This window comes from Streptomyces sp. NPDC020489 (assembly GCF_044386545.1).
Taxonomy (GTDB): domain Bacteria; phylum Actinomycetota; class Actinomycetes; order Streptomycetales; family Streptomycetaceae; genus Streptomyces.
Genome location: NZ_JBIRUZ010000013.1, coordinates 1 through 56,539, shown reverse-complemented (window position 1 = coordinate 56,539; position 56,539 = coordinate 1). Strand labels below are relative to the sequence as shown.

The window sequence follows — 56,539 nt, the reverse complement described above, 5'->3', positions numbered from 1 at the left end:
CGTTCACGCCGCAACTGGCTCATCACCGCCGCCTCCGCGATCGGGACCGGCATCTGGACCATGCACTTCGTGGCCATGCTCGGCTTCAGCGTCAGCGGCACCGACATCCGCTACGACGTGCCGCTCACCATCGTGAGCCTGCTCGTCGCCATGCTCGTCGTCTGCGCCGGCGTCTTCGCCGTCGGCTACAGCAAGGACCGGGCCCGAGCGCTGTTCCTCGGCGGACTCACCACCGGACTCGGCGTGGCGAGCATGCACTACCTGGGCATGGCCGCCGTACGTCTGCACGGCCACGTCGCCTACGACCCGGTCCTCGTCGGACTGTCCGTTCTGATCGCCGTCGTCGCGGCGACGGCCGCGCTGTGGGCCGCGCTCAACATCAAGTCGCCCGTCGCCGTCACCGTCGCCTCACTCATCATGGGCGCCGCGGTCAGCAGCATGCACTACACCGGGATGTTCTCGGTGAGCGTGCGCGTGAGCCCCTCCGGCGCGGCCCTGCCCGGCGCCACGGCGATGCAGTTCATCTTCCCCCTCGCCGTCGGCCTCGGGTCCTATCTGTTCCTGACCTCCGCCTTCGTCGCGCTGTCGCCGTCGACGGGGGAGCGCGAGGCGTCCGCCTCGGCCCAGCGGCCGGTCCCCAGCACCGCCCGCTGACGGCCCGCCGGGCCCGCCCACCGACCACTTCCGAGGCAGGAGGCCATGCGTACATCCCGTAGGACCCCCACGAACGACGCCCAGGCGTCCCCTGCGCCCACCGCTCGCGGCCGCCGCGCGCACGCCGGACCGCCGGCCGACGAAGGCCTCGACGACCCGATGGCCGCCGTATCCGACGAGGCACCCGCGCGCGCGGGCCGCTGGCTGATACGCCCGCGCACCGTGCGCGCCAAGATCATCTGCCTGCTGATGGTGCCGGTCGTCTCCCTGCTGGCCCTGTGGGCGTACGCCACCGTCAGCACCGCCCAGGACGTCTCCCGGCTACGGCAGTTGCAACGGGTGGACGCCGAGATCCGGTCCCCGGTCGCGGCCGCGGTCGCGGCACTCCAGGCGGAACGCGCGGCCGCCGTGCGCTACGCCACCGACCCGGCCGGCAGCCGTGGCGGCGACCTCAGGACCCTCGCGGAGCGGACGGACACGGCGCTGGCGAAGCTGCGGCTCGGCGACGACAACACCGTCGCCGACGGCGAGGAACTGCCCGCGGGAGTGGCCCAGCGCCTGGAGACCTTCGTGACCGGCGCCGAACGGCTGCGCCCCCTGCGGGCCGCCGTGCTCGACCGCCGGGCCGGCTGGAACGAGACGTACGGGCGCTACACGAGCACCATCGCGACGGCCTTCGGCGTGGGCGGCGCCCTCACCGGCATCCAGGACGCCGAACTCGGCTCCGACGCGCGCGTGCTGCTGGAGTTCTCCCGGGCGGGCGAGGCGCTGTCCCAGGAGGACGTGCTGCTCGCCGGCGCTCGCCTCGCCGGCCGGTTGGACGGCGAGCGGTTGCGGCTGTTCACCGGCGCGGTCGCCACCCGCCGCACGCTCACCGCATCGGCCGTCGCCGACCTGCGCGGCCCCGAACGCGCCGCCTGGCAGGACCTCGCCGGTGGTGGCGACTACGCCGCGGTCGGCGACGTCGAGGACGAGGTCCTCACCAGGCGCGGGGGCGCGTCGGCGATCGCCGCGGCCCCCGAGGCCACCTGGGGCAAGGCGCACGCACGCGTGCAGGACCGCATGCGGACCATCGAGGAGGACGCCGGACGCGGGGTCGCCGACCAGGCCGACCCCTTCACCCGCGGGCTGCTCACCCCGGCAGGCGCCGCCGTCCTGCTCGGCCTCGCCGCCGTCGCCGCCTCGCTCGTCATCTCCGTACGCATCGGACGTGGGCTGGTCGTCGAGCTGGAGGCCCTGCGCAACACCGCCCTGGAGATCGCCCGGCGCAAACTCCCCGAGGCCATGCGCAAGCTCCGGGCCGGCGAGGAGATCGACGTCCAGGCCGAGGCCCCACCCGGACCGCCCGCCGAGGACGAGACGGGACAGGTCGCCGAGGCCCTCACCACCGTGCACCGCGCCGCGCTACGGGCCGCCGTGGAACGCGCCGAGCTCGCCAGCGGCATCTCAGGGGTGTTCGTCAACCTCGCCCGCCGCAGCCAGGTCCTCGTGCACCGCCAACTGAGCCTGCTGGACAGCATGGAACGCCGCTCCGACGACCCGGGCGAGCTGAGCGACCTCTTCCGCCTCGACCACCTCACCACCCGCATGCGACGCCACGCGGAGAGCCTGATCATCCTCTCCGGGGCCGCACCCGGGCGTGCCTGGCGCATGCCGGTCTCCCTGACCAACGTGGTCCGCGCGGCCGTCTCCGAGGTCGAGGACTACGCGCGCGTGGAGGTACGCCAGCTTCCCGAGGCGGCCGTCGTCGGCGGGGCCGTCGCCGACCTCACCCACCTGCTGGCCGAGGTCGTCGAGAACGCCGCGCAGTTCTCACCTCCGCACACACGCGTGCGCGTCACCGGCGAACCCGTCGGCAACGGCTACGCGATCGAGGTCGAGGACCGGGGACTGGGCATGGGCAAGGAGACCCTGGCGGAGGCCAACCGCCGCATCGAACAGTCCGAGGCCCTCGACCTGTTCGACAGCGACCGGCTCGGACTCTTCGTGGTCAGCAGGCTCGCCGCCCGGCACGGCATCAAGGTCCACTTGCGCACCTCGCCCTACGGGGGCACCACCGCCGTCGTCCTGCTGCCCACCGCCCTGCTGCAGAGCGGGTCGGAGGAACGTTCCCCTCGCAGGACGGCGGACCACGAACGCGAGTACGCGCGCGTGCCCGGTGCCGCCCGGCCGCAGGAGTCCGTGCACGCGTCGGCCGACCGTCCCGCGCTGGTGGCCCCCGCCCCCGCCCCGGCCCCCGCCGCGCCGGTCATGGCGGCGGAGCGCAGGGCCGAGGCGGCGCCCGCCACCTCACCCCCCGGAGTCACCACCTTGCGACTGCACCGTCCCCCGGACGACTCCGAGGAATCGGACGACCTCCCGCGCCGCGTACGGCAGGCCAACCTCGCCCCCCAGCTGCGCGAACCCCGCGCCGAGGAGCCCCAACGGCATCCCGACCCGCAGGACGACGACCGGCGCACCCCCGAACTCGTACGCGACCGGATGGCGGCCTACCGCGAGGGCTGGACGCGCGGCGGCGGCCGCCGGCCCGGACACGGCGCCACCCCGGATTCCCGCGCGGCCAGCGACAGCAGTAAAGGAGACCCAGCATGATCCAGGACCCCGGCATGAGGGACGGCGTGGGGGTCCCCCCGCGCGATGGCCACGAGTGGGGGAGGTCCGGCGAACTCGACTGGCTGCTGGACGACCTGGTGCTGCGCGTCAGCGAGGTGCGGCACGCCGTGGTGCTGTCCAACGACGGCCTCGCCGTGGGGTCGTCGAGCGACCTGCGCCGCGAGGACGCGGAGCACCTGGCCGCGGTGGCCTCCGGCTTCCACAGCCTGGCCAAGGGCGCCGGCCGGCACTTCGGGGCGGGCGGCGTGCGCCAGACGATGGTCGAGATGGACGACGGCTTCCTGTTCGTGGCCGCCGCGGGCGACGGCTCCTGCCTCGCCCTTCTCACCGCCGTCACCGCCGACATCGGCCTGGTGGCCTACGAGATGGCGCGGCTGGTCAAACGCGTCGGCGAGCACCTGTACACGGCGCCGCGGGTCGCCGCGCGGCCTCCCGCCGGATGAGACGGGAAGGCGGTCCACGCAGATGACGGACGACATGACGGGCGCCCCGCGCGAGCAGGGCAGCCAGTGGTACGACGGGGAGGCCGGACCCCTCGTCCGCCCGTACGCGATGACGGGCGGACGCACCCAGCCCGGGCCCACCGGGGTGCGATTCGACCTCATCGCCCTGGTCACGCTGGACGCGACGGCGCCCGGCGTCGGCGACGACACGGCGCTCGGGCCGGAGCACCGGGTGCTGATCGAGCTGTGCCGCGTCGAGACGCAGTCGGTCGCCGAACTCGCGGCGGGCGCCGATCTGCCCGTCGGCGTCGTCAGAGTGCTCCTGGGCGACCTCCTGGAGCTCGGCTGCGTCACCGTCAGCCGCCCGGTACCACCCGCGCAGCTTCCTGACGAACGGATCCTGCGCGAGGTGATCGAAGGACTACGGGCGTTGTAGATGAAATGTCGTAAGGGAACGCACGTGACCCGGTCGTACAGAACAGAAAGCGGTCCAACCCCGCGAAGGGGCGCCGCAGTTGTCATCATGCTGACTTCGCACCCGTGCACCGCCGATCGTGGCCGGTACTCCCGAGAGAAGTGATCGATGGTCTCCGAGCACTCCGATGCCCAGGGCGGCGAGCCGACCGCGCTGGCGTTGAAGATACTGGTCGCCGGCGGGTTCGGCGTGGGCAAGACGACCCTGGTGGGCGCGGTCAGTGAGATCAGGCCGCTGCGCACCGAGGAACTCCTCAGCGAGGCCGGTCAGTTGGTGGACGACACCGACGGCGTGGACCAGAAGGTCACGACCACGGTCGCCATGGACTTCGGCCGCATCACCATCCGCTCCGGGCTCTCCCTCTACCTCTTCGGCACCCCTGGGCAGGACCGGTTCTGGTTCCTGTGGGACGAGCTGTCCCAGGGTGCCCTCGGAGCGGTGGTGCTCGCCGATACCCGTCGGCTGGAGGACTGCTTCCCCGCGGTCGACTACTTCGAGCATCGCCACATCCCGTTCGTCGTCGCCGTCAACTGCTTCACGGGCGCCCGTACGTACGGTGCCGCCGACGTCTCCCGCGCACTCGACCTCGACCGTGGCACCCCCGTGGTGCTCTGCGACGCACGCGACCGTGACTCCGGCAAGGAGGTGCTGATCCGGCTCGTCGAGTACGCCGGGCGGATGCACACCGCCCGGCTGCTGGACTCGGTGGGGTGAACCCGGTTTTCGAGCAAAGGTTCGGCCATCTTCCGCGCCTTGGCCCGTCCTCCTTGCCCGGGCCCCGGTCGTCGGGAATCGTGGCCGGGAGATCCTCCGGCCAGGGGGAGACGTCACACGGGGAGACGGAAACATGGCGCAGAACCAGGGACTGGGCTGGCTGCTGGACGATCTGACAACGCGCGTCGACCATGTGCGGCACGCGCTGGTGCTGTCCAACGACGGGCTGGTGGCGGGGGCGAGCACCGGACTGCGCCGTGAGGACGCGGAGCATCTGGCAGCCGTCTCCTCCGGACTGCACAGCCTGGCCAAGGGGTCGGGACGCCACTTCGGAGCCGGCCACGTACGTCAGACGATGATCGAGTTCGACGACGCGGTCCTCTTCGTCACCGCGGCCGGCACCGGCGCCTGTCTGTGCGTCCTCAGCGGCGCGGAGGCCGACATCGGGCAGATCGCCTACGAGATGACGCTGCTCGTCAATCGCGTGGGCGAGCACCTCACCGTGGACGCCCGTCACCCCGAGCGAGACTAGCGCCGCAGTGCCAACCACTCGGCCTCTGGCCGCCTGAACTGCAGTTTCCAGGGCTGTCGCGGAGTTATCCACAGGCCTGCCGCGAGATCCGCCGGAGCGGTTACGGTTTTTTCACGGCGAACGCACACAGCGTGAGCGACCGACTCCACGGGGGAGTACGCCCATGTCAGGCACGACCATCACCAAGCCCCAGCCCCTCACCTACGCGCCGGGCCGCGCCATCCGGGAACTGGGGCTCAAACGCAGCGAGTTCGACCTGGCCGTCCATCTCGGCCTGATCCGGACCGTGCCCGACGAAGGAGCCGGGGGCCGCCGTGTCGCCCGCTCCGAGATCGACCGCCTCCAGGCACAGGACGGCTTCCCCGACTCCCTCCGGCGGCGCGTGCGGGTCCTCGGCACCAGCGAGGCCGCGGCCGTCATGGAGGTGCCGATCGGCAGGTTCACGCGCCTGGCACGACTGGGCGTGGTGGCGCCGGTGCGCTTCTATCTGAACCGGTACCGGGCCGTGGTGTGGCTGTATCTGGCCGATGAAATCGAGCGGTTCGCGGCCGACGAGGCGAACGCCACGCTGCTGAGGGCACGTTGCCTGCCCGAGGGGATGCGGGGCCTGCTGGACACGGGACTGGATCTGCGGGCCCGCAACTGGCGCGCCCGGCACCGGGAGTTCCTGCTGCGGTCGGCCGACGGCCCCTGGGAGAGCGCCGGAGCCCTGGCTGCCTTCCTCGACCCGGTTCAGATCGCGGAGGTCGTCCCGGACCCCTACGAGCGCTCCCAGGTGATGCGCTTCCGGCCCGGACCGCCCTCTCAGGGCGCGCAGGGTTCACCCGCCGCCCACCTCACCGAGAAGCTCATGACGGCGGACGACCTGGACGAGATCGACCGGCTGCGGACCGACCTGGCACGGGCCCTCGCGGACGCCCGCCCGCCACGGCAGGCGCCGCGACCGGCGGCGGAACGGACGCCACCGGCACCGCAGGTCCGGCCGTCCGAGCGGCAGAGCCCGGCGCGCGGACTGCTCAGTCGACTGCGCCGCACCAAGCGCCCGACCTGCCGTCCCGGACGCGTGCGGCAGAGCGTTCGGAGCAGCCCTTGACGGTGCGTGACTCCGAACGCACGCGGACGCCCGCGGAACGCCGTGCCCGGTCCCACCTGGCGCGCGACGCGGAGCACCCGAAGGAGTCCTGCGCGGGGCGTGCCTCAGAGGGGACGGAACAGCCCTTCCTGGACGACGGACACGAGCAGCCGGCCCTCCAGGTCGTAGATCCGCCCGCGGGCCAGGCCCCGGCCGCCCGTCGCGATCGGTGACTCCTGGTCGTACAGGAACCACTCGTCCGCGCGGAACGGCCGGTGGAACCACATGGCGTGGTCCAGCGACGCGATGTCGAAGCTCCGCGGACCCCACAGAGGCTCGACCGGGATGCGCACGGCGTCCAGGAGGGTCATGTCGCTGGCGTAGGTGAGGGCGCAGGTGTGCACGACCGGGTCGTCGCCGAGCGGTCCGACCGCGCGCATCCACACCGCGCTGCGCGGCTCGGCGCCCTTGACCTCCTCGGGCGCCCAGCGCAGCCGGTCCACATAGCGGATGTCGAAGGGCTGGCGGCGTGCCATCCGCTCCAGCTGCTCGGGCAGCGCGCCCAGATGCTCCCGGATCTCGTCCGTCACCGACGGCAGCGACTCCGGGTCCGGGACCTCACGGGCCGGCGGCAGCTGGTGCTCGAAGGTCCCTTCCTCAGGCTTGTGAAAGGAGGCGGTGAGATTGAAGATCGTGCGGCCCTGCTGCACCGCGGTGACCCGGCGGGTCGTGAACGACCTGCCGTCCCGCACCCGTTCGACCTGGTACACGATCGGCACCCCGGGCCGGCCCGGACGCAGGAAGTACGCGTGCAGCGAGTGCACCGGGCGGTCGCCCTCGGTGGTGCGGTTGGCGGCGACCAGCGCCTGCCCCGCCACCTGGCCGCCGAAGACCCGCTGGAGGGACTCGTGCGGGCTGCGGCCGCGGAAGATGTTGAGCTCGATGCGTTCCAGGTCGAGCAGGTCGACCAGTCTCTCGGCCGGGTTCGTCATGGGTGGGTCTCTCCTGTGCTCACAGCTGGCCGACGTCGGTGACGCGGATGACCGCGCGGCCCTCCGCGTCGGAGGCCGTCAGATCGACCTCCGCGCTGATGCCCCAGTCGTGATCGTCGTTCGGGTCGTCGAAGATCTGGCGGACGCGCCACAGGCGGTTCTCCGGCTCCTCCTCGATCAGGAGCAGCTTCGGGCCGCGGGCGTCGGGGCCGGTGCCGAGGTCGTCGTACTCGTCCCAGTACTTGTCCATCGCCTCGCCCCAGGCGTCGGCGTCCCAGCCGGCCTCGCCGTCCAGCTCTCCCAGTTCCTCGACCTGGTCCAGGGCGGCGAGCTCGACCCGGCGGAACATGGCGTTGCGGACCAGCACCCGGAAGGCGCGCGCGTTGGTGGTGACCGGCTTGACCTCGTCAGCCTTCTCCTGGGCCTCCTCCGCGGTCATCACCTCCGGGTTGGCGAGCTGCTCCCACTCGTCCAGGAGGCTGGAGTCGACCTGGCGCACCATCTCCCCGAGCCACTCGATGAGGTCCTGGAGATCCTCGGACTTGAGGTCGTCCGGGATGTTGTGGTCGAGCGTCTTGTAGGCGCTGGCGAGGTAGCGCAGGACGATGCCCTCGGTGCGGGCGAGCTCGTAGTAGGACACCAACTCCGTGAAGGACATCGCCCGTTCGTACATGTCACGGATCACGGACTTGGGGGAGAGCGGGTGGTCGCCGACCCAGGGGTGGCTCTTGCGGTACGTGTCGTACGCGTGGAAGAGCAGCTCCTCCAGGGGCTTGGGGTAGCTGATGTCCTGGAGGCGCTCCATCCGCTCCTCGTACTCGACACCGTCGGCCTTCATCGCAGCCACGGCGTCGCCCTTCGCCTTGTTCAGCTGGGCGACGAGGATCTGGCGCGGATCGTCCAGCGTCGACTCGACGACGGAGACCATGTCCAGGGCGTAGGACGGCGATTCGGGATCGAGGAGTTCGAAGGCGGCCAGCGCGAAGGTGGACAGCGGCTGGTTCAGCGCGAAGTCCTGCTGGAGGTCCACCGTGAGCCGGACGATCCGGCCCTCGGCGTCCGGCTCGTCGAGCTTCTCGACGATGCCGCCGTCCAGCAGCGAGCGGTAGATGGCGATCGCCCGCCGGATGTGCCGCAGCTGCTGCTTGCGCGGCTCGTGGTTGTCCTCCAGGAGATGGCGCATCGCCTCGAAGGCGTTGCCGGGGCGGGCGATCACCGACAGCAGCATCGTGTGCGTGACCCGGAAGCGCGAGGTCAACGGCTCGGGCTCGGAGGAGATGAGCTTCTCGAAGGTGCTCTCCGACCAGGCGACGAACCCCTCCGGCGCCTTCTTGCGAACCACCTTGCGCCGTTTCTTCGGGTCGTCGCCGGCCTTGGCGAGCGCCTTCTCGTTCTCGATGACGTGCTCGGGCGCCTGTGCCACGACGAAGCCCGCCGTGTCGAAGCCCGCCCGTCCGGCACGACCGGCGATCTGGTGGAACTCACGGTTGCGCAGCGTGCGCACCCGGTTGCCGTCGTACTTGGTGAGCGCGGTGAACAGCACGGTGCGGATGGGGACGTTGACCCCCACGCCGAGCGTGTCCGTGCCGCAGATGACCTTCAGCAGGCCGGCCTGCGCGAGCTTCTCCACCAGGCGGCGGTACTTGGGCAGCATGCCGGCGTGGTGGACGCCGATGCCGTGCCGTACGTAACGGGACAGGTTCTGGCCGAACTTGGTGGTGAAGCGGAAGTTGCCGATCAGATCGGCGATCTGCTCCTTCTCCCTCTTCGAGCACATGTTGATGCTCATCAGCGCCTGCGCCCGCTCCACGGCCTGCGCCTGGGTGAAGTGCACGATGTAGACCGGGGCCTGCCGGGTCTCCAGCAGCTCGGTCAGCGTCTCCGTGAGCGGGGTGAACTTGTACTCGTAGGACAGCGGCACCGGGCGCGTCGCGGAGCGGACCACCGCGGTCGGGCGGCCGGTGCGCCGGGTGAGGTCCTTCTCGAACATCGAGACGTCACCGAGTGTCGCCGACATCAGGATGAACTGCGCCTGCGGCAGTTCCAGGATCGGGATCTGCCAGGCCCAGCCGCGGTCGCCCTCCGCGTAGAAGTGGAACTCGTCCATCACGACCTGGCCGACGTCCGCCTGCTTGCCGTCGCGCAGCGCGATCGACGCCAGCACCTCGGCGGTGCAGCAGATCACGGGCGCGTCGGCGTTGACGGAGGCGTCGCCGGTGAGCATGCCGACGTTCTCGGTGCCGAAGATCTTGCACAGCTCGAAGAACTTCTCCGACACCAGCGCCTTGATGGGGGCCGTGTAGAAGGTGACCTCGTCACGGGCGAGCGCGGCGAAGTGCGCGGCCGCCGCGATCATGCTCTTGCCGGAGCCGGTGGGGGTCGACACGATCACGTTCGCGCCGGAGACCACCTCGATCAGCGCCTCCTCCTGATGGGGGTAGAGCGTGAGCCCGCGCTCCACGGCCCAGGACTCGAAGGCTTCGTAGAGGGCGTCGGGGTCTGCGGTCGGCGGCAGCTGATCGATGAGGGTCACCCACCCATCTTGCCTGCCCTTCTGCCGCACAGGGGAATCGGATGCGGCCACGAAGATCATGACCAGTACGCTGTGTCGCCGACGGCACGTCAGCACGGCCGGTCAACTGGACAGCGGCACACGAGGAATGGGGCGGGCTACGGCCATGATGGGACCAGCACACTCACTCTCCGGAGCCGCCGCCTGGCTCGGTGTCGGAGCCGCCGCCACCGCGACCGGTCACACCATGCCCTGGCCGGTTCTGCTCGCCGGCGCCCTGATGTGCGCCGGCGCGGCCCTCGCCCCCGACCTCGACCACAAGGCGGCCACGATCTCGCGCGCCTTCGGGCCGATCTCGCGCGGGCTGTGCGAGATCGTCGACAAGCTCTCCTACGCGGTCTACAAGGCCACGAAGAAGCAGGGCGACCCGCGTCGCTCCGGCGGTCACCGCACCCTCACCCACACCTGGCTGTGGGCGGTACTGATCGGTGTTGGCGCCTCGGCCCTGGCGGTCGACGGTGGCCGGTGGGCGGTGCTCGCCCTTCTCTTCGTGCACATAGTGCTGGCCATCGAGGGGCTGCTGTGGCGGGCCACCCGTGGCTCCAGCGCCGACGTGCTGGTGTGGCTGCTGGCCGCGACCAGCGCGTGGATCATCGCCGGGGTACTGGACAAGCCGGGCCACGGTTCGCTCTGGCTGTTCACGGCGCCGGGCCAGGAGTACATGTGGCTGGGCCTGCCGATCCTGCTCGGCGCTCTGGTCCACGACATCGGGGACGCGCTGACGGTCTCGGGCTGCCCGATCCTGTGGCCCATCCCGGTCGGCCGCAAGCGCTGGTACCCGATCGGGCCGCCCAAGATCATGCGGTTCCGGGCGGGCAGCTGGGTCGAGCTCAAGGTGCTGATGCCGGCGTTCATGCTGCTGGGCGGGGTGGGCGGCGCGGCGGCGCTCAACTTCATCTGACGGCGAGGACGAGGGCGAGGGCCAGGGCGACGTCGGGGCCGGTGCTGGTGCCGGTTCCGGGCGACGGGGGCGACCGTGGAGGCCTCGGCCGACGTACATGCCGCGCCCGGCTGAGCCCACGCTCATCCGACGTCGGACCGGTGCGCCTCAGTCCCCGCTCACCTCTCGCCGCCTTGCCCCTCCCCGTTCTGCCCTTCCCCGCTCTGCCCCTTCCCGCCTTGCCCGGCGCCGCCGTACCGGCGCTCGAACTGTGCGATCCGGCCCTCCGAGTCCACCGTCCGGGCCTTGCCGGTGTAGAAGGGGTGGCTCTCCGAGGAGATCTCCACGTCCACCACGGGGTAGGTCTCGCCGTCGTCCCAGTCGATCGTCTGCTCGCTCGTCGCGGTGGACCGGGTCAGGAAGGCGTAGCCGGCGGCGCGGTCGCGGAAGACGACCGAGTGGTAGTCGGGGTGCTTGTCCTGCTGCATACGTGCTCCTCCTGCGGCGTGGGGGATGAGCGGGCGGTCGGGTCGGCAGGGGCCGTCGGATCGGCGCGGCCGACAGGGACGGCGAGGCCGGTCGGGTCAGCCGGACAGGGCGTCCTCGTCGACGATGTGCATCGCGGCCTCCTCGGCGGAGGCCGCCGCGCCGTCGATGCCCACGTCCGTGGCGACCAGCGCGCTCTCCTCGTCCTCGTGGGCGCCCTCGTCGGGGGCGACGAGCCGGCCCGACCGTCTGGCGCCCACCTCGTTGTCCAGGAGTTCGCCGTCGGTGCCGTCGCAGTCGCCGAGGCCGTCACCGTCGGGTACGGGGGCGTCCGGCAGTTCCTCGGCGAGGCGCTGGTCCAAAGTCTCGCGTTCGGCCGCCGTCACACCGGTGTGCTCGACCGCCCAGGGACGCTCCGGAGGGGACCAGCCCCGGTCGAGGGGATCACCGACACCGTCGTTGTCCAGGGTGTCCTCCGCGTCCAGCAGTCCCGCGTCGTCCTGTATCTCCGACGCGTCGGGCTGGTAGACGTCGTCTCCCCATCCGTCGCCGCTGTTCACGGATACCTCCAGGTGGTGGGGCCGGGCCCGTTCCCACCGCGGTCGGCCGCGGTGCGGGCACAGGCTGCGTCCGGCGCGAAACGCGTGGTTCCCGGACGCTCCCCGAACCGGTGCCGCTCTCCAGACTTCCACCCCCCTTCGGCACCGCGCAACGGCAGGGAGCGCGGACGGGGCCGGAGGGCCCGGAGAGGTGGGCCGGAGCCGCGATGTGGCCGGTCGGCGGAGGGCACCGAGGCGGTCGGGGCCGTAGGGGCCGTGAGGGCCGCGGACCGTCCCACCGGCTCGGCGCACGGGCAGCGGGGTGCCGAAGAGCCGGGAGCCGCCGGTACCGAAGTACCGGCGGCTCCCGGCCCCGCACAGGTGGCCTCACCCGTGCCAGGACCTCCACAGCGCCGCGTACGCCCCGTCCGCCGCCACCAGCTCGTCGTGGCTGCCCAGCTCGCTGATGCGGCCATCCTCCACGACGGCGATGACGTCCGCGTCATGGGCGGTGTGCAGACGGTGGGCGATGGCGACGACGGTGCGGCCGTCGAGGACGCGGGCGAGGGACCGTTCCAGGTGCCGGGCCGCGCGCGGGTCGAGCAGGGACGTCGCCTCGTCGAGGACCAGCGTGTGCGGGTCGGCCAGCACCAGGCGGGCCAGCGCGATCTGCTGGGCCTGCGCCGGGGTGAGGGCCAGCCCGCCCGAGCCGACCTCGGTGTCCAGGCCCTCGTCGAGCGCGCGGGCCCAGCCGTCCGCGTCGACCGCGCCCAGCGCCGCCCACAGCTCGGCGTCGCCGGCGTCGGTCCGGGCGAGGAGCAGGTTGTCGCGGAGCGAGCCCACGAAGACGTGGTGCTCCTGGTTGACCAGGGCCACGTGGGAGCGGACCTGTTCGGCCGGCATCCGGGAGAGCTCGGCGCCGCCCAGGGTGATCCGGCCGTCCCGGGGTGCGTAGATCCCGGCGAGCAGCCGGCCCAGGGTGGACTTGCCCGCCCCGGACGGGCCGACCAGCGCGAGGCGGGTGCCGGGGGCGACGTCCAGGGACACCTTGCGCAGCACGTCCACGCCCTCCAGGTAGCCGAAGTGCACCCGGTCCGCGTGCACCTGGCGCCCGTCGGGGACCACCGAGGCGTCCCCGGTGTCCGGCTCGACGTCCCGGACGCCGACCAGGCGGGCCAGCGACACCTGGGCGACCTGCAACTCGTCGTACCAGCGCAGGATCAGCCCGACCGGGTCGACGAGCATCTGAGCGATCAGCGCACCGGTGGTGAGCTGACCGACGTCGATCCAGCCCTGGAGGACGAACACACCGCCGACCATCAGTACCGAGGAGAGGATCATCACGTGGGTGACGTTGATGAACGGGAAGAGCACCGACCGCAGCCAGAGCGTGTAGTTCTCCCAGGCGGTCCACTCCTTGATCCGGCGCTCCGACAGCTCGACGCGGCGCTCGCCCAGACGCTGGGCCTCGACGGTGCGCCCGGCGTCCACGGTCTCGGCGAGCGCGGCGGCGACGGCCGCGTAGCCGGCGGCCTCCGAGCGGTAGGCGGACGGGGCGCGCTTGAAGTACCAGCGGCACCCGATCACCAGCAGGGGCAGCGCGAGCAGCACGGCACCGGCCAGCGGGGGAGCGGTGACCACGAGCCCGCCCAGCAGCAGGACCACCCACACCACACCGATCGCCAGCTGGGGCACGGCCTCGCGCATCGCGTTGGCCAGCCGGTCGATGTCGGTCGTGATCCGGGAGAGCAGGTCGCCCGTGCCGGCGCGCTCCAGGACGCCCGGCGGCAGGCCGACCGACCGCACCAGGAAGTCCTCGCGCAGATCGGCCAGCATCTGCTCGCCGAGCATCGCGCCGCGCAACCGCACCTGCCGCACGAAGACGGCCTGCACGGCGAGCGCGAGCACGAACAGCCCGGCGGTCAGCTCCAGATGAAGGTCGCGGGCCTGCTCCGAGACGCGTTCCACGACCCCGCCGAGCAGCCACGGACCCACCATCGACGCCACCACGGACACCGTGTTGACGGCGACGAGGATCAGGAAGGCGCGGCGGTGCCGCCGGAACAGCTCGGTCACATAGGCGCGTACGGTCGAGGCGCTCCCGACGGGCAGGGTGTTCGCCGTCGTCGGGGCCGCCGGGTCGTACGCCGGTGGCGCCACGCCGATCATGCCGTCTCCTCGATCTCTTCCAGCACGCCCTTCCGGGCTGCCTCTTCGGCTTCTTCCTCGGTCTCGCGGGTCACGACCGCGCGGTACCGGGGTTCGGTGTGCACCAGCTCGCGGTGCACGCCCACCGCCACGACCTCGTCCTCGTGCACCAGCAGCACCCGGTCCGCGCGGTCCAGGAGCAGCGGCGAGGAGGTGAGGACGACGGTCGTACGGCCGGCGCGCAGGTTCCGCAGGCCTTCGGCGATACGGGCCTCGGTGTGCGAGTCGACGGCCGAGGTCGGCTCGTCCAGGACCAGCACCTCCGGGTCCGTGATCAGCGACCGGGCCAGCGCGAGCCGCTGGCGCTGGCCGCCCGACAGGGAGCGCCCGCGCTCGGTGATCCGGGCGTCCATCGGGTCCTCGGCGCCGAGCGAGCCCTGGACGAGCGCGGCCAGGACGTCCCCGCACTGGGCGGCCTCCAGGGCGTCCGCCGCGGCGACCTCGCCCGAGGCGGGCACGTCGAGGAGTTCGCGCAGCGTGCCGGAGAGCAGGACCGGGTCCTTGTCCTGGACGAGGACGGCGGTCCGGGCGGTGGTGAGCGGCAGGTCGTCCAGCGGTACCCCGCCCAGCAGCACGGAGGATCCCTGCTCGGCGGGGTGGCCGCCCAGCCGCTCGGCCAGTCGCCCCGCCGCGTCCGGGTCGCCGCACACCACGGCGGTGAGCCGGCCGGAGGGGGCGAGGAGTCCGGTCGCGGGGTCGTACAGGTCGCCGGACGGCACCTCCGCGGCGAGTGACCCCTCGGTGTCGGTGGCGCGCTCCAGCGACAGCACCCGCGCGGCGCGGCGGGCCGAGGGGCGCGAGAAGGAGTACGCCATGGCGATCTCCTCGAAGTGCCGCAGTGGATAGGTGAGGATCATGACCGAGCTGTAGGTGGCGACGAGCTCGCCGACGGTGATCCGGCCCTCGCGGGCCAGGTTGACGCCGTGCCAGACCACCGCGATCAGCAGCAGGCCCGGCAGCAGCACCTGGATCGCGGAGATCAACGCCCACATCCGGGCACTGCGCACGGCCGCGTGCCGCACTTCCTGGGAGGCGCGGCGGTAGCGGTCGAGGAAGAGTTCCTCGCCGCCGATGCCGCGCAGCACCCGCAGCCCGGCGACGGTGTCCGAGGCCAGCTCGGTGGCACGGCCGGCCTTCTCGCGCTGGAAGTCGGCGCGCCGGGTGGCCCGGGGCAGCAACGGCAGAACGGCGATCGCCAGCACGGGCAGACCCACGGCGACGACGACCCCGAGCGCCGGTTGGTAGATCACCAGGCCCACGGCGACGATCACGATGGTGAGCGCGGCGGCGGTGAACCGGGAGACCGCCTCCACGAACCAGCCGATCTTCTCGATGTCACCCGTGGAGACGGCCACGACCTCACCGGCCGAGACCCGGCGGGTCAGCGCCGAGCCCAGCGCCGCCGCCTTGCGGGCCAGCAGCTGCTGGACGCGGGCGGCGGCGGTGATCCAGTTGGTGATGGCGGTGCGGTGCAGGAAGGTGTCGCCGAGGGCACTGCCCGCGCAGCACAGGACCAGGAGCCCGCCCGCCTGCGCGAGCCGGGTTCCGGAGCGGTCGACGACGGCCTGGACGGCGAGGCCGACGCAGAACGGCAGGGCGGAGATGGACACGAAGTGCAGCAGTCCCCAGGAGAGGGACTTCAGCTGCCCGCCCAGCTGGTTCCGGAAGAGCCACCACAGGAATCTGGGACCCGAGCGCGCGTCCGGCACACCCGGGTCGGGATGGGGAAGGTCTTGAATCTGCATGACGGAGGACGTCCCAGTGGCTGGTGTCAGAGGGGTGGGGGGACCGCGGACGGCGGTAGCAAACCGTGAAAGGTTCGCGTCATTGCGTGGTCGGAGGCAACCGGTTTTCCTGGCACCATGGCGGGGTGCGCGGAGATGTACGGCATGTGGTGATCTGCGGAATGCTCCTGGCGGCCCTGACCGCCTGCGGAGGCTCCCCGAACCGTGCGGCGGCCCCTGCGGCGAAAGCCACCGGAGCCGGGCCGCAGGCCGACGGCCCCGCGCGACGCTCCACCCCGGCCACGGGCGACAGCCCGCACCACCCCGCCCCGGAGGCCGACGATCCCTCGCCCCGCGGTGTCCCGGGCGTCGGTGACCGCCTGCGACGCCGCATCCCCGCCGACTCCGGCCAGGTCGTCGTGGTCTACGGCGACGGCAAGGACGCACCCGGCTCCACGGTCGTCCTGTACGTGAAGCGGGGTTCCACCTGGGACCGCGTCCGGAGCTGGCCCGCGCACAACGGCAAGAAGGGCTGGACCGCGGACCACCACGAGGGCGACAGACGCAGCCCGGTCGGCGTGTTCACCCTCAGCGACGCGGGCGGTGTCCTCGCCGACCCCGGCGCCAAGCTCCCCTACACCCGCTCCGCCGCCTTCGCGGCCCCGCGCTGGTGGCCCCGGACCCACTGGCACGACTTCGACTACGTCATCGCCATCGACTACAACCGTCTCCCGGGCACCCCGCCGAACGACCCGACCCGCCCCGAGGGTGCGGGCAAGGGCGGGAGCATCTGGCTGCACATGGACCACGGCAGCGGTACGTCCGCCTGCGTCAGCCTGTCCAGAACGGCGATGGAGTACCTGCTCCGCACGCTCGACCCGGACCGGCATCCTGTGGTGGTCATGGGGGACAGGGCGGCCCTGGAGCGCTAGCCCTCGCGGGGGAGGCATCATTGCGGAGGGTGCCCAACTCGCCGTAGAACACCGGCCATGAAGAGACGGATCGTCATGTCCATGCTCGCCGGGGCGACCCTCCTGACGAGCACCCTCCTCGGAGCGGCCCCCGCCCGCTCGGCAGACCAGCCCGCCCGGTCGCCCGCGGTCTCCGCCTCATCGGCAGACTCGCCCGCCCGGTCGTCCGAGGTTTCCTCCCAAGTCTCCGACGTCCCGGCCGAGTTCGGCTCCGACTGGCACGACCCCCTCACGGCCGCCCCGCGCGTGGCCCGGCCCTCCGGCAAGGCCTGCCATGTCACGCTCGCCCAGGCGCAGTTCCGGGACTTCACGCCGTACAGGGGCACTTACGCCCCGCCGGAGGGCTGCGGCGACCGCTGGAGCAAGGTGGTCCTGCGGATGGACGGCAAGGTGAAGGGCCGTCAGTACGACCGCCTCGGCTATCTGCGCGTCGGCGGCGTCGAGGTCTTCCGTACGTCGACCCCGCAGCCGTCGCCCGACGGTATCCGGTGGTCGGTCGACAAGGACGTCACGCGCTACAGCGACACCTTCCGCGACCGCCAGGACGTGGAGATGCTCATCGGGAACGTCGTCGACGACACGTACACCGGCATCATCGACGTCAAGGTCACACTGACGTTCTACGCGGGCCGGCCCGCCGCCCAGGGGACGCCCGATCAGGTTCTCACCCTCACCGACGGCACCGTCACCACCCCGCGCAACAGCGAACGCGTCGTCGCCGAGGTCTACGCCACCGGCTCGGGCGGCGGCTGCGAGGAGTACTGGTATCTCACGGTGCCCGAGGAGGCGCCGTACTCCTGCAAGGGCGCGGGCGGCCCCTACCGCGAGGTGCAGATCACGGTCGACGGCCGACTCGCCGGAATCGCCGCGCCGTTCCCGCACGTGTGGACGGGCGGCTGGTCCAACCCCTTTCTCTGGTACGTGATCCCCGGACCGCGAGCCTTCGACGTCAAGCCGATCGAATACGACCTGACACCGTTCGCCGGACTCCTCAACGACGGCCGCCCGCACCGGATCGAGGTGGACGTCGTCGGCATCCCCGAGGGACAGACGGGCTGGAGCGCACCCGTGAACGTCCTCGTCTGGCAGGACGCCAAGAGGGCGCACGTCACCGGTGAGTTGACCCGCCACTCGGTCGGCGAGCCGATCAACTCCTCGACCTACACGCCCGGTTCGGAGCACCGCCTGGACACGGAGGGTGCGCACCGGCTCACCGTCGCCGGGTATGTCGACACCTCGCACGGCCGGGTGACCACCACCGTCCGCCGGTCCCTGGCCAACAGCTCCACGCACCGCTGGACCGACGGCGAGAACGTCGACGCCCTCGCCGCGACCTGGACGGACCGCGAGTCGGTCACCGTCGACGGGCGCGGCCCGGCCCGCACGACGCGCACGGAGCGGACGTACACCATGGACGGCACCACCACGCTCGGCGGTGACGACCGGCTGCGGACCGTGCTGACCCTCGGTGACCGAGCCGCCGTCGCCACCGTGCGCGCCGGGCGTCGGACGGCGTGGTCACGGCTCGACGACACCTACACCGGCGACGCCACCTGGACCGTGAACGTCCCGCGCGATCAGCGGCACGCGGTCGGCACGACGCGCGAGCATTACCGGCTCCACGGCTCGGACGGCTGCTACGACCGGTCCCTGACCAGCGTCCAGGGGGTGCTCACGGAGGATCGCGAGGGCTGCTGAGAGCAGTTGTGTGTGCGCCGCGTCACTCAGGGATGGATTTACGCGGGGGAAACACGGCGGTCTCATACGCGATCAACGGCACGTCCAAAGTGATCGCCACGGAAGCCGACTTCCGTATGGCAGAAGTCCCCGTCCGTCCTTCTGTGTGCCGACGTCCCCCACTAGGAGTGCCCGTGCCGCCGTCCGTCCCGTCCCTGCCGCGACGCGTCGCACGCATACTGCGTACCTCACTCTTCGCCCAGGTCGCCGTCGCCCTGGTCCTCGGCGTCGTGGTCGGAAAGCTGTGGCCCGACGTCGCCTCCGACCTCCAGCCGCTCGGCGACGGCTTCACCCGGCTCATCAAGACGATCATCTCGCCGCTCGTGTTCTGCGTGGTCGTCGTCGGGATCGCCAAGGCCGGCGACCTCAAGGCCTTCGGCCGGATCGGCCTCAAAGCGCTGATCTGGTTCGAGGTCGCCAGCACGCTCGCCCTGCTCATCGGCCTGCTCGCCGCCAACGTCGTCCAGCCCGGCTCGGGGATGCATGTCGACCCGTCGACGCTGGACGCGTCGGCGGTCGACGCGAAGACGGGCGGCGGCTCACTGCCGTCGACGACCGAGTTCGTCCTCAACGCGATCCCGACCAGTTTCATCGGCGCCTTCGCCGAGAACGAGCTGCTCCAAGTCCTCATCCTGGCCTGCCTGGTGGGTGCCGCGCTGCTCCACCTCGGCCACACCAAGGTGCCGCGGGTCCTGCCCGCCGTCGAGCAGGCGCAGGAGATCATCTTCGCGGTCGTCGGCTTCATCATGCGCCTCGCCCCCCTCGCCGTGTTCGGCGCGATGGCGGTCCTCATCGGCCAGTACGGCCTCGGCGTCATCGAGACCTACGCCAAGCTGATCGTCCTGTGCTACGCGGCGGCGGCCCTGTTCATCGTCCTGCTCTCCGTCGCCCTGAAGGCGGTCACCGGGCTCAGCCTCTGGAAGTTCCTGCGCTACATCCGCGAGGAGATGCTGCTCGCCCTCGGGACCGCCTCCACCGAGTCGGTCATGCCGCGGGTCATGCAGAAACTGCGCAGGGCGGGTGCCCGGGAGGACGCCGTGGGCCTGGTGCTGCCGACCGGGTACTCCTTCAACCTCGACGGCGCCTCGCTCTACCTGTCCATCGGCACGCTGTTCATCGCCCAGGCCGTCGGTGTCGACCTCACCCTCGGTCAGCAGATCACCGTGATCCTCGTGCTGATGCTGACCAGCAAGGGCATGGCCGGCATCCCCGGTTCGGCCTTCCTCGCCCTCTCCGCGACCGCCTCCTCGCTGGGCGCGATCCCGGCCGGCGCCGTCGCCCTGCTGCTCGGGGTGGACCGCATCATGGACTCGATGCGTGTCGTGACCAACCTGCTCGGCAACTGCGTCGCCGTCTTCGCGGTGTCCCGCTGGGAGGGCGCGCTGGACCTCGACCGGGCGAGGAGGGTGCTGGACGGGGGGCCTTTCGAGGGCGAGGCCGCCGAGTCCGGGCATGAGGCCGAGTTTGGGCCTGAGTCCAAGTCCGAGGCCGAGTTCAACCCGGAGCCCGAGCCCGGAGAGACGGCGGCACACGTCGACGCCGTATCCGCGCGGAAGACCGACGCCGTACCCACGCAGAAGACCAAGGAGACGGCCTCCGAGGCCAGTTGACCGTCCCGGAGGAGGGGGCGGCGGTCACCCACGGGGTGACCGCCGCCCCCTCCTCCGTTCAGCAGCGGACACCCGCGAGGCGTCCCGCCCCGGGCTCAGCAGTGCCGCCCGTCCGTCGCCCCGGCGTCCGCCGGCACCCCGCCCGCCGGCATCCCACCCACCGGCGCCCCGTCCACCAGCGTGTCCAGCAACCCCCCCAGCACCTCGCGCTGTTCCTCCGTCAGCGGCGCCAGGATCTCCGCCGCGGCCGAGCGCCGAGCGCCCCGCAGGGCGCCCAGCGCCTTGTGCCCGTCGTCCGTGAGCTCGATCCGGATCACCCGCCGGTTCGTCGGGTCCGGCACCCGCCGCACCTTGCCGCTCGCCTCGAGCCCGTCGACCAGCGAGGTCACCGCGCGCGGCACCACTTCCAGCCGCTCGGCGAGGTCCGCCATCCGCGGCGGCGAGCCGTAGTGCGCGAGCGTGCGCAGCAGCCGCGACTGCGCGGGCGTGACGCCCAGTCCGCTCTGCTCGATGTGCCGCTTCTGGATGCGGTGCACACGTCGAGTGAACCGGAGCAGCTGCTCGGCGAGCGGGCCGTCGGGATCGGGGGTGGTCATGCGGGAACAATATCAGGATGATGTGCATTGTGAGCATAGGTAACAATGGGCTAGGGTCCCCGAAGCCCGGGCACCCGCGGTCCGGCACCCGGGCACCCCGCGCCCCCGCGTCCCACGCCCTCGCAGCCCCGATGAGCCTCCGAAGGAGCCCATGCACCCCGACAACGACCCCACCTGGACACCGTCCGGCGACTCCGCGGAGCAGCCCCGGCAGGTGCGCCGCATCCTGAGACTCTTCCACCCTTACCGCAGCCGCCTCGCCGTCGTCGGCCTCCTGGTCGGCGCAGCCTCCCTCGTCTCCGTCGCCACGCCCTTCCTGCTCAAGGAGACGCTGGACGTCGCGATCCCCGAGGGCCGCACCGGACTGCTCAGTCTGCTGGCGCTCGGCATGGTCCTCAGCGCCGTACTGACCAGCGTCTTCGGCGTCCTGCAGACCCTGATCTCCACCACCGTCGGCCAGCGCGTCATGCACGACCTGCGCACCGCCGTCTACGACCGCCTCCAGCGGATGTCGCTGGCGTTCTTCACCCGCACCCGCACCGGCGAGGTCCAGTCCCGCATCGCCAACGACATCGGCGGCATGCAGGCGACGGTCACCTCCACCGCCACCTCGCTGGTCTCCAACGCCACCAGCGTCGTCGCCACCATCGTCGCGATGATCGCCCTCGACTGGCGCCTGACCGTCGTCTCGCTCCTGCTGCTGCCGGTGTTCGTGTGGATCAGCCGCCGCGTCGGCAACGAACGCAAGAAGATCACCACGCAGCGCCAGAAGCAGATGGCCGCGATGGCGGCCACGGTCACCGAGTCGCTGTCGGTCAGCGGCATCCTGCTGGGCCGCACGATGGGTCGCTCCGACTCGCTCACCCGGTCCTTCTCGGACGAGTCCGAGCGCCTGGTCGACCTCGAGGTGCGCTCCAACATGGCCGGCCGCTGGCGGATGGCCGTCATCACGATCGTCATGGCCGCCATGCCCGCCGTCATCTACTGGACCGCGGGTCTCGCCCTCCAGACGGGCGGCCCGGAGGTCTCGATCGGCACGATCGTCGCCTTCGTCTCGCTCCAGCAGGGCCTGTTCCGCCCGGCGGTGAGCCTGCTCGGCACCGGCGTCCAGATCCAGGCCTCGCTCGCGCTGTTCCAGCGCATCTTCGAGTACCTCGACCTGCCGATAGACATCACCGAGCGCCCGAACCCGGTCCACCTCGACGCCGTCAAGGGCGAGGTCCGCTTCGAGGGAGTGGAGTTCCGCTACGACGACGAGGGCACCCCGATCCTCGACGGCATCGACATCACCGTCCCCGCCGGCGGCAGCCTCGCGGTCGTCGGTCCGACCGGCGCCGGGAAGTCGACGCTCGGCCATCTCGTCCCGCGCCTGTACGACGTGAGCGCCGGTCGTGTCACCCTCGACGGCGTCGACGTCCGGGACCTCGACTTCGACACGCTCGCCCGCGCGGTCGGCGTGGTCTCCCAGGAGACGTACCTCTTCCACGCCTCGGTCGCCGACAACCTGCGCTTCGCCAAGCCCGACGCCACCGACGAGGAACTGCACGCGGCGGCGCGGGCGGCCCAGATCCACGAGCACATCGCGGGCCTTCCCGACGGCTACGACACGGTCGTCGGCGAGCGCGGCCACCGCTTCTCCGGTGGCGAGAAGCAGCGCCTGGCCATCGCCCGTACGATCCTGCGCGACCCGCCCGTCCTCATCCTCGACGAGGCGACCAGCGCCCTGGACACCCGTACCGAGGCGGCCGTGCAGAAGGCCATCGACACCCTGTCCGCCGACCGCACCACGCTGACCATCGCGCACCGCCTGTCCACCGTCCGCGACGCCGACCAGATCGTGGTCCTGGACTCCGGGACCGTGGCCGAGCGCGGCACGCACGAGGAACTGCTGGAGAAGGGCGGACGGTACGCGGCCCTCGTACGCCGGGATGCTCAACTGGAACCGACAAGCTGAAGATATGCCGGGTTTGTAACGATATGGGGGTTACCGTGCCCGCATGTACCAGAACACTCCGTCACGGAGCTCGATTCGACTGACCCGCCGGGGCCGCCTCGTCCTCATCGCGACCGGGGCCGTCGTGGCCGGCACCGCCGTGGCGGTGCCGCTGCTGAGCCTGGGCAGCGACGAGGACGCCAAGCCCACCTCGCTGGTGGTCCCCGAGGGCTGGCGCGCGAGCCAGGTCTACGCGGCCGTCGACAAGGCGCTCGCCCGCCCCGCCGGCACCACGAAGAAGGCTCTCGCCAAGGCAACCCTGAGACTGCCGAACGACGCCGAGGGCAACCCGGAGGGCTATCTCTTCCCGGCGACGTATCCGCTGGACGAGAAGTCCACGCCGGAGTCCCTGCTGTCGTTCATGGTCAACACGGCGAACCAGAAGTTCAACGGCGCGCCGATCGCCGCCGGTGCCCAGCGCAACGCGATGAACGTCTACCAGGCCGTCACCATTGCCAGCATCGTCCAGGCCGAGGCCGCCACCAAGGCCGACATGGGCAAGGTGGCCCGGGTCATCTTCAACCGCCTGGAGCGCGGCATGCCGCTGCAGATGGACTCCACCCTCAACTACGCGCTGAACCGCTCCACGTTGAGGACCACCGAGGCCGACACCCGGATCGACAGCCCCTACAACTCGTACCAGCGCATGGGCCTGCCGCCCACGCCGATCGCCAACCCGGGCGAGGACGCCGTGCGCGCGGCGATCACCCCGACGCCGGGTGACTGGCTGTACTTCGTCACCGTCAAGCCGGGCGACACCCGCTTCACGGCGAGCTACGAGGAGCATCTGCGCAACGTGGCCGAGTTCAACGCCCAGCACAAGAGCGGCGGTTCACAGACCCCGCAGTCCTCGGCGCCCGCACAGAAGGCCCAGCAGCCGAAGCCGTGACCGGCGGGACGTCAGACGGTGACCGCTTCCCCCGCGAGCAGCCGTCTGATGTCCCGCACCGCCGTCCGGCCCGCCCGGTTGGCGCCGATGGTGCTGGCCGACGGGCCGTAGCCGACGAGATGGACGCGTGGGTCGGCGACCGCGCGCGTCCCCTCGACCCGGATGCCGCCCCCCGGCTCGCGCAGCCGCAGCGGCGCCAGATGGTCGATCGAGGGGCGGAAGCCGGTCGCCCACAGGATGACGTCGGCGGCCACCCGCCGTCCATCATCCCACTCCACCCCGTCCGGGGTGATCCGGTCGAACATGGGCTGCCGGTCGAGGACCCCGTCCGCGAGGCCCTGCCGGATGGCGTCGTTCAGCGGCAGCCCGGTCACCGACACCACGCTCCGCGGCGGCAGCCCCTGCCGTACCCGCTCCTCGACGAGCGCGACCGCGGCCCGGCCCACCTCCTCGGTGAACTCGCCCTCGCGGAAGACGGGCGGCCGCCGGGTCACCCAGGTCGTGGCGGCGGCGTACGGGGCGATCTCCAGCAGATGCTGGGTGCCCGACGCGCCCCCGCCGACCACGATCACGCGCTGCCCGGCGAACATCTCGGGCCCCGGGTACCGGGCCGTGTGCAGCTGCCGTCCCCGGAACGTCTCCTGGCCCGGATAGCGCGGCCAGAAGGGCCGGTCCCAGGTGCCGGTGGCGTTGATCAGCGCCCGGGTCGCCCAGGTCCCGGCCGAGGTCTCGACGAGCAGCCGCCCGTCCGCGCCCTCCCGGACCGCCCGCACGTCGACGGGCCGCCGCACCCGCAGGTCGAAGGTGCGCTCGTACGCCGCGAAGTACTCGGAGATCACCGCCGAGGACGGCCGCGCGGGATCGGCGCCGGTCAGCTCCATGCCCGGCAGGGAGTGCATGCCGTGGACCTTGCCGTACGTCAGTGAGGGCCACCGGAACTGCCAGGCGCCGCCCGCGCCGGGGGAGTGGTCCAGCACGACGAAGTCCCGCTCGGGCTCGAAACCAGTCCGGCGCAGGTGAAAGGCGCTGGAAAGACCGGCCTGACCAGCGCCTATGACGACGACCTCGGTGTTGTTCACCTTTCTACCAACGGCGCCGGGGTCGCGGATCTTCCCGTCAGCCCTCGCCGCGCCCCGGGGTCGTCGACGGGGGCAGGCCGCCGTTGAACCGGGTGTCCACGAAGTCGGCGAAGTCGACCTTGCGCGGGATCAGCTTGAGCGCGGTGAACGTGTCGGCGATCTCCTGTTCGGAGGCGATGAGCGGCTGGTCGACCGCGACCGAGATCCGGGAGGCGTTCGTCCGCTTCACCGAGGCCAGCGCGACCTCGTACGGCAGCCCCGTGTCCTTCGCCCAGACCTCGGCCCACTCCTTCTGATGGTCGTACACCCACGCCGTGGCGCGCCGCAGCCGCTCCAGATAGTCCTTGATCGCGGCGGCCTTCTCCTTGTCCGCCAGCGCGTCCGGCGCCGCCACCTGGAAGGTCAGACCGTTGGTGACACCCTCGCCGGTGGTCAGGACGCGGCCCTGTTTCGCCTGGAGGATCTGCGAGGTGTACGGGTCCCAGACGGCCCACGCGTCGACCTTGCCGGAGGTGAACGCGGCCAGCGCGTCGGCCGGCTGAAGGTACTTGACCTTGACGTCACCGAGACCGAGCCCGGCCTTCTTCAGGGAGGCGACCAACTGGTAGTTGGCGGAGGAACCCTGCGCCACCGCCACCGACTTGCCCTTGAGCTGCTCGGGCGAGGTCAGCTTCGAGTCGTTCGGCACGAGGATGGCGTCGCCCTTGGACGTGCCGTGGAAGGCGGCCACGACCTTGATCTTCGAGCCGGCGCCGGCCGCGAACACCGGCGGGGTGTTGCCGACACCGCCGATGTCGACCGCCTTGGCGTTGACGGCCTCCAGGAGAGGTGGGCCCGAGGTGAACGTCGACCACTTGATCTTGTAGTCGAGGTTCTTCAGTTCGCCCGCCGCCCGCAGGACGGCCTCCGAACCGCCCTTCTGGTCACCCACGTCGAGCGTGAGGGAGCCCTCCCCGTCCGTGTCGGACCCCGAGCCGGCCGAGGCGCTGCCGCCGCAGGCGGTGAGCAGGAGGGCGAGGGGAAGGAGCAGGGCGGCGGGGGCGAGGCGTCGGCGCATGGGAAGGTCCGTTTCTGTGCTGGTGCTTGAGGGTGGGGAGGGTCAGGCGGCTTCGGCGGCCGTGTCGACGCCGAGACGTTCCAGGAGGCCGGCGCGCAGCTCCGCGAACCGCGGGTCGCCGATGTCGCGCGGGCGGGGCAGGTCGACGCGCTGCTCGTGGGCGATGACCCCGTCGTCCATCACGAGGACCCGGTCGGCGAGCAGGACGGCTTCCTCCACGTCGTGCGTGACGAGCAGGACCGCGCAGCCGCGGCGCTGCCACAACTCGCCCACCAGCCGCTGGGCCTTGATCCGGGTGAGCGCGTCGAGTGCCCCGAACGGTTCGTCCAGGAGCAGCAGATCGGGCTCGCGCACCAACGCCCGTGCCAGCGAGGCGCGTTGGGCCTCGCCGCCAGAGAGGGTCTTGGGCCAGGCGTCCGAACGGTGGCTCAGCCCGACCTCCTCCAGGGCCTGGTCGGCGACGGTGCGCGCGGGCTTGCCGGGCAGGCCGAGCAGGACGTTGCGCCACACCTTCTTCCAGGGCATCAGCCGGGGTGCCTGGAAGGCGACGGCCTTGCGGCGCGGTACCAGGACGGTGCCCTCGATGTCCCGGTCGAGGCCGGCGAGGATCCGCAGCAGGGTGGACTTGCCGCAGCCGCTGCGGCCGAGGAGGGCGACGAACTCGCCCTGCCGCACGTCTAGTCGGAGGTCGTCGATGACGGCGCGGCCGTCGAAGGAGCGGGTCAGCCCCTCGACCCGGACCGCGGGCGCGGTGCGGGGCGCCGTGGGCGCCTCCGCCTCTCGGGAGGTCACCGGCCGGTGAACGTCGGTCGCCATTGCAGCAGCAGCCTTTCGAGGGAACGGACGACGAAGTCGGCCAGCAGGCCGAGGAAGGCGTAGACGATCAGGCAGACCACGATCACGTCGGTGCGCAGGAAGTCCCGCGCCTGCACCATGAGGAACCCGATCCCGGAGTCCGCGTTGACCTGCTCGGCGAAGACCAGCGCCAGCCAGGCGATGCCGAGCGAGTAGCGCAGGCCGGTCAGGGCGCCGGGCAGCGCCCCCGGCAGGACGACGTGCCGCACCAGCCCCCACCGCGACAGACCGAGGGACTCGCCGGCCTCGATCAACTGGGCGTCCACGCCCCGGATTCCGGCGTAGACGTTGAGGTAGAGCGGGAAGGTCACGCCGAGCGTGATGATGGCGATCTTGGGTGCCTCGCCGATGCCGAACCAGATGATGAACAGCGGGATGAGGCCGACGAACGGAACGGTCCGCAGCATCTGGACGGGGGCGTCGACGAGATCCTCGCCGATCCTGAACAGCCCCGAGACCAGGGCGAGTCCGGTGCCGACGAGGGTGCCGAGCAGCAGGCCGGCCGCGACGCGCTGGAGGGAGGTGGCCATCGCGGAGCCCAGCGAGCCGTCACCGATCAGATCGCCGCCGACCTGCGCGATGCGGCCCGGCGAGGCGAGCACATCGGCGGTCAACACACCGGTGGTGCTGAGGAGTTGCCACAAGGCCAACAGCAGCACCGGGCCGGTGGCGCGGCGCAGCCAGCGGGGTACGCGGGTGCGGCGGGTGGAGCTGGGCAGGATCGGTTCGAGAGCGAGAGATGTCTCGGGCGACTTGGATATACCCGAAATGTCGGACGTCAGGGAGTCGGGTGGGGCATGGCTGATGCTCATGGGTGCTCCACGGGGGAGAGCGGGCCTGGGGGAGGGTGTGCGTCGGCACCGTCACGTCATGAGGGACGTACGGGTACGGGTGGTGCCAGTGAAGAGGGGGAGGAAGGCGTCAGCGGCCGCGGCGACACGCGGCGGAGGCCACCCGCAGCAGGTCGATGTGACCGCGCGTGGTGAGCAGGGCTGAACGCAACATGCGGCCGAACCTAGCCAGATGGCGTGGCCATGGTCAACGGTGTCTCGCGGAGTGGACCGGCCATCTCGCCCGCCGGGCGGCCGGTCCTCCGTGACGCCGTCCGTATGGGCGAGGATGGACGCATGTCAGATGCATTCACCACCCGGGTCCTGAACGTCACCTCCGGCTCGGCGGAGCGGGTCGTCGACCTCACCGCCGACTGCGAGGCCTTCCTGCGGGAGGCGGCCGCCGGTCGCGACGGCCTCCTCAACATCTTCGTGCCCCACGCCACCGCGGGCATCGCGATCATCGAGACGGGCGCCGGCAGTGACAACGACCTCCTCGCCGCCCTGCACACCCTCCTGCCGGCCGACGACCGCTGGCAGCACCGTCACGGCAGCCCCGGGCACGGCCGCGACCACGTCCTGCCCGCGTTCGTCCCGCCGCACGCGACCCTGCCGGTGGTGGAGGGCCGCCTGGAGCTGGGCACGTGGCAGTCGGTGTGTCTGGTGGACACCAACCGCGACAACCCGGACCGTCGAGTCCGGCTGTCCTTCCTCGGCTGAGAGTCGTGTGGTGACGCCCCGTCAGTAGACGGCCACGCCGTACGCGTCGAGCGCCTCCTGGATCGGCTGGAAGAAGGAGGTGCCGCCCGAGGTGCAGTTGCCGGAGCCGCCGGAGAGGATGCCGAGGACCTTGTCGCCCGCGTAGAGGGGGCCGCCGCTGTCGCCCGGCTCGGCGCAGATGTTGGTCTGGATCAGCCCGTACACGATGGTGCCGCCCGCGTAGTTGACGGTGACGTTCAGTGCGGTGACGCGGCCGCAGCGGACGCCGGTGGTGGCTCCCCGGCGGCAGACGCTCTGGCCGACGTACGCGGTCGCGGTGCCGGTGACGTCGACGGTTCCGATGGTGCCGGGACGGGGCACGGCCGGGTTGGCGTACTGGACGACGCCGAAGTCGTTCGAGGGGAAGCTGGTGGCCGTGGTGGGCCCGATCACCGTGCTCATACCGGAGTTGGCGTACCAGGTGGAGGCGCCCTCGGTGCAGTGGCCAGCGGTGACGAAGTAGTACGTGGAGCCGCTGCGCACGTTGACGCCGGCCGAGCAGCGCCGACCGCCGGTGTAGACGCCGTCACCGCCCGACAGCAGGGTGCGCAGGTGGCCGTCGAGCCGTCGCACGGTCGCGGAGGCTCCGGCGGCTCGCCGGAGGTCGGCCAGGTGCGCGTCCGTGACGGTGGAGTCGGCGAGGATCCGCAGCTGTCCGGTGCGCTCGTCGACGGCCCAGCTCGTCCCGGGGACGCCCAGGGACTCCACGGCCGCGGTCGCGTCGGACACCGGGGCGGCGGTCAGGGGGGTGGCCGCGGCCGTGGGGGCGGCGAGAGCGGCCGCCGTCAGCAGGCTCAGCAGGGCGGCGATCAGCCGGGGGCGGCGGGTGTCGGTACGGCGTGCTCTGATCACGGAAGGCTCCCGAGGTCGTGGGCCGGGTCCGGGATGCGCCCACGTCGACATCGGGCGCGCGGTGCTTCGGTGCGGTGGTGCCGGGGTGTCGACCCCGGTCGTGCCGGGGTGCCGAGCGTGGTCATGCCGTGGTGCCGAGCGTGGTCGTGCCGTGGTGGCGAGCGTGGCGGTGCCGGGGCGTCGACCCCGATCGTGCCGGGGTGCCGAGCGTGGCGGTGCCGGGTGTCGAGCGCTGTGTGCCGTGGTGGGGATACCTCAGTGTGCCCGGCCGGGACCAGCCGCGGGTAGACGGCCTTCAGCCGAAGGGCAGCGTGGGGTGGGCCGGCAGGCGACTCACCCCACGCCCGGTCACGTCACCTCAGCGCGAGGCCCCGGTACCGGCCTGCCGTACGAGCCGCCACTCCTGCGAGCCGTCCGCGACGGTGTTCTGGAGGGTCAGTGGCGCCCCCGGAGACGTGCCCGTCAGGTAGAGGTCCGTGTTTCTGGCGGCCTGGAGCCGGTAGTAGCCGTCGCCGGTCCCGACGAGGTTCCAGCTGCCGGTCGTGCTGTCGTCGACCCACTGCCCGACGCGCTGGCCGACGGTGGCGTTCCCCGTCCAGATAGCCGCCGCCCGGCCGCCGGACCTGTTCAGCAGGGTCGTGCCGCCGCCCGGCTCGGTCACCACGTGCCAGTACTGGGTGTCCGTGTCCGTGGCCGAACCGGCCTTCTCCAGGACGACGTCGGGCACGTCGCCGTTGCCGATGTTGGCGTCGTTGGTCCTGCTCCCCGTGCCGATCACCTGCCCGGTCTTTCGGTTCACGACCTGGTAGTACGCGCCGGCCGAGCGGCCGAGGTCCACCTCGGCGAAGGCGATCGTCGACGTGCCCTGGTTGTTGAGGATCGAGACCCGTCCGGTGCCCCGCACGTACTGGAGGTTGCGGCTGTAGCCGGCCGGTGAGGTGGTCTGGTACTCGGTCCAGACACCGTCGACGCGTCCGCCGGCGTTCACCCACACATTGCCGCTGCCGGCCGCGTTGTAGACGAGCCGCCCGTCCGGCAACCGGATGATCACCGGGCTGCCGTTCACCGCGAGGGGGCGTGAACCGGCGGTCACCGGCAGCGAGGTGACGGGATGGCCCGCCGAACCGGCGTAGAACGTGAGCGGGTTGTCGGCGACCGCGTAACGCGTGTTGGTCCCGCCGCCCCAGTACTCGTACGTCAGCAGCCACTTGCCGTCCGTCGTCGGTACGACGTTGGTCATGCCCGGCCGGCCGCCGCCGATCTCCGTCTTGCCACCGCCCATGTCCTGGGTCAGGCCGGCGACGTCGACGACGGGCCCGCTCCAGCGTGCGCTGCGGCCGTCCCAGGTGCGGTGGACCAGGATCTGACCGTGCGAGTCGGGGGCGGTGTCGTTGGCGGGGTCGAGGACGGGGGCGCCGGTGGCCGGGTCGAAGCCGGTGTAGTCGTTCTCGTCGGAGTAGTAGCAGACGAGCTTGCCGCCGTGGACCATCAGGTACGGCTCCCACACGGGGTCCACCTGCCGGTGCCTGTTGGCGGCCGCGATGTTCTGGCCGACCGCGCCCGCGCTGCCGCCCTGCCAGCCGCCGGTTGCGACGATGTCGAGGACCTTCCAGGTGGCGCCCTGGTCGGTGCTGGAGTACAGGGCGATGGCCAGGTTCTCGCGGTCACCGTCGTTGGACGGCGTCCAGCCGGGGTCGGCCGCCTTGTGCTCCCTGTAGTACTGGTCGTCCCCCGACACCACACTCGCCAGCAGCAGGGTGCCCCGCCTCAGGGCGCCGACGTCCTGCGGGAGGGCGTACAGATACGGGTTCGTCCAATTGCTCGTGTACTTGGCGTACTTGGGGTCCCTGGAGAGGTGGGCCGGAGCCTTCACCTCGGACAGGGGCTGCCAGGACGTGCCGTGGTCGTCGCTCTTGTAGACCGGCAGGGTCTCCCCGTCGGCGCTGCCCGTCGCCGGTACGACGGTGGCCTTTTCGAACGACGCGACCAGCCGCCCGCTCGGCAACTGCGCCGACTTCGGGTACACCGCGCAGTTGGACCGGCCCTTCAGGCAGGGCTCGTCGCCGAGTTGGTAGAGGATGCCGCCCGTCGGGTTGTAGGCATGGGCGCCGGCCATGGGCACCGCCGCCATCGCGAGTGCGGCGGCGAACACGCCCAGTCGTCTTCTGTTCGGCATCAGTTCTCTCCCTCGGTGACGAAAACGCGGACGTCCCAGGCGCCGAGCTCCACCGCGCCGCCCGCGGGGACCCGGCTGCCGTCCAGCACGTCGGTCAGATCCACCGGGGCCTCGACACCTCGCGGTTCCCAGCTCCAGTTGTGGACCACGTGGACGCGGCGCCCGTCGGGGGCGGTGCCGGTCGTCGCGGTGACCGGCTGCGGCAGGTCCCGCCAGCGTGTCTCCGGCGCCAGCCACTCGGCCAGGGCCCGGGCGAGACCACGGCCCGGCACCGTGCCGACACAGGTGATCCGGCCCTCGCCGTGCCGGCGCGTGGTGACGGCCGGCCAGCGGCCGAAGTGGGGATGGTCGTACGTGACGAGCACGTCGGCGTCGGTGACGGTCAGACCGTCGGCCCAGCGGGTGGCGGTGGCGTGCTCCGGCACACGCAGCGCGCTCTCGGGCACGGCACGCACGAGGAGGGCCTGCCGCAGGTCGCTGAACTCGTCGTAGGTGACCCCGGCGGCTTCCGCCAGTCGCCCCGGTGCCGGTTCGCGGCGGGCCCGTGCCTCGTGGTCGGCGTAGCCGGTCCGCGGGCCCAGCACCAGGTGACCGCCCGCCTCGGCGTACGCGGCGAACCAGTCGAGGGTCGAGTCGGCGGCCAGGTACAGCGCCGGGACGACGAGGACCGGGTGGCGGGAGACGGCCTCCCGCGGCGAGAGCCCCTCCCGTTCGCCCCGCGGGTCGTGCAGCTGCCGGGCGTGCACCAGGCGCACCTGGCGGCCGGCGTCGAAGGCGCCCCGGTAGAAGGGGTCCAGGATGCGGTGGTAGGCGGCCGGGTCCGGGTCGCCGTCCGGCGTGGCCAACGGCGGGTACTTCTGCATCAGCCACTTGCTCGGCGTCGAGTACACCAGCTTGATGTCGGCGTCCGGTTCGAGCCCGGCGACCAGCGCCCCCGCCGTCTCGAACTCGGCGCCCAGCCGCGCCAGTTCGGCATACGTGCGTCCCGGGCGCCCGGTGTGCGGGAGGACGCCGCCCCAGTAGGTCTCGGCGCCGAAGTGCAGGGTGTGCCAGTGCCAGTACTCGATCATCCGGGCGCCGCGTGCCACGAGCGCCCAGGCGGCCTGGCGCCACTGGCCGTCGTAGGCGGGCCGGTTGTGCCACGGCTCGCCGATGGAACCGGCGTTGGTCTCGGTGACCAGGAACGGCTCCTGGCGCGAGGAGAACATCCAGTCGGCGGTCTGGTACAGGGCCCACACACCCGTGGTCCGCCAGATCTGCTCGTGCCCCTCGGGTGTGGGGTCGGGCAGCAGCAAGCCGTCCTGCATCTCGTAGTACGGGTTGCCGGAGGCGATGTCGAGGCGGTCGCTCAGCTCGTCGTCCTCCACCGCCGGGCGGGTGTAGGAGATACAGGTGGTGACGAACTGCCCGGGGCTCGCGTACTCACGGACGATGTCCGCCTGCCAGCCGATGAACTCGGTGACCTGGCGGGCCTGGAACTCCCGCCAGGCGACGTCGTACTGGGGCTGCGCGTTGCCGTCGGGCGTCCACAGGTCGGCCCAGGTGGACAGCCGGTGGGACCAGTAGACCAGGCCCCACTCGCGGTTGAGGGTCTCGACGTCGCCGTACCGGTCCCGGAGATGGTCCACGAACCGCTGGAACACCCCGTGGTTGTGCAGGAGTTCGTTGCCGGGCTCGTTGTCGACCTGGAAGCCGATGACCGCCGGATGGTCCGCGTACCGGGCGACGATCCGCCGGATCACCCGCTCGGCGTGGAAACGGAACGCGGGGTGGGTGAAGTCGACCTCCTGCCGGGCGCCCCAGCCGATGCGCTCGCCGGTGCGCCGCTCGCCCGTGATCTCGGGGTACTGGCGGGCGAGCCACGGCGGCACGGCGTACGTCGGCGTGCCGAGGACGACGGAGATGCCGCGCTCGTGGGCGCCGTCCAACACCGGTCGCAGCCAGTCGAGTGCGAAGCGGCCGTTCTCCGGTTCCCAGGTCGACCAGACCGACTCCCCGACACGGATGACACTCACATGGGCGTCCACCATGAGGTCGAGGTCGGTCTTGAGGCGTTCGTCGGGCCGTTCGTGCGGCTGGTACTCGTGGTAGTACGCGGCACCGAACAGGACGCGGGCGGGCAGGTCCGCCATGAAGGAACCTCCATGAGGTCAGGGGGAGTTCGAGTTCCGTACGAGGTCACTGCTTGACGCCGCCGGTGGCCAGGCCGCTCTGCCAGTACCGCTGGAGCAGCAGGAAGGCCGCGACGAGCGGGAGGATCGAGATCAGCGAGCCGGTGACGACGAGCGCGACCATGTCGCTGCTGGCGCCCGCACCGCCGTTCTGCGCCTGCGCCGCCCAGGACGACAGGCCGACGGTGATCGGGTAGAGGCTGGTGTCGTTGAGCATGATCAGCGGCAGGAAGTAGTTGTTCCAGGTCGCCACCAGCGTGAACAGCAGCACGGTCACCAGTCCCGGCGCCAGCAGGCGCAGTGCGATCCGGAAGAAGATCCGCGCCTCGCCCGCGCCGTCGATCCGGGCGGCCTCCAGGAGGCTGTCCGGAATGGCGTCGGCCGCGTAGACGCGCATCAGGTACAGGCCGAACGGGTTGACCAGCGAAGGCAGGATGATCGCCCACGGGGTGTTCACCAGGCCCGCCTTCGCGAAGAGCAGATACGTCGGGATCGCCAACGCGGTGGTCGGCACCATCACGGCGCCCAGGACCAGGTTGAAGGCCAACCGGTCGCCGCGGAAGCGGAACTTGGCGAACCCGTAGCCCCCGGCGGCGGCGAGCAGCGCCGCCCCGACCGCGCTGACGACGGCGTACAGCACCGTGTTGAGCAGCCAGCGCACGAAGACGCCGTCGTCCTGGGTGAAGGTCTCCTGGATGTTCGTCAGCAGCTGCGGGGAGCGCGAGAACCACAGGCCGAAGCTGTCGAACAGGTCCTGGGCGCTTTTGGTGGAGGCGACCAGCAGCCAGAACAGGGGGAGCAGGAAGTAGGCCAGGGCCGCCAGCATGGCGATGGTGAGGGGGGTGCTGCGGCGCGGCCGGTGCCGGCTCGCCCGGGTGGCGGGCACCCGTTCCTCGGCCGTGGTGACCAGGGCCTTGGGTGCTGTCGTCGTCATGGTGTCCTCCGGCGGTTCGCGGTGAGCAGGACCCCGTAGGAGACGACCACGATGAGGAGGCCGAGCAGGAAGGACACCGTCGCCGCGTAGTTGACCTGGTTGCCGGTGAACGCGAGGGAGTAGGCGTAGAGGTTGGCGGTGTAGGAGCTGCTGATGACGTCCGGGGCGATCTTCATCAGCAGGTTGGGCTCGTTGAAGAGCTGGAAACTGCCGATCACCGAGAACAGCAGGGTGAGCAGCAACGCCGGTCGCAGCGCGGGCAGTTTGACCGACCAGGCGATCCGCCACGCCCCGGCCCCGTCCACGGCGGCCGCCTCGTACAGCTCGGTCGGGATCGTGCGCAGGGCGGCGTACAGGATGATCATGTTGTAGCCGACGAACTCCCAGGTGACGATGTTCGCCAGGCTCCCCAGCATCCAGCCCTCGCTCAGGAACCGCGGTACCGGCAGGCCCAGTTCGCGGCTCAACTGGGCGAACGGGCCGAAGTCCGGGCCGTACAGATAGCCCCACATGAGGGCCGCGACCACGCTCGGCACCGCGTACGGCACGAAGATGCCGAGCCGGATCAGCCGGGCCAGTCGCAGCAGGCCGCTGTCCAGCGCGAGGGCGAACAGCAGCGCGAGGAGCAGCATCAGCGGGACCTGTAGGACGAAGAACAGGGCCACGCGGCCCACGCCGTGCAGGAGTGCGGAGTCGCCGAGGGCCTGGGCGTAGTTGTCGAGGCCGACGAAGACGGTGCCGCCGATCAGACGTTCCTGGAAGAGGCTGAGACAGGCGGCGTAGGCGAGCGGCGCGAGGAAGAGCAGCAGGAACAGCACCAGGAACGGCGCGACGAACAGCGGTCCCGCCGAGCGGCGCCGGCGTGTGGCGGTCATCTCAGCTCCCCTTGACGGTGAAGCCCTGGTTCTTGGCGTACGCCGTCAGCCGCGACTGCCAGCTGCCGAGGGCGGCGACCGTGTCGGAGCGGTCCGCCAGGGACTTGCCGACCGTCTCCGTCCAGTCGGTGGCCGCCTGGTCGAGGAACGGGGGCCACTGGAAGGAGGAGTTGACGGTGTCGCTGACGTCGGCGAAGACCTCGTTGACCTGCTGGCCGCCGTAGAAGTCCGGCGTGTCGCCGGTGAACTCGGCGTCGCTGAGCAGGGCTTTGGTGGCCGGGAAGAAGAACTGCTCGGTGGCGAACGTCTCCGCACTGGCCGGGTCGCTGTTGAGGAACTGCGCGAACACCGCCGCCGCGACGGGGTTCTCGGTGGAGCGCAGGACCGCGGTGGTCGAGCCGCCCCAGTTGCCCGAGCTGGGCCTGGCGGCGTCCCACTGCGGCAGCGGGGCCGCCCGCCACCTGCCCGCGGTGGACTTCGCCGAGCCGGACAGGAAGACCGGGCCCCAGGCCGCGGTGAGCCAGGTGGCGTACTTGCCCCTGTTGAAGCCGGTGTACCAGGCGTCGGTGAAGTCGGGGTCGGTGCTGATGACACCCTCTTTCGCGAGCCCGCCCCAGTAGGCGCCGAGCTTCTTCGAGACCGTGTCGTCGACGCTGATGGTGATGTCGCTGCCCGAGGTGGTGTAGGGCTTGGCACCCGCTTGCCACAGCAGTCCGTGCCAGGCGGCGGGCTGGTTGGCCGCGAGGTTGGTCAGATACACGTCCGGGTCGGCCCGGTGGAGCGTGCGGGCCGCTGCGGCGAACTCGTCCCAGGTCCGCGGGACATCGATGCCGTGCTGGTCGAAGAGATCCTTGCGGTACAGCATGCCCATCGGGCCCGTGTCCTGCGGGATGGCCCAGACCTCGCCCTCGGGGCCGCTGACCTGGCCCCAGGTCCAGTCGACGAAACGGCCCTTGAGGCTGCCGGCGCCGTAGGGCCGCAGGTCCAGCAGGCTGTCGGTGATGGTGAAGGTCGGGATGGCCTGGTACTCCAGCTGCACCAGGTCCGGGGCGCCGGTGCCGGCCTTCAGCGCGGTGCGCAACTTCGTGTACTGGGGAGTTCCCTGGCCCGCGTTGACGATCTTCACCTTGATCGCCGGGTACTTCTTCTCGAAGAGCGCGATTTCCTTCGCGATGTCCGGGACCCAGGTCCAGAACGTCAGCCGGGTGGGCGTCCTCATCGCCTTGTCGATGTCGGCCTTGCCGACCGGCTCGGCGGAGCCGGACGAGCCGCCCGAGTCACCGCCGCCGCACGCGGTGAGCGCGGCGCCGAGGGAGAGGGCGCCGGTGGTGGTCAGGAAGAGCCGACGGCTCATGGACGTGTGTCTGGGCATGGTGAACTCCCGCCGGGACGAAGAGGAGCGCACGCCTGGCGAGGGCGTACGAGGAGGTGGGGAAGAGAGGGAGGAAGAGGGGAGGAAGGGGGACGGGCGCGTGCTCGTCCCAGCGGCCGACGACATGTGGAGCCGCGGCCGGAGAGGTGCGGGGAGATGCGGGAGGCAGGCGCGCGGGCCCGGCTCCGGCTGATTCTTACGACTGACCGGCGCGGGTCAGCGGCGCGGGGAGCGACCTCCGTCCGGGGGCGGTGCCGTCGAGGCGCGGACGAGGAGGTCGACCGGTGGGCCGCTCGTCGGCAGCGGGTCGGCGTCCGGGTTCTCGATGGCGTGCACCAGACGCTTGAGTCCCTCCTGGGCCACGGCGTCGAAGGGTTGGCGCACCGTGGTCAGGGGAGGGGTGACATAGGCGGCCACGGGGACGTCGTCGAAGCCGACCACGCTGACGTCGTCGGGCACCCGCCGCCCGGCCTCCGTCAGCGCGCGGACCAGACCGATCGCCATGTCGTCGTTGGCGGCGAACACGGCGGTGACGTCCGGGTCCCGGGCGAACTCACGTCCCGCCGCGTACCCGGACGCGGCCGACCAGTCGCCCTCGACGAAGGCGGGCACGTCCCTGCCGTGCGCCGTCAGCGTCGTACGCCAGCCCTCCAGCCGGTCCTGGGCGGCGAACCACCGCTGCGGGCCCGCCAAGTGATGGACCGTCATATGCCCGAGCCCCAGCAGATGTTCTGTGGCGGCTCGGGCCATCAGGTCGGCTCCCCGGCCCGCGGTCAGCAGCGCGGGGGCGGTGAGGGGCGGCGGCGGGGCGCCGATGACGAGGACCGGGACGCCCACGCTGAGCGGTTCGGCCCCGCCGTCGTCCGGCTCGTCGATCGGTTCGGAGATGACGATGCCGTCCACGCCCTGGTCGAGGAGCGAGTCCACGGCACCGGCGAGCCCCGCGGGGTCGCCCTCCATGGTGTTGACGACGCGCAGCGCGTATCCCGTGTCGCGGACGACCCGTTCGACGCCCATCAGCAGGGAGGCGGGGCCGTACAGGGCGGTCCCCAGGGTGATCACGCCGATCGAGCGGGTCCGCCCCGAGGCCAGTGCCCGGGCGGCGTTGTTGCGCCGGTACCCGAGCTGCTCCGCGGCTTCGAGGACGCGCTTGCGGGCCTCGGCGGAGACGTAGGGCTCTTCGTTGAAGACCCGGGACACCGTCTTCTGCGAGACCCCGGCCAGACGCGCCACGTCCACGCTGTTCGGCGCCGCGGAACCGCCGCCCCGCCCTGTGCCTCGCTTCATGGTGTGTCTCCCCGGTGACCGCACGGCCGAGCCCTCATGATGTCAGACACACAGCGCCTGACTGCGCTGTCATGTCTACGTAGTCATGTCTACGCAGTCAGCAGAGTGCCGTCAAGAGTCCGGACAGCATCGGCCACCGGCTCGGCGGGGCGACGGGCGTCCCCCGCGGGGCCGGGACGGCGGCCGTGAGCCGGCGCATGGCACCCTCACGCTGAGCAACCCGTACTCCGGGTGCCCCCGAGCACCCACTTCTCAGGGAAAGGTGACGTCATGACCGACCAGCTCACCGTCGGTGTCCTCGGCACCGGGATCATGGGCGCCGCGATGGCCCGCAACCTCGCCCGCGCCGGACACACCGTCCGCGCCTGGAACCGCAGCCGGGCCAAGGCCGAACCGCTCGCCGCCGACGGCGTCACCGTCACCGGCACCCCCGCCGAGGCCGTCGAGAGCGCCGACACCGTGCTGACCATGCTGTACGACGGTCCCGCCGCCCTCGACGTCATGCGCCAGGCCGCTCCCGGGCTGCGCCCCGGCACCGCGTGGGTGCAGTCCACCACCGCGGGCATCGAGGGGGTCGCCGACCTGGCCGCCTTCGCCGAGGCGCGGGAACTGGTCTTCTACGACGCCCCCGTGCTCGGCACCCGCCAGCCCGCCGAGGCCGGACAGCTCCTCGTCCTCGCCGCCGGACCGGTGGCCGCACGGCACAAGGTGACGCCGGTCCTCGACGCGGTCGGCGCCCGCACGGTGTGGACCGGCGAGAACGGCGCCGAGGCCTCCGCGACCCGCCTCAAGCTCGTCGCCAACAGCTGGGTCCTCGCGGCCACCAACGCCGCCGGGGAGACCCTGGCCCTGGCGAAGGCGCTCGGCGTCGACCCGCAGGACTTCTTCGACGCCATCGCGGGCGGCCCGCTGGACATGGGCTATCTGCGGGCCAAGACCGGGCTGATCCTGGACGATCGGCTCACTCCCGCCCAGTTCGCCGTGACGACCGCCGCCAAGGACGCCCGCCTCATCGTCGAGGCCGGCGAGCGCAACGGCGTGCGTCTCGACGTCGCCGCCGCGAGCGCCGAACGCCTGGAGCGGGCCGCCGCACAGGGCCACGGCGACGAGGACATGGCCGCCGCGTACTTCGCCAGCTTCGACGAGAAGGGCTGAGGGGATCCCGCCCGGTGCGGTCCCCCGACGCCGGCCGGGGCGCTCACCGGGTGCACTGCGGAAGGGGTGCTCGTCCGGCACTTGGAGGGCAGGGCGCCGAGCATCACTTCCAGTCGTACGCGTACGCCGCGACCCAGGTGATGTCCAGTTGGGCGCTGCTGCCCGGAGCGGCGCCCGGGCCCTGAAGGGCGCTCTCGTTCTGGAGCACCCAGGACAGCGGCTGCTTCGGGACCGCTCGGGTGTCGTGCCCGGTCTGGCGGCCGTCGACGAAGAACCGCACGTGCCCGGGCGTCCACTCGGTCGACACCGTGTGCCACTCGGTCCAGTCGTCGCCGCCCGGGAAGTAGCCCTGCTCGCCCCCGCCGCACGGGTGGTGGAAGGCGGTGAGGTCGCCGGTCCACTCACCCTCCGGGTGGTCCATCTCGCAGCCCCCGCCGTAGTGCAGCCAGGCCGACTTGTAGCCCGGGGCCAGCCTGGTCACCTTGATACGGGCGCTGTACTTGCCGTACTTCATCTGCATGACCGCACGGGGTACCACCGCCGCAGCGTGCACGGGACCTCCGTCGGCGGGCCGCCACATGCGGATGAACATGCGCCCGTCGCCGTTCTCGGCGGGCCCGACGCTCACGGTGTCCTCCGGATGGTAGACACCCACGACCTCGCGCCCCCGGTCGTTGGCGGTGTCCCGCCAACCAGTCGGGTACGCCCACCAGTTGTCGCGGTAGGCGCCGCGCAGCCCCGCGCAGTACGCGGCGGAGGTGTCGGCGTGGTGGTCGCAGTCGCTGAACGAACCCACCGGCACCCGGTCGCCGTTGAAGTCCTCCGCGAGGACCTGCCAGAACGGTCCGCAGTCGCCGCGCGGCAGTTCGGTGCCGGTGTGGCGACAGGCGTCGGCCGCGCCACCGGGCGCCCCGTCGGCACGCGGGACGCCGAGGACGGCGGCGAGCAGGACGAGCCCCACGGACAGCAGCAGGGCGCGTTGCCGGCCATGACGGTGCGGTGCTGCGTGTGATCCCATCGGGAGCCCCTCCGCTCCTCGGTGTTCCGGTGTCGTACGAAGGGAAGCCGCGCGAGCGAGCATCCTCGCGCCAGGTCCGCCGCCGACGCCATCCCCGCGACCGCGCCGGTAGCGGACCGTGGCCCTCCGCTCGCGGTGCCTCCGGACGGTCCGACCTTGTCCTCCAGACGCGCCGAGCGAGGGTCGCAGGGCCCCGCGCGCATGACCCGGGCCGCACTCGTCGACTCCCGCGGCGCCCCGGGCGCCGAGCCCCGACGGGACGGGTGCCCGGGGCCGGGGCGCTCAGGCCGGGGGCCTGCCTGTGACGGCCCCCAGGGCCTGTCGCAGTGCCGCCGCGCCGGGCGAGCCGCCGGGCCAACGGGCGGCGATGTGGCCGTCCGGGCGTACGAGCAGGGCTCCGTGGAGGCCGAGCGCGCAGGTCTCGGTGTGCTCCTTCGGGAGGGGCTCCACGCGCAGCGGCCAGGGGCCGGCGATGTGCGGCTCCCAGTGGGCGGGGTCCGCGGTGAGGAGGGTGAACCACTCGCCCGCGGCGTCCAGCGTGGAGCGCTCGGGGGCCAGCCAGAGGTGGGGCATGCGGTGGCCGGGTTCCGTGGTGGGCGTGTAGTCCGTGCCCGGGTCGGGTTCGTCGGGCCGGGCGCCCTTGTCGGCGAGGACCGCGGCGGAGTCGTAGGCGACACCGAGCACCAGGCCCAGTTGCGCGAAGTAGCGCTCCGACCACGGCAGTTCGATGACCTCGGAGGCCGACTGACCCGCTCGCAGCTGTTCGTGGCGGCGCCGCTGGGCCTGGAACATGAGCTGGGTGTTGGCCACCGCCTGACGGAGTGTCCGACGGGCGACGGGCTGCCGTTCGGGCTCGTAGGTGTCGAGCAGGTCCGGGCCCGCCCAGCCCCGCAGGACGCCCGCCAGCTTCCAGCACAGGTTGTGCGCGTCGGCGAGTCCGGCGTTCATGCCCATGCCGCCGGCGGGCGGGACGGTGTGCGCGGCGTCGCCGGCCAGCAGGACCCTGCCGTGGCGGAAGCGGTCGGCGACGAAGGCCCGCACCGTCCAGCGCTGGGCCCGCAGCACCTCGGGGCGTACGTCGGCGGCGGGCCCGAGAGCACGTGAGACGAGGGCGGCCCAGTCGCCGGACCCGGTGTCCTCGACGGGGTCGGTCCAGGCCCAGCCGCCCTCCGGGTACAGCGGCAGGAACCCGCCGTGCGCGGTGACGTAGAACCCGGCGGGCTGTGCGGCGCACCAGTCCCCGAGCTCGGCGTCGAACACGACCGTCGCGACCTCCGCGATCGCCCCGGGCCCGGAGGTGGTGATGCCCAGCCGTTGGCGCACCGTGGAGTTCGCGCCGTCGGCGGCCAGGACGTAACGGGCACGGAACTCGGACCGCGTCCCCTGCTCGCGGTCGGCCAGGGAGGCGAGGACGGCGTCCGTCTCCTCGGCCAGGCCGACGAGCTCGCTCCCGAACCGCACAGTGGAGCGGGCCGCGGCGAGCAGGACGGGTTCGAGCCGGTCCTGGGAGGTCACCACGCCGAGCACCGGGCTCTCGGGGATGGGCGCGTCGACCCCGACGATCGCCGCGGAGGCGAAGTCGCTGTCGTACAGGGTGTCGCGGAAGCGGATGCGGCCGAACTCCGGCCCGAACGCCTCGGCCGTGATCCGGTCCGCCAGCCCGAGCCCGCGAAAGATCTCCATCGAGCGGGTGTTGACCAGCCGGGAGCGGGGGAAGGGCGAGAGCTCGCGGCGCTTGTCGACGAGCAGGGTCCGCACCCCCCAGCGCTCCAGCAGCACCCGCGCGGTCAGGCCCACCGGCCCGCCACCGACGATCAGTACGTCCACCTCGGCGTCGCCTCGATACGTCATGGGGTCATCCTCCGCACCGCCCGGCCCCGCCCCCAAGGAAGCACGGGCGGCGCACGGAAGTGCGGTGGCCGTGCACGATGCCGCCGTCCTACGGTGGTGCGCGTGAGCATCGAGAGCCGAGAACGGGCAGAGCGTTTCGTCGAGTTGCACCGAGAGGGGTGTTTTCTGCTCCCCAACGCCTGGGACGTGGGCAGTGCCCGGGTCCTGGAGTCGGTGGGCTTCCCCGCGGTGGCCACCACGAGCGCGGGGGTGGCGTTCTCGCTGGGGCGCCCGGACCACGACTTCCACGACGAGAAGGACACCGACGCGCGCGTCGACCGGGAGACCATGGTCCGCCGGATCGGTGAGATCGCGGGCGAGCTGAGGGTGCCGCTCAGCGCGGACCTGGAGGACGGGTTCGGGCAGGCCCCGCAGACCGTGGCGGACACCGTCGCGATGACCCTCGCGGCCGGGGCCGCCGGGGGCAACATCGAGGACTTCACCGGGGACCGCGCCCGCCCCCTGTACGACGAGGCGCTCGCCGTGGACCGCATCCGCGCCGCCCGGGCCGCCGTGGACGCCGCCGGTGAGCCGTTCGTCCTGGTCGGCCGGACCGACGCGCTGCTGGTCGACGGCTCGCTCGAGGAGTGCGTACGGCGGGCCAACGCCTATCTCGCGGCCGGCGCGGACTGCGCGTTCGTGCCCGGCGCCGCCGACGCCGGGACGATCGGCACCCTGGTGCGGGAACTCGACGGCCCGCTGAACGTCGTCATGGGCCTGACCGGCAGTGCGCCGGCCCTGGACGACCTGCGTGCGCTCGGCGTCCGCCGGGTCACCGTCGGCGGCAGCCTCGCCCGCGCGATGTACCGCCAGCTGCTGGACGCGGCAAGGGAGTTGGCGGAGCGGGGCACCTTCTCCTACGCCGAGGGGCAGCTCGCCCAGGCGGACCTGAACGACCTGTTCCGACGGGGCTGACGCCCACCGCCCGGCGCCCACCGGCCGCCGCCCACCGCCCGGCGGACGGCCCGGGCGGCCCGGGCGGCTCCGGGGCCGTCCGGCCGCGGCCGTCACGCGGTGACGTCCTCCGTCCGCGGCACGGCCGGACGTCCGGCCGGTTCGCCGAGGGCCGTGCGATGCGTCTCGCGCACGAAGCACACGGTCAGGGCCGTGATCGCGGCACCGCCGCACAGCAGCAGGGCGACGGGGGTGCTGTCGCCGCTGCCGGCCACCAGGCTGGTGGCGATCATGGGGGAGAACCCGGCGCCGATGAGCGTGGCCCCCTGGTAGCCGAGGGAGGCGCCGGTGTAGCGGACCTTGGTGCCGAACATCTCGGTGAGCAGCGCGCCCAGCGGGCCGTACATCGTGGACTGGGCGACGCCGTGGCCGAGGACGACGGCGAGGACCAGTAGTCCGGGGCGCCCGGAGTCGACCAGGGCCAGCACCGGGAAGGCGAGCGCGGCCGAGGCGACGGCACCGGCGAGGACGACCGGGCGGCGGCCGACCCGGTCCGACAGCGCGGAGGCGCAGGGCAGCACGACGAGCGCGACGCACGCGGAGACCGTGAGGGCGTCGAGCACTTGGGGCCGGGCGTACCCGATGCCGGTGGCGTACGCGATCATGTAGCTGGTCAGCAGCGACTGCGCGGTGAAGGCGCCGATGCCGACACCGCAGGCCAGCAGGACCGGGCGCGGATGGCGCAGGACGTCCAGGACGGGCAGCCGGGACTCGGCGCGGTCCTTCTTCACCTCGGCGAACAGCGGGCTCTCGACGACCTTCAGCCGGACGAGGAGACCGACGCCGAGCAGGACGACGCTCAGCAGGAACGGCAGGCGCCAGCCCCAGGCCGCGAAGTCGTCCTTGGGGAGGGTGACGACGTAGGCGACGACGGCGGTGGACAGCAGGGAGCCGAGCGGGGCTCCCATCTGCGTGAAGCTGGACCACAGGCCGCGCCGCCGCTCGCCGGCGTGCTCCACGACCATCAGGGTCGCGCCGCCCCACTCGCCGCCGATGGCGATGCCCTGCACGACCCGCAGGGCGATCAGCAGGACCGGCGCCCACACCCCGATCGTGTCGTAGGTGGGCAGCAGGCCGATGAGGAAGCTCGCGCCGCCCATCAGGCCCATGGTGAGCAGCAGCATCGACTTGCGGCCCAGCCGGTCGCCGAAGTGGCCGAAGAGGATGCCGCCGAGCGGTCGGGCGACGTACCCGGCGGCGAAGGTGCCGAACGCGGCGACCGTGCCGACGACCGGGTCGGCGCCGGGGAAGAACAGGTCGCCGAAGACCAGCGCGGCGACGGTGCCGTAGACGAGGAAGTCGTAGAACTCCACGGCGGTGCCGAGCAGTCCGGAGGCGGCGACCAGACGCAGCTGCCGGGCTCGTTCGGTGGCCGAGGGTGCTGCGACGGGGGACGGGGGCATCGCGGTCTCCCTTGAGCGGAGGAAGGACACCGCGAAACTAGGCTCTGTGCTGACTGCCGTCAAGAAACTGCACAACATTGACGGGCGCCTACCCGCCGAGCAGTCGCCGCGGGTTCGCGATCCGGAAGGCGTCCGCCGCCGCCCCGCCGAGGCCGAACCCGGGATGCTGCGGCGGCTCCGCGTACGGCCGGTCCGAGCCCTGGACGACGGCGTCCACGCCGAGGGCGCGGACCACGGCCGCCACGGAGTTCGGGCCGTAGGAGGAGGTCTCGACGAACACGTCCGGGTCAACCGCCGCCGGACCGCCGCCGCGGGCGGTGAACCGCTCCCCGTGCAGCGGGGCCAGCCCGGCGAGCAGCGCGAAGCACACCCGCAGCCGCGGATGGCGGGGCCGGCCGAAGGCACGGAAGGCGAACCAGGCGGCATGCATCTGCTGGACGTAGGGCACCATCGCGGGCCACCAGCCGGGGCCCTCGGACCCGCCGGGTGCGGGACCGGGGTGCACGAAGAGCGGCAGGTCGCGTTCCGTCAGCAGGTCCAGCAGCGGGGCGCAGCGCGCGTAACCGGCCGCGTTCGCAAGGGCGTTGGCCGGCAGTTGCAGACCGACGAAGCCCGCGTCGAGGGCGCGCGCCGTCGCCTTCGCGTCGACGTCCCTGACACCCGCGGCGGCCCAGGCCCCGAACGGCTCGGGAAGCGCGGCCGCGTCCTCGTGGTAGGCGTCCAGCAGCGGGCGGGCCTCGGCCGAGGGCAGCCACTCCACGCCGATGGGCGCCGACATCGACACGAGCGCCCGCCCCAGGCCGTCGGCGACGGCGAGTTCCGCGCGCCGGGCCACGTCATGGGCGGCCGGCGGGACGTCGTAGGGCGGCTCACCGGCCAGGTGCAGAGTCCAGCCGTCCAGGAACGGCGGCTCACGGCGTGCCCGGAGGGCCGCCAGCAGCGACGGGGTCCACAGATGCTGGTGCACGTCGATGGGGGTCATGACCACATCGTCGGGCCTCGCCGACGTGAACAGCCACCGGCGCACGCCCGTACCTCTCGGCGTACGCGCGCCCGAACGCCCCGAAACGGAGAGGTCCGTGTCCCCTCAGCCCCGCCGACTGCCCCTCGCCTGCCTGGTCCTGACCCCGCTCCTCCTGGCCACCGGGTGTTCGGGCGGCTCGGGCGAGTCCAAGGTCGGCAGCGGCGTCGCGGTGACCGCCGCTCCGGCCGCCGGTGTCGTGGCTCCCGCGAAGGTCGAGGTCATCGCCGGGCTGGTGGGTTGCAAGGCCACGATCCGCACGGACGCCGACGAGCTGCGGGAAGGCGTGTGCCACGGCAAGGACGGCGACCTGCTGATCACCACCTTCCCCGAGGAGCGGTTGAAGGTGACCTGGCTGGACGCCGCCTCCGTCTACGGCGGCACGTACCTGGTCGGCACCCGCTGGGTGGTCAGCGCCCCGGCGGCGCTGCTGAAGAAGGTCCGCCCCGAACTCGGCGGCAGCATCCGTCAGTTGTAGGCCGCGGCCGTCAACTCCCCTCAGCCGCCTTGCCCGGCGCGTAGTCCCTGATCTCGTAGCGCGCCTCGTCGTCCAGGGCGTTCGCGTCCCAGTCCAGCTCGATGCGGGTCGGGTGGCCGTCCGCCGCGTACCGAGCCTCGGCGATGTCCGCGTCGTCGTCCCGCGCCTGCTCCAGCTCGGCCAACAGGGCGCCCAGTGTCGGTACTTGACCGGGCAGCTGCCGTACCACCCGGCGCGCCCCGGCGTCGAGGCCGACCGCCTCGGTGACCTCGCCGTCCCGGACCGTGATCCGGAAGGTGCCGATGAGGGCCCGCTCGCCCTCGCCGGACGTCAGCGTGTAGGCGTACGAGGCGGGCTCCTCCCAGGCGGGCGCGCCCGCCTCCGTCCCGCCGCCGCAGGCGGTCAGGGGGCCCACCAGCACGGCCAGGCAGAGGAGCGGGCGTACGACGGTCATGGCGGCCCCTTCGGAAGACGGTTATCGCTACGACGCCGGCCGGCCCCGGAACGTTCGGGACCGGCCGGCGTCCGTACCGTCGGCGAGGGCTCAGGAGGACTGGGCCGTCTGGTACAGGTTCTGCGCGTCCGCGCCGAAGTACGGCCCGTACATGGCGTTCGGCAGGAAGTTGTACTTGAAGCTGTTCACCGAGGACTGGAGCCCGGTGCCCGTGGCCTCGTTGAACTGCGTGAACCAGGGGCCACCGCTGGACCCGCCGGTCATGTTGCAGGTCAGCCCGTGGTCGCGGGAGAGCAGGAAGTCCCGGGAGGTGGTGCCGGAGCAGTAGATGAACTTCTGGCCGTCGTAGGGGGCGGCGGCGGGGAAGCCGAAGGCGTACATCGCCTTGTTGTAGCCGGTGTTGAAGGCCACCCCCTGCCCGCCGACGACATCGGTGAGCCGCTTGCCGTCCAGCGGGGCCACCACGGCGGCGCCGACGTCGTAGTTGATGTCCTCGCTCGCCGTCCACTGCGGGGTGGACAGTGTCTTGGACGCCGTCCAGGTGCCGTAGGGGGTCTGGCCGTCGTGATAGCCGGGCGCGAACACCCAGTTGGTGTGCCAGGCGCCCTCCAGCTTCACACAGTGCCCGGCGGTCAGGACGGTGGACTTGTTGGCGCTGGTGACGGCGTTGCCGGAGCAGGAGGCGGTGCGCCCCTGGTAGGTGAAGAACACCCGGCCCGCGGTCCGCACGACGGCCCCGCCGCCGGTCCACTCACCGCCGCCCTGGGGGAACGCCATCGTCCCGACGGGCGAGCCGGGGGCGCTCGGCGCCACGATCCTCTTGGTGCCCTTGCGCAGCTCGGCCGCCCTGACCTCCGAGCGGTCGACGGACAGGACGTCGAGCGGGGTCGCCGCCCGCATCCGCTCCGGGGTCCAGAAGCCCTGGGCGCGTTCCTGCGCGGCGAGCGACACGTGTTCCTGTGCGGTGGGCGGCACGGCGCCCGGATCGGGGGCGGCACCGGCCGGGGTGACGAGCGCGCCGCCGGCCAGGAGCGCGGCGACGCCGATCAGGGCCGTACGCAGTCTGCCTATCACGCGGTCTCCTTCTGCGGTGGGGGTCGGAGGGGGTGACCGTTCTGCGCGCAGAGTGCCACCGGCGGCCTCATTTGGGCAGGTGCACGTCAGGATGATGGCCGAAAAGGCACAGCCCGGTCACGAGGACGGCACCGGGTGGTGATCTCGACCGGGACGCGAGGATGAGGTTGACTCGGGCCCCGGGCCCGCAGGACGAGGTCGTCCCCCGGGGCCCCGGCCCGGAACGGCACCCGCATTGGAGCCCCTCGTGACGTACGACATCGCCGCCCTCCGCTCCCAGTTCCCCGCCCTGGCCGCCGGAACGGCCCACTTCGACGGACCCGGCGGCACCCAGACGCCCCGGCCCGTCATCGACGCCGTCGCCGACGCCATGGCTCACCCGCTGTCGAACCGGGGCCACGGCCTGCCGGGGGAGCGCAACGCCGAGGCCATCGTCACCGAGACCCGCCGGGCCCTGGCCGACCTGCTCGCGGCGGACCCCGGGGGCATCGTTTTCGGCCGCAGCGCCACCCAGCTCACCTACGACTTCTCCCGCACCCTCGCCAAAACCTGGTCGCCCGGCGACGAGGTCGTCGTCACCCGCCTCGACCACGACTCCAACATCCGCCCCTGGATCCAGGCCGCCGAGCGCGTCGGCGCCACCGTGCGCTGGGCCGACTTCGACCCCGCCACCGGCGAGTTGACCCCCGACCACCTCCGCGCCGCGCTGACCGACCGCACCCGGCTGGTCGCCGTCACCGCCGCCTCCAACCTCATCGGCACCCGCCCCGCCATCCCCGAGCTCTCCCGGCTGGCCCACGAGGTGGGGGCGCTCGTGTACGTCGACGGCGTCCACCACGCCGCCCACGCCCTGGTCGACCTGGCACGGCTCGGGGCCGACTTCTACGTCTGCTCCCCGTACAAGTTCCTCGGCCCGCACCACGGCGTCCTCGCCGCCGACCCGCAGCTGCTTCAGACCCTGCGCCCGGACAAGCTGCTGCCCTCCACCGACGCGGTCCCCGAGCGCTTCGAACTCGGCACCCTGCCCTATGAGTTCCTCGCCGGCACCCGGGCGGCGGTGGACTTCCTCGCGGGCCTCGACCCGAGCGCCACCGGCACCCGGCGCGAGCGGCTGGCCGCTGCCTACACGGCACTGGAGGCCCACGAGCAGACCCTGCGCACCCAGCTGGACAAGGGGCTGGCCGCGCTCGACGGCGTCACCGTCCACTCCCGGGCGGCCGACCGCACCCCCACCCTGCTGCTCACCTTCGAACACCGGGACACCGTGGCGGCGTACCGCTTCCTCGCCGAACGCGGAGTGCACGCCCCCTCCGGCGCCTTCTACGCCATCGAGGCCTCCCGGCACCTGGGTCTCGGCGACACCGGAGGACTGCGCGTCGGCCTCGCGCCCTACAACGACGCGGACGACGTCGACAGGCTCCTCACGGGGCTGGCCGAGTTCCTGTGAGGCCGATCGGACCAACGGGACAAAACTCCGTGCCGGCGTGACCCGGCTCTCATGGCACCTCGCCGCCGCAGCCGCGACCATGGTGTCCGTCACCAGCAGGCCGAAGGGATCCCGGAATGCTTCGCAAGGTACTGGTCGCCAACCGCGGTGAGATCGCGATTCGCGCGTTCCGAGCCGGCTACGAGCTGGGCGCGAGGACGGTCGCCGTCTTCCCCCACGAGGACCGCAACTCACTGCACCGGCTCAAGGCCGACGAGGCGTACGAGATCGGCGAACCCGGGCATCCCGTGCGGGCCTATCTGTCCGTCGAGGAGATCATCCGCGCCGCCCGCCAGGCCGGCGCCGACGCCGTCTACCCGGGCTACGGGTTCCTGTCCGAGAACCCCGAGCTGGCCCGGGCCTGCGAGCAGGCGGGCATCACCTTCGTCGGGCCCAGCGCGGACATCCTGGAGCTGACGGGCAACAAGGCCCGTGCCGTGGCCGCCGCCCGCGCGGCCGGCGTACCGGTCCTGGGCTCCTCCGCGCCCTCCAGCGACGTGGACGAGCTGGTGCGGGCCGCCGAGGACGTCGGGTTCCCGGTCTTCGTCAAGGCCGTCGCAGGCGGCGGCGGGCGCGGCATGCGCCGCGTCGAGGACCCCGCCCAACTGCGCGAGTCCATCGAGGCGGCGGCCCGCGAGGCGGCCTCCGCGTTCGGCGACCCCACGGTGTTCCTGGAGAAGGCCGTCGTCGACCCCCGCCATATCGAGGTGCAGATCCTCGCCGACGGCGAGGGCAACGTCATCCACCTCTTCGAGCGGGACTGCTCGGTGCAGCGCCGCCACCAGAAGGTCATCGAGCTCGCCCCGGCGCCGAACCTCGACCCCGGGCTGCGCGACCGCATCTGCGCCGACGCCGTACGCTTCGCCCGCGAGATCGGCTACCGCAACGCCGGCACCGTGGAGTTCCTGCTCGACCCGCACGGCAACCACGTCTTCATCGAGATGAACCCGCGCATCCAGGTCGAGCACACGGTCACCGAGGAGGTCACCGACGTCGACCTCGTCCAGTCCCAGCTGCGCATCGCCGCCGGCGAGACCCTCGCCGACCTCGGCCTCTCCCAGGAGACGGTCACCCTGCACGGCGCCGCCCTCCAGTGCCGCATCACCACCGAGGACCCCGCCAACGGCTTCCGCCCCGACACCGGCCGCATCAGCGCCTACCGCTCGCCCGGCGGCTCCGGCATCCGCCTGGACGGCGGCACCACCCACGCCGGTACGGAGATCAGCGCCCACTTCGACTCCATGCTGGTCAAACTCACCTGCCGCGGCCGGGACTTCGACACCGCCGTCAAGCGGGCCCGGCGTGCCGTCGCCGAGTTCCGCATCCGCGGCGTGGCCACCAACATCCCCTTCCTCCAGGCCGTCCTCGACGACCCGGACTTCCAGGCGGGCCGGGTCACCACCGCGTTCATCGAGCAGCGCCCGCACCTGCTGACCTCCCGGCACTCCGCCGACCGCGGCACCAAGCTGCTCACCTACCTCGCCGACGTCACGGTGAACAAGCCGCACGGCGAGCGCCCCGAGCTGATCGACCCCGTCGGCAAGCTGCCGCGGCCGACCTCGGAGGTGCCGCCGGCCGGCTCCAAGCAGCGGCTCACCGAGCTGGGCCCCGAGGGCTTCGCCCGGTGGCTGCGCGAGTCCCCGACCATCGGCGTCACCGACACCACGTTCCGCGACGCCCACCAGTCCCTGCTCGCCACCCGGGTCCGCACCAAGGACCTCCTCGCCGTCGCCCCCGTCGTCGCGCGCACCCTGCCCGAGCTGCTGTCCCTGGAGTGCTGGGGCGGCGCCACCTACGACGTCGCCCTGCGCTTCCTCGCCGAGGACCCCTGGGAGCGGCTCGCCGCCCTGCGCGAGGCCGTCCCCAACATCTGCCTCCAGATGCTGCTGCGCGGCCGCAACACCGTCGGCTACACCCCGTACCCGACCGAGGTGACCGACGCCTTCGTCCAGGAGGCCGCCGCCACCGGCGTCGACATCTTCCGCATCTTCGACGCCCTCAACGACGTCGGCCAGATGCGCCCGGCGATCGAAGCCGTACGCGAGACGGGGACCGCGATCGCCGAGGTCGCCCTCTGCTACACCTCCGACCTGTCCGACCCGAACGAGCGGCTCTACACCCTCGACTACTACCTGCGCCTGGCCGAGCAGATCGTCGAGGCCGGCGCGCACGTGCTGGCCGTGAAGGACATGGCGGGGCTGCTGCGGGCCCCGGCCGCCGCCACCCTGGTCTCCGCGCTGCGCCGCGAGTTCGACCTGCCGGTCCACATCCACACCCACGACACCGCGGGCGGCCAGCTCGCCACCTACCTGGCCGCGATCCAGGCCGGCGCCGACGCCGTCGACGGGGCCGTGGCCTCCATGGCGGGCACCACCTCGCAGCCCTCCCTGTCCGCGATCGTCGCCGCGACCGACCACTCGGCCCGCCCGACCGGCCTCGACCTGCGGGCGGTCGGCGACCTGGAGCCGTACTGGGAGAGCGTCCGCCGGATCTACGCCCCCTTCGAGGCGGGCCTGGCCTCCCCGACCGGACGGGTCTACGACCACGAGATCCCCGGCGGCCAGCTCTCCAACCTGCGCACCCAGGCCGTCGCCCTCGGCCTCGGCGACCGGTTCGAGGACATCGAGGAGATGTACGCCGCCGCCGACCGCATCCTCGGCCACCTCGTCAAGGTCACCCCGTCCTCCAAAGTCGTCGGAGACCTCGCCCTGCACCTCGTCGGCGCCGGGGTCTCCCCGCAGGACTTCGAGGCGACGCCGGACCGCTTCGACATCCCCGACTCCGTGATCGGCTTCCTCCGCGGCGAGCTGGGCACCCCGCCCGGCGGCTGGCCGGAGCCCTTCCGCAGCAAGGCCCTCGAAGGCCGCGCCGACCCGAAGCCCGCACCGCAGCTCACGGCGGAGGACCGCGCCGGCCTGGACAAGGACCGCCGGGCCACCCTCAACCGGCTCCTCTTCCCCGGCCCGACCCGCGACTTCGAGACGCACCGCCAGACCTTCGGCGACACGAGCGTCCTGGACAGCAAGGACTTCTTCTACGGGCTACGCCCGGGCGAGGAGTACGCCGTCGACCTCGAACCCGGTGTCCGGCTGCTGCTGGGCCTGGAGGCCGTGGGTGAGGCCGACGAACGCGGGATGCGCACCGTGATGTCCACCTTGAACGGCCAGCTCCGGCCCATCCAGGTGCGGGACACCTCGGCCGCCTCCGACGTCCCCGTCACCGAGAAGGCCGACCGCGCCAACCCCGGCCATGTCGCCGCGCCGTTCGCCGGGGTCGTCACCCTCGCGGTCACCGAGGGCGACGAGGTCGAGGCCGGCGGCACGGTCGCCACCATCGAGGCGATGAAGATGGAGGCCGCCATCACCGCGCCGAAGGCCGGACGGGTGACGCGCCTCGCCATCAACCGCATCCAGCAGGTGGAAGGCGGCGACCTGCTCTTCGAGATCGGCTAGGGCCGGGCGGGCGACGCCTGCCCGTCAGGGAGCGGCGGCCGGTGCGACGACAGGGTGTGCCGGGCGTCGCGCCGGGGCGGACGTCGCCCGCCGCGGCACCAGAGCCCGGTCAGGCCTTGAGCGCTCCGGCGGGGTGGCCGTACCGACGGCCGCAGGCGGTGAGGGCGAGGACCCCGGAACCCGAGATCCGGGTCCTCGCCCCGGGCGTCCCGAGCGATCCGGGGTCGACCGAGAGACGGGCCGCGATGTCCGTGGCGTAGCAGGTGTCGGGTATGCCGAGGTCCCTTCTCGCCTGCGCGTAGCGGCTGTAGAAGTCCTCGACGTCCAACTGGTCCCCCGCGTTCGACAGTTCGTCGAGGAACGAGTCGAGGGCATCGCCGGTGTCGACCGTCTCGTGCGGCAGGAGACAGCCCGACTCTGCGGGGTGCCGGGCGCCCAGGGCCCCCTCCTCGGCCTCGAACGCGTCGTAGAAGCGCACCACTTCGCCGTCCTCGGCGATGCACCACGCGGTCCAGCCGTCTCCGCAGCTCATGCCGTACCAGTGGGCGGCCCCGAACCGGCGGCTCAGGTCGGCGCACCGCTCACGTACCACCTCGCCGCGGACCGCCTCCGGGTCGTCCGCGTCCTCGACGCGGTGCGTGTCCTGCGAGGAGTCGCCGAAGACCAGCGTCCAGCCGTCCAGCGCCGGGCTGACGAAGACCCGGGCACAGCGCTCGTGGGGGCGCTTGCCGTGCCAGTGGTGACTGTCGTGGTTCCAGGCCGACGCACCGGTGCGCAGGGTGACCGGCTCCGGATCGCCCAGGTCGAACGCCGCCAGCACCGCCGCTTGGTCGACGCTCGGCACCGCGAACCAGGAGCCGCACAGATGCAGGTTCTCGGGCACCTCCACCAGCTGCTTGATCCTCGTCAGCCGACGCCACGCGGCCAGGTCCCGGTCGCTGAGCGCGTTCGGCCCGCCGATCCCCGCCAGCGCCTCCAACGCGGTGGCCCGGATCCTGGGTCCGGTCGCGGGCTGCCGGCGCAGACGCTCCAGCAAGGGAACCGCCGAGCCGCCCATCGCCTGGAACGCCAAGACCGCCTGCCGCCGGATGTCGGCCTCCGGGTCCCCCAGCAAGGGCATCAGCTGGTCGGCGTAGTCGATCGCGGCCTCGCCCTGGAACTTGAAGGTGGAGAGCGCGGTGTGGCGCACTTCCGCGTGCGGATGCCGCAACAGCGGCAGGTAGCTCCCCCGATCCGCCACCTCCAGACGGGCCAGCGTCCAGACGGCCCGCCGCTCCACCTCGGGCGAGCGCGCCGACGCGAGCGCGTCGGCCAGCGGGAACAGCGCCGGTTCGCCGATCCTGACGAGCGCTTCCGCCGGCACGCTCCACTCGACGGGCGAGCCCTCGTCGCACAACAGGTCCAGCGCCGAGGCGAGTTCGGCGGTCGGCGTCTCGTCCATGAGGGGAACCCTAGACGGCGGCACCGACACCCACCCCCGTCCCCGATGATCGAGTGGTGAGGGTCCCGACCCAGGCGTACGGTCGAACAGTGGACGCCACCGTTCACCGAAAGTGCGATATGCCATGAGCAGCAGCCCGCGATCCACCTCCGCAGCTCAAGCCACCACCGGGAAGACAGGCGGTGGCGGGAACGGCATGGCCCTGCTGGTCATCGCCTCATGCCAGTTGATGGTGGTCCTCGACATCACCATCGTGAACATCGCGCTGCCGGACATCCAGCGCTCCCTGGACTTCTCCACCACCAGCCTGGCCTGGGTGGTCAACGCCTACACCCTCACCTTCGGCGGTCTGCTGCTCCTCGGCGGTCGCGCCGGCGACATCCTCGGCAGACGGCGGGTGTTCATCTGCGGCGTCCTGCTCTTCGTGCTCGCCTCCCTGCTGGGCGGCCTCGCCCAGAACGAGGCCCAACTCCTCGCCGCCCGCGCCCTCCAGGGAGTCGGCGGCGCCATCGCCTCCCCGACCTCGCTCGCCCTGATCAGCACGACCTTCCGCGAAGGCCCGGAACGCAACCGGGCGTTCGGGGTGTTCGCCGCCGTCTCGGCGGGCGGCGGAGCGATCGGACTGCTCGCCGGCGGCATCCTCGTCGAGTACCTGAACTGGCGGTGGGTGCTCTTCGTCAACGTCCCCATCGGACTGCTCATCGCCCTCGCCACGCCCCGCTGGATCAGGGAGTCCGAGCGCCACCCCGGCCACTTTGACATCACCGGCGCCCTGACCTCCACCGTCGGCATGGTCCTGCTCGTCTACGGGTTCATCAGAGCCGCCCAGGAGGGCTGGCGGGACGCGCTCACACTGGCCTCGTTCGGCGCGGCCGTCGTCTTCCTCGTGGCGTTCGTCCTGGTCGAGCGGCGCTCCCCGCAACCCATCACGCCGCTGCACATGTTCGCCGACCGCAACCGCGCGGGCACCTACGGCATCATGCTCTGCCTCGCCGCCGCGATCTTCGGCATGTTCTTCTTCCTCACGCTCTTCGTGCAGAACGTGCTGAACTTCAGCCCGTTGGCCACCGGCTTCGCCTTCCTGCCGGTCAGCGCGGTCATCGCGGTCGGCGCCGGGCTGGCCTCGAAGTTCCTGCCGACGTACGGTCCGAAGCCGTTCATGGTGGTGGGCGCGATCCTCGCGGCGGTCGGACTGGGCTGGCTGACCCTGACCGACGTCCACTCCACCTACGCGGGCAGTGTCCTCGGCCCGATCCTGGTCTTCAGCCTGGGCATGGGCATGGAGTTCGTCTCACTGACCCTGATGGCGCTCTCCAACGTGTCCGTGCGGGAGACCGGCGCGGCCTCCGGACTCCTCAACGCGACCCAGCAGGTCGGCGGTTCGCTCGGACTGTCCATCCTGGTCACGGTGTTCGGCACGGCCAGCACCAACGAGGCGGAGAAGCAGGTCCCGCGCTTCCTGGAGCAGGCCACCCCGGCCGAGCTCCTCCAGTACAAGCGCACCGGGCAACTCCCCGGGCACTGGGGCGACGAGGTCCTCACCGCCGGAGTCTCGGCCGCCTTCATCGTCGCGGCCGTCTTCACCGCGGTCGCCGCCCTGATCGCCCTGATCGCCATCCAGGTCCGCCCGTCCGACCTGGAACGCCTCAAGGGCGACGGGATGCCCTCACCCCAGTGACGCCGGCGCCGGAACCAGGCCCAACTGCTGGGCGCGCAACACCGTCCCGAGCCGGTCGTGGGTGCCGAGCTTGCGGTAGATGTTCGCGACGTGCTTGTGGACCGTGCGTTCGGAGATGCCGAGCCGCCGGCCCATCGCGGCGGCGGTGAGCGCGTCGCCCAGCAGGAGCAGCACCGTCGACTCCCGCGGTGTCAGCCCCACGTCGTCGCCGCTCGGCACCACCACCCGCTCCAGCAGCTGCCGTTGCTGCTCTATCCCGGCCAGCAGCGGCTGCAACCGCCCGGCGACGACGACCTCCTCGTCGGTGAAGTCACGGCCGGAGCGGTAGACGAGACAGCCCGTGATCGGCGTTCCCGACTCCGGCAGCGGTATCCCGAGCGCGTGGTCCATGTCCATGACGTCGTCGATCAGCCGGGCGGTCCGGCTCGCGGACCACGCCCGACCCGCCGCCCGGCCCGCGGTCACCGGCGCCCGGTCCCGACGTTCCGCGTAGTGCTGGGCGAAGGGAAACCCGGCTCGCAGCAGGCCCATGTCCTCGTCCCCGAGCGCCGCGAAGTCGGGGGCCGCGTCGGGCGACAGACCGAGTGTGCCCCCGCTCTCGCTCCAGTCGTCCAGCTTGTAGATCAGCACCTCGCCGCCGATGAGGTCGGGCAGCGCGCCCGCCACCGACGGCCACAACCGCCCGGGATCACGCTCGTGGAGTGCGGCGACGGCCACCGCCAGCATGCGTTCGTAGGCTCCGCCCAGCCCCTGTGCCACGTTCGTGCTCCACTCGTCCGCGTACGCAGTTGTACCCATACCTGCGTCACCTCCTGCCACTCCAGAATGCAACAGAGCAACAGAGACGTTCTCGTGTACTCCAGCACATCGGCGCCCCGGCGACCGCAGGCAGGAGAGAGCAGGCCCGGAGGGGATGCCTGGTTCTCCCCTTCTCTCCGTGCGGAACCGCCGGCACGGGGGACCGGCGGTTCCGCACGGAGTCTCCCGCGCCTGGGGCCTGTTGTGAAAGTGGCCTCTGCCGCGCGACGCCCGGCACGCACTCTCGCCGCACCGCCCGAAAGCCCGAGTACGCCCAGTACGAGGGCTTC

Annotated in this window: 47 protein-coding genes (1 of these 47 cut by a window edge); 20 read left to right on the top strand and 27 right to left on the bottom strand. The window is 72.1% G+C overall.

Going from position 1 to position 56,539, the window contains the following annotated elements; genetic code table 11:
* The 7 genes from ACH41F_RS30540 to ACH41F_RS30510 form a co-directional block, all read left to right on the top strand.
* On the top strand, nt 1-654 hold the 3' portion of the coding sequence (locus tag ACH41F_RS30540) for an MHYT domain-containing protein (RefSeq protein WP_398838356.1). Its footprint begins 120 nt before the window's first position; the window shows 654 of its 774 coding nt (coding positions 121-774); its start codon lies off the left edge, out of view; the stop codon is at nt 652-654.
* Between the two features lie 45 nt (nt 655-699).
* Nucleotides 700-3,246 carry a nitrate- and nitrite sensing domain-containing protein gene (locus ACH41F_RS30535; protein ID WP_391236562.1) on the top strand — a complete coding sequence of 849 codons (2,547 nt, stop codon included), beginning with the start codon at nt 700-702 and terminating at the stop codon, nt 3,244-3,246.
* Nucleotides 3,243-3,710 (top strand): roadblock/LC7 domain-containing protein, encoded by a 468-nt coding sequence (locus tag ACH41F_RS30530; protein ID WP_391236559.1) that lies wholly within the window; start codon nt 3,243-3,245, stop codon nt 3,708-3,710. Before ACH41F_RS30535 ends, ACH41F_RS30530 begins: the two co-directional genes overlap by 4 nt.
* A gap of 22 nt (nt 3,711-3,732) precedes the next feature.
* A complete protein-coding gene (locus tag ACH41F_RS30525; protein WP_391236557.1) occupies nt 3,733-4,146 on the top strand; it encodes a DUF742 domain-containing protein in 414 nt (137 codons plus the stop codon).
* 147 nt (nt 4,147-4,293) lie between these two features.
* Nucleotides 4,294-4,899 carry an ATP/GTP-binding protein gene (locus ACH41F_RS30520; protein ID WP_391236554.1) on the top strand — a complete coding sequence of 202 codons (606 nt, stop codon included), beginning with the start codon at nt 4,294-4,296 and terminating at the stop codon, nt 4,897-4,899.
* A 133-nt stretch (nt 4,900-5,032) separates the two neighbouring features.
* Entirely contained in the window at nt 5,033-5,431 is a 399-nt protein-coding gene (locus tag ACH41F_RS30515; RefSeq protein ID WP_391236552.1) for a roadblock/LC7 domain-containing protein, read from the top strand.
* A gap of 163 nt (nt 5,432-5,594) precedes the next feature.
* On the top strand, nt 5,595-6,524 hold the full coding sequence (locus tag ACH41F_RS30510) for a DUF6397 family protein (RefSeq protein ID WP_391236549.1): 930 nt from the start codon (nt 5,595-5,597) through the stop codon (nt 6,522-6,524).
* Nucleotides 6,525-6,628: 104 nt separating this feature from the next.
* Here ACH41F_RS30510 and ACH41F_RS30505 read toward each other — a convergent pair whose 3' ends face one another.
* Both ACH41F_RS30505 and ACH41F_RS30500 read right to left on the bottom strand, forming a co-directional pair.
* Nucleotides 6,629-7,495: an acyl-CoA thioesterase domain-containing protein gene (locus ACH41F_RS30505; protein ID WP_391236545.1), complete on the bottom strand. Its 867-nt coding sequence runs from the start codon at nt 7,493-7,495 to the stop codon at nt 6,629-6,631.
* Nucleotides 7,496-7,514: 19 nt separating this feature from the next.
* Nucleotides 7,515-10,028 carry a DUF3516 domain-containing protein gene (locus ACH41F_RS30500; protein WP_391236542.1) on the bottom strand — a complete coding sequence of 838 codons (2,514 nt, stop codon included), beginning with the start codon at nt 10,026-10,028 and terminating at the stop codon, nt 7,515-7,517.
* A gap of 145 nt (nt 10,029-10,173) precedes the next feature.
* On the opposite strand from ACH41F_RS30500, the gene ACH41F_RS30495 reads away from it, so the two are divergent.
* Complete coding sequence (locus tag ACH41F_RS30495; RefSeq protein WP_391236538.1) at nt 10,174-10,968, top strand: metal-dependent hydrolase; 795 nt, start codon at nt 10,174-10,176, stop codon at nt 10,966-10,968.
* Nucleotides 10,969-11,126: 158 nt separating this feature from the next.
* On the opposite strand, the gene ACH41F_RS30490 is transcribed toward ACH41F_RS30495, so the two are convergent.
* The 4 genes from ACH41F_RS30490 to ACH41F_RS30475 form a co-directional block, all read right to left on the bottom strand.
* Nucleotides 11,127-11,435, bottom strand: a complete 309-nt coding sequence (locus ACH41F_RS30490; protein ID WP_391236535.1) for a type B 50S ribosomal protein L31 — start codon at nt 11,433-11,435, stop codon at nt 11,127-11,129.
* Between the two features lie 96 nt (nt 11,436-11,531).
* Nucleotides 11,532-11,993, bottom strand: coding sequence for a DUF5709 domain-containing protein (locus ACH41F_RS30485; RefSeq protein WP_391236532.1), 462 nt, complete (start codon nt 11,991-11,993; stop codon nt 11,532-11,534).
* Nucleotides 11,994-12,359: 366 nt separating this feature from the next.
* A complete protein-coding gene (locus ACH41F_RS30480; protein ID WP_391236529.1) occupies nt 12,360-14,141 on the bottom strand; it encodes an ABC transporter transmembrane domain-containing protein in 1,782 nt (593 codons plus the stop codon).
* Entirely contained in the window at nt 14,138-15,925 is a 1,788-nt protein-coding gene (locus ACH41F_RS30475; protein ID WP_391236526.1) for an ABC transporter transmembrane domain-containing protein, read from the bottom strand. Before ACH41F_RS30475 ends, ACH41F_RS30480 begins: the two co-directional genes overlap by 4 nt.
* Before the next feature lie 161 nt (nt 15,926-16,086).
* On the opposite strand from ACH41F_RS30475, the gene ACH41F_RS30470 reads away from it, so the two are divergent.
* From ACH41F_RS30470 to ACH41F_RS30460, 3 genes are all read left to right on the top strand, one after another.
* Complete coding sequence (locus ACH41F_RS30470) at nt 16,087-16,836, top strand: L,D-transpeptidase family protein (protein ID WP_391237189.1); 750 nt, start codon at nt 16,087-16,089, stop codon at nt 16,834-16,836.
* 57 nt (nt 16,837-16,893) lie between these two features.
* Nucleotides 16,894-18,573, top strand: coding sequence for a peptide-N4-asparagine amidase (locus ACH41F_RS30465; RefSeq protein WP_398838353.1), 1,680 nt, complete (start codon nt 16,894-16,896; stop codon nt 18,571-18,573).
* 173 nt (nt 18,574-18,746) lie between these two features.
* Nucleotides 18,747-20,222, top strand: a complete 1,476-nt coding sequence (locus ACH41F_RS30460) for a cation:dicarboxylate symporter family transporter (protein WP_391236520.1) — start codon at nt 18,747-18,749, stop codon at nt 20,220-20,222.
* Nucleotides 20,223-20,317: 95 nt separating this feature from the next.
* Here the strand turns inward: ACH41F_RS30460 and ACH41F_RS30455 are convergent, their stop codons facing one another.
* Complete coding sequence (locus ACH41F_RS30455; protein ID WP_391236518.1) at nt 20,318-20,818, bottom strand: MarR family transcriptional regulator; 501 nt, start codon at nt 20,816-20,818, stop codon at nt 20,318-20,320.
* Between the two features lie 151 nt (nt 20,819-20,969).
* Here ACH41F_RS30455 and ACH41F_RS30450 point away from each other — a divergent pair, with 151 nt between their 5' ends.
* Complete coding sequence (locus ACH41F_RS30450; protein WP_391236515.1) at nt 20,970-22,772, top strand: ABC transporter transmembrane domain-containing protein; 1,803 nt, start codon at nt 20,970-20,972, stop codon at nt 22,770-22,772.
* Nucleotides 22,773-22,815: 43 nt separating this feature from the next.
* On the top strand, nt 22,816-23,700 hold the full coding sequence (gene mltG, locus ACH41F_RS30445; protein WP_391236512.1) for an endolytic transglycosylase MltG: 885 nt from the start codon (nt 22,816-22,818) through the stop codon (nt 23,698-23,700).
* Between the two features lie 11 nt (nt 23,701-23,711).
* Here mltG and ACH41F_RS30440 read toward each other — a convergent pair whose 3' ends face one another.
* From ACH41F_RS30440 to ACH41F_RS30420, 5 genes are all read right to left on the bottom strand, one after another.
* Nucleotides 23,712-24,779 (bottom strand): NAD(P)-binding domain-containing protein, encoded by a 1,068-nt coding sequence (locus ACH41F_RS30440; protein WP_398838350.1) that lies wholly within the window; start codon nt 24,777-24,779, stop codon nt 23,712-23,714.
* Nucleotides 24,780-24,816: 37 nt separating this feature from the next.
* A complete protein-coding gene (locus ACH41F_RS30435) occupies nt 24,817-25,836 on the bottom strand; it encodes an aliphatic sulfonate ABC transporter substrate-binding protein (protein WP_391236506.1) in 1,020 nt (339 codons plus the stop codon).
* A 42-nt stretch (nt 25,837-25,878) separates the two neighbouring features.
* The gene (locus tag ACH41F_RS30430) at nt 25,879-26,652 is read right to left on the bottom strand and encodes an ATP-binding cassette domain-containing protein (RefSeq protein WP_391236503.1); all 774 of its coding nucleotides are present in this window, start codon (nt 26,650-26,652) and stop codon (nt 25,879-25,881) included.
* Nucleotides 26,625-27,503, bottom strand: coding sequence for an ABC transporter permease subunit (locus ACH41F_RS30425; RefSeq protein ID WP_391236500.1), 879 nt, complete (start codon nt 27,501-27,503; stop codon nt 26,625-26,627). Before ACH41F_RS30425 ends, ACH41F_RS30430 begins: the two co-directional genes overlap by 28 nt.
* A gap of 109 nt (nt 27,504-27,612) precedes the next feature.
* The gene (locus tag ACH41F_RS30420) at nt 27,613-27,696 is read right to left on the bottom strand and encodes a putative leader peptide (protein ID WP_313884353.1); all 84 of its coding nucleotides are present in this window, start codon (nt 27,694-27,696) and stop codon (nt 27,613-27,615) included.
* 122 nt (nt 27,697-27,818) lie between these two features.
* On the opposite strand from ACH41F_RS30420, the gene ACH41F_RS30415 reads away from it, so the two are divergent.
* Nucleotides 27,819-28,241 (top strand): secondary thiamine-phosphate synthase enzyme YjbQ, encoded by a 423-nt coding sequence (locus tag ACH41F_RS30415; protein WP_391236497.1) that lies wholly within the window; start codon nt 27,819-27,821, stop codon nt 28,239-28,241.
* A gap of 21 nt (nt 28,242-28,262) precedes the next feature.
* Here the strand turns inward: ACH41F_RS30415 and ACH41F_RS30410 are convergent, their stop codons facing one another.
* From ACH41F_RS30410 to ACH41F_RS30380, 7 genes are all read right to left on the bottom strand, one after another.
* Nucleotides 28,263-29,129, bottom strand: coding sequence for a trypsin-like serine protease (locus ACH41F_RS30410; protein ID WP_391237187.1), 867 nt, complete (start codon nt 29,127-29,129; stop codon nt 28,263-28,265).
* A 361-nt stretch (nt 29,130-29,490) separates the two neighbouring features.
* Nucleotides 29,491-31,308: an RICIN domain-containing protein gene (locus tag ACH41F_RS30405; protein ID WP_391236495.1), complete on the bottom strand. Its 1,818-nt coding sequence runs from the start codon at nt 31,306-31,308 to the stop codon at nt 29,491-29,493.
* On the bottom strand, nt 31,308-33,440 hold the full coding sequence (locus tag ACH41F_RS30400) for a beta-galactosidase (protein WP_391236492.1): 2,133 nt from the start codon (nt 33,438-33,440) through the stop codon (nt 31,308-31,310). The genes ACH41F_RS30405 and ACH41F_RS30400 overlap by 1 nt, the downstream gene beginning before the upstream one ends.
* A gap of 46 nt (nt 33,441-33,486) precedes the next feature.
* Nucleotides 33,487-34,413: an ABC transporter permease subunit gene (locus ACH41F_RS30395; protein ID WP_391236489.1), complete on the bottom strand. Its 927-nt coding sequence runs from the start codon at nt 34,411-34,413 to the stop codon at nt 33,487-33,489.
* Nucleotides 34,410-35,288 carry a carbohydrate ABC transporter permease gene (locus ACH41F_RS30390; RefSeq protein ID WP_398838346.1) on the bottom strand — a complete coding sequence of 293 codons (879 nt, stop codon included), beginning with the start codon at nt 35,286-35,288 and terminating at the stop codon, nt 34,410-34,412. The genes ACH41F_RS30395 and ACH41F_RS30390 overlap by 4 nt, the downstream gene beginning before the upstream one ends.
* 1 nt (nt 35,289) lies before the next feature.
* Nucleotides 35,290-36,660: an ABC transporter substrate-binding protein gene (locus ACH41F_RS30385; protein ID WP_398838344.1), complete on the bottom strand. Its 1,371-nt coding sequence runs from the start codon at nt 36,658-36,660 to the stop codon at nt 35,290-35,292.
* 216 nt (nt 36,661-36,876) lie between these two features.
* A complete protein-coding gene (locus ACH41F_RS30380; RefSeq protein ID WP_398838342.1) occupies nt 36,877-37,947 on the bottom strand; it encodes a LacI family DNA-binding transcriptional regulator in 1,071 nt (356 codons plus the stop codon).
* A 270-nt stretch (nt 37,948-38,217) separates the two neighbouring features.
* Between ACH41F_RS30380 and ACH41F_RS30375 the strand changes: the two genes are divergently transcribed.
* Complete coding sequence (locus ACH41F_RS30375) at nt 38,218-39,102, top strand: NAD(P)-binding domain-containing protein (RefSeq protein WP_391236476.1); 885 nt, start codon at nt 38,218-38,220, stop codon at nt 39,100-39,102.
* A gap of 103 nt (nt 39,103-39,205) precedes the next feature.
* Here the strand turns inward: ACH41F_RS30375 and ACH41F_RS30370 are convergent, their stop codons facing one another.
* On the bottom strand, nt 39,206-40,120 hold the full coding sequence (locus ACH41F_RS30370) for a glycoside hydrolase family 16 protein (protein ID WP_398838341.1): 915 nt from the start codon (nt 40,118-40,120) through the stop codon (nt 39,206-39,208).
* 282 nt (nt 40,121-40,402) lie between these two features.
* The gene (locus ACH41F_RS30365; protein WP_398838339.1) at nt 40,403-41,971 is read right to left on the bottom strand and encodes an FAD-dependent monooxygenase; all 1,569 of its coding nucleotides are present in this window, start codon (nt 41,969-41,971) and stop codon (nt 40,403-40,405) included.
* Between the two features lie 102 nt (nt 41,972-42,073).
* On the opposite strand from ACH41F_RS30365, the gene ACH41F_RS30360 reads away from it, so the two are divergent.
* Nucleotides 42,074-42,925: an isocitrate lyase/phosphoenolpyruvate mutase family protein gene (locus ACH41F_RS30360; RefSeq protein ID WP_391236467.1), complete on the top strand. Its 852-nt coding sequence runs from the start codon at nt 42,074-42,076 to the stop codon at nt 42,923-42,925.
* Between the two features lie 92 nt (nt 42,926-43,017).
* On the opposite strand, the gene ACH41F_RS30355 is transcribed toward ACH41F_RS30360, so the two are convergent.
* Both ACH41F_RS30355 and ACH41F_RS30350 read right to left on the bottom strand, forming a co-directional pair.
* On the bottom strand, nt 43,018-44,367 hold the full coding sequence (locus ACH41F_RS30355) for an MFS transporter (RefSeq protein ID WP_398838337.1): 1,350 nt from the start codon (nt 44,365-44,367) through the stop codon (nt 43,018-43,020).
* Nucleotides 44,368-44,455: 88 nt separating this feature from the next.
* On the bottom strand, nt 44,456-45,349 hold the full coding sequence (locus ACH41F_RS30350) for an amidohydrolase family protein (RefSeq protein WP_398838335.1): 894 nt from the start codon (nt 45,347-45,349) through the stop codon (nt 44,456-44,458).
* A gap of 97 nt (nt 45,350-45,446) precedes the next feature.
* Between ACH41F_RS30350 and ACH41F_RS30345 the strand changes: the two genes are divergently transcribed.
* Entirely contained in the window at nt 45,447-45,866 is a 420-nt protein-coding gene (locus ACH41F_RS30345) for a hypothetical protein (RefSeq protein WP_391236458.1), read from the top strand.
* A gap of 10 nt (nt 45,867-45,876) precedes the next feature.
* On the opposite strand, the gene ACH41F_RS30340 is transcribed toward ACH41F_RS30345, so the two are convergent.
* Both ACH41F_RS30340 and ACH41F_RS30335 read right to left on the bottom strand, forming a co-directional pair.
* Nucleotides 45,877-46,320: a DUF6174 domain-containing protein gene (locus ACH41F_RS30340; RefSeq protein ID WP_398838333.1), complete on the bottom strand. Its 444-nt coding sequence runs from the start codon at nt 46,318-46,320 to the stop codon at nt 45,877-45,879.
* Nucleotides 46,321-46,410: 90 nt separating this feature from the next.
* Nucleotides 46,411-47,394: a trypsin-like serine peptidase gene (locus ACH41F_RS30335; protein ID WP_398838332.1), complete on the bottom strand. Its 984-nt coding sequence runs from the start codon at nt 47,392-47,394 to the stop codon at nt 46,411-46,413.
* Nucleotides 47,395-47,641: 247 nt separating this feature from the next.
* Between ACH41F_RS30335 and ACH41F_RS30330 the strand changes: the two genes are divergently transcribed.
* Together ACH41F_RS30330 and ACH41F_RS30325 are read left to right on the top strand one after the other, a co-directional pair.
* Complete coding sequence (locus ACH41F_RS30330; protein ID WP_391236447.1) at nt 47,642-48,841, top strand: cysteine desulfurase-like protein; 1,200 nt, start codon at nt 47,642-47,644, stop codon at nt 48,839-48,841.
* A 116-nt stretch (nt 48,842-48,957) separates the two neighbouring features.
* Nucleotides 48,958-52,332, top strand: a complete 3,375-nt coding sequence (locus ACH41F_RS30325; RefSeq protein ID WP_398838330.1) for a pyruvate carboxylase — start codon at nt 48,958-48,960, stop codon at nt 52,330-52,332.
* Between the two features lie 109 nt (nt 52,333-52,441).
* Here ACH41F_RS30325 and ACH41F_RS30320 read toward each other — a convergent pair whose 3' ends face one another.
* A complete protein-coding gene (locus tag ACH41F_RS30320) occupies nt 52,442-53,773 on the bottom strand; it encodes a HEAT repeat domain-containing protein (RefSeq protein WP_398838328.1) in 1,332 nt (443 codons plus the stop codon).
* Nucleotides 53,774-53,969: 196 nt separating this feature from the next.
* Here ACH41F_RS30320 and ACH41F_RS30315 point away from each other — a divergent pair, with 196 nt between their 5' ends.
* Nucleotides 53,970-55,451, top strand: a complete 1,482-nt coding sequence (locus ACH41F_RS30315; protein WP_391237184.1) for an MFS transporter — start codon at nt 53,970-53,972, stop codon at nt 55,449-55,451.
* On the opposite strand, the gene ACH41F_RS30310 is transcribed toward ACH41F_RS30315, so the two are convergent.
* A complete protein-coding gene (locus tag ACH41F_RS30310; protein WP_391236438.1) occupies nt 55,440-56,249 on the bottom strand; it encodes a LuxR C-terminal-related transcriptional regulator in 810 nt (269 codons plus the stop codon). The genes ACH41F_RS30315 and ACH41F_RS30310 overlap by 12 nt on opposite strands.
* Nucleotides 56,250-56,539 lie beyond the last annotated feature (290 nt).

Excerpts from the sequence above, each read along its gene's own strand:
- ACH41F_RS30535 (WP_391236562.1), top strand. The coding sequence starts at position 700 with ATGCGTACATCCCGTAGGACCCCCACGAACGACGCCCAGGCGTCCCCT.
- ACH41F_RS30530 (WP_391236559.1), top strand. The coding sequence starts at position 3,243 with ATGATCCAGGACCCCGGCATGAGGGACGGCGTGGGGGTCCCCCCGCGC.
- ACH41F_RS30525 (WP_391236557.1), top strand. The coding sequence starts at position 3,733 with ATGACGGACGACATGACGGGCGCCCCGCGCGAGCAGGGCAGCCAGTGG.
- ACH41F_RS30520 (WP_391236554.1), top strand. The coding sequence starts at position 4,294 with ATGGTCTCCGAGCACTCCGATGCCCAGGGCGGCGAGCCGACCGCGCTG.
- ACH41F_RS30515 (WP_391236552.1), top strand. The coding sequence starts at position 5,033 with ATGGCGCAGAACCAGGGACTGGGCTGGCTGCTGGACGATCTGACAACG.
- ACH41F_RS30510 (WP_391236549.1), top strand. The coding sequence starts at position 5,595 with ATGTCAGGCACGACCATCACCAAGCCCCAGCCCCTCACCTACGCGCCG.
- ACH41F_RS30505 (WP_391236545.1), bottom strand. The coding sequence starts at position 7,495 with ATGACGAACCCGGCCGAGAGACTGGTCGACCTGCTCGACCTGGAACGC.
- ACH41F_RS30495 (WP_391236538.1), top strand. The coding sequence starts at position 10,174 with ATGATGGGACCAGCACACTCACTCTCCGGAGCCGCCGCCTGGCTCGGT.
- ACH41F_RS30490 (WP_391236535.1), bottom strand. The coding sequence starts at position 11,435 with ATGCAGCAGGACAAGCACCCCGACTACCACTCGGTCGTCTTCCGCGAC.
- ACH41F_RS30480 (WP_391236529.1), bottom strand. The coding sequence starts at position 14,141 with ATGATCGGCGTGGCGCCACCGGCGTACGACCCGGCGGCCCCGACGACG.
- ACH41F_RS30475 (WP_391236526.1), bottom strand. The coding sequence starts at position 15,925 with ATGCAGATTCAAGACCTTCCCCATCCCGACCCGGGTGTGCCGGACGCG.
- ACH41F_RS30470 (WP_391237189.1), top strand. The coding sequence starts at position 16,087 with ATGCTCCTGGCGGCCCTGACCGCCTGCGGAGGCTCCCCGAACCGTGCG.
- ACH41F_RS30465 (WP_398838353.1), top strand. The coding sequence starts at position 16,894 with ATGAAGAGACGGATCGTCATGTCCATGCTCGCCGGGGCGACCCTCCTG.
- ACH41F_RS30455 (WP_391236518.1), bottom strand. The coding sequence starts at position 20,818 with ATGACCACCCCCGATCCCGACGGCCCGCTCGCCGAGCAGCTGCTCCGG.
- ACH41F_RS30450 (WP_391236515.1), top strand. The coding sequence starts at position 20,970 with ATGCACCCCGACAACGACCCCACCTGGACACCGTCCGGCGACTCCGCG.
- mltG (WP_391236512.1), top strand. The coding sequence starts at position 22,816 with ATGTACCAGAACACTCCGTCACGGAGCTCGATTCGACTGACCCGCCGG.
- ACH41F_RS30435 (WP_391236506.1), bottom strand. The coding sequence starts at position 25,836 with ATGCGCCGACGCCTCGCCCCCGCCGCCCTGCTCCTTCCCCTCGCCCTC.
- ACH41F_RS30430 (WP_391236503.1), bottom strand. The coding sequence starts at position 26,652 with ATGGCGACCGACGTTCACCGGCCGGTGACCTCCCGAGAGGCGGAGGCG.
- ACH41F_RS30425 (WP_391236500.1), bottom strand. The coding sequence starts at position 27,503 with ATGAGCATCAGCCATGCCCCACCCGACTCCCTGACGTCCGACATTTCG.
- ACH41F_RS30420 (WP_313884353.1), bottom strand. The coding sequence starts at position 27,696 with ATGTTGCGTTCAGCCCTGCTCACCACGCGCGGTCACATCGACCTGCTG.
- ACH41F_RS30415 (WP_391236497.1), top strand. The coding sequence starts at position 27,819 with ATGTCAGATGCATTCACCACCCGGGTCCTGAACGTCACCTCCGGCTCG.
- ACH41F_RS30405 (WP_391236495.1), bottom strand. The coding sequence starts at position 31,308 with ATGCCGAACAGAAGACGACTGGGCGTGTTCGCCGCCGCACTCGCGATG.
- ACH41F_RS30400 (WP_391236492.1), bottom strand. The coding sequence starts at position 33,440 with ATGGCGGACCTGCCCGCCCGCGTCCTGTTCGGTGCCGCGTACTACCAC.
- ACH41F_RS30395 (WP_391236489.1), bottom strand. The coding sequence starts at position 34,413 with ATGACGACGACAGCACCCAAGGCCCTGGTCACCACGGCCGAGGAACGG.
- ACH41F_RS30390 (WP_398838346.1), bottom strand. The coding sequence starts at position 35,288 with ATGACCGCCACACGCCGGCGCCGCTCGGCGGGACCGCTGTTCGTCGCG.
- ACH41F_RS30385 (WP_398838344.1), bottom strand. The coding sequence starts at position 36,660 with ATGCCCAGACACACGTCCATGAGCCGTCGGCTCTTCCTGACCACCACC.
- ACH41F_RS30380 (WP_398838342.1), bottom strand. The coding sequence starts at position 37,947 with ATGAAGCGAGGCACAGGGCGGGGCGGCGGTTCCGCGGCGCCGAACAGC.
- ACH41F_RS30375 (WP_391236476.1), top strand. The coding sequence starts at position 38,218 with ATGACCGACCAGCTCACCGTCGGTGTCCTCGGCACCGGGATCATGGGC.
- ACH41F_RS30370 (WP_398838341.1), bottom strand. The coding sequence starts at position 40,120 with ATGGGATCACACGCAGCACCGCACCGTCATGGCCGGCAACGCGCCCTG.
- ACH41F_RS30365 (WP_398838339.1), bottom strand. The coding sequence starts at position 41,971 with ATGACGTATCGAGGCGACGCCGAGGTGGACGTACTGATCGTCGGTGGC.
- ACH41F_RS30355 (WP_398838337.1), bottom strand. The coding sequence starts at position 44,367 with ATGCCCCCGTCCCCCGTCGCAGCACCCTCGGCCACCGAACGAGCCCGG.
- ACH41F_RS30350 (WP_398838335.1), bottom strand. The coding sequence starts at position 45,349 with ATGACCCCCATCGACGTGCACCAGCATCTGTGGACCCCGTCGCTGCTG.
- ACH41F_RS30340 (WP_398838333.1), bottom strand. The coding sequence starts at position 46,320 with ATGACCGTCGTACGCCCGCTCCTCTGCCTGGCCGTGCTGGTGGGCCCC.
- ACH41F_RS30325 (WP_398838330.1), top strand. The coding sequence starts at position 48,958 with ATGCTTCGCAAGGTACTGGTCGCCAACCGCGGTGAGATCGCGATTCGC.
- ACH41F_RS30320 (WP_398838328.1), bottom strand. The coding sequence starts at position 53,773 with ATGGACGAGACGCCGACCGCCGAACTCGCCTCGGCGCTGGACCTGTTG.
- ACH41F_RS30315 (WP_391237184.1), top strand. The coding sequence starts at position 53,970 with ATGGCCCTGCTGGTCATCGCCTCATGCCAGTTGATGGTGGTCCTCGAC.
- ACH41F_RS30310 (WP_391236438.1), bottom strand. The coding sequence starts at position 56,249 with ATGGGTACAACTGCGTACGCGGACGAGTGGAGCACGAACGTGGCACAG.